General features: G+C 64.4%; 45 protein-coding genes (2 of these 45 cut by a window edge). 14 read left to right on the top strand and 31 right to left on the bottom strand.

The genetic code is table 11. The annotated features are described in order from the left end of the window. The 8 genes from AC1DB0_RS27235 to kdgD (AC1DB0_RS27270) form a co-directional block, all read right to left on the bottom strand. Positions 1-97, bottom strand: the start of a protein-coding gene (locus AC1DB0_RS27235; protein WP_476758340.1) for a VOC family protein. It extends 773 nt beyond the left edge of the window; only the first 97 of its 870 coding nucleotides appear in the window; it begins with the start codon at positions 95-97; the stop codon falls past the left edge of the window. Between the two features lie 285 nt (positions 98-382). Next, positions 383-1,123, bottom strand: a complete 741-nt coding sequence (locus AC1DB0_RS27240) for an amino acid ABC transporter ATP-binding protein (protein ID WP_054426858.1) — start codon at positions 1,121-1,123, stop codon at positions 383-385. Positions 1,124-1,165: 42 nt separating this feature from the next. Continuing rightward, positions 1,166-2,269, bottom strand: coding sequence for an amino acid ABC transporter permease (locus AC1DB0_RS27245; RefSeq protein WP_054426857.1), 1,104 nt, complete (start codon positions 2,267-2,269; stop codon positions 1,166-1,168). 1 nt (position 2,270) lies between these two features. Next, positions 2,271-3,434, bottom strand: a complete 1,164-nt coding sequence (locus AC1DB0_RS27250) for an amino acid ABC transporter permease (protein WP_476758369.1) — start codon at positions 3,432-3,434, stop codon at positions 2,271-2,273. 30 nt (positions 3,435-3,464) lie between these two features. Next, positions 3,465-4,673 carry an aminotransferase class I/II-fold pyridoxal phosphate-dependent enzyme gene (locus AC1DB0_RS27255; protein WP_476758339.1) on the bottom strand — a complete coding sequence of 403 codons (1,209 nt, stop codon included), beginning with the start codon at positions 4,671-4,673 and terminating at the stop codon, positions 3,465-3,467. A 102-nt stretch (positions 4,674-4,775) separates the two neighbouring features. Next, the gene (locus AC1DB0_RS27260) at positions 4,776-5,792 is read right to left on the bottom strand and encodes an amino acid ABC transporter substrate-binding protein (protein ID WP_054426855.1); all 1,017 of its coding nucleotides are present in this window, start codon (positions 5,790-5,792) and stop codon (positions 4,776-4,778) included. A gap of 471 nt (positions 5,793-6,263) precedes the next feature. Then, complete coding sequence (locus AC1DB0_RS27265; RefSeq protein ID WP_054426854.1) at positions 6,264-6,992, bottom strand: FadR/GntR family transcriptional regulator; 729 nt, start codon at positions 6,990-6,992, stop codon at positions 6,264-6,266. A gap of 354 nt (positions 6,993-7,346) precedes the next feature. Continuing rightward, positions 7,347-8,261, bottom strand: a complete 915-nt coding sequence (gene kdgD, locus AC1DB0_RS27270; RefSeq protein ID WP_175168677.1) for a 5-dehydro-4-deoxyglucarate dehydratase — start codon at positions 8,259-8,261, stop codon at positions 7,347-7,349. A 310-nt stretch (positions 8,262-8,571) separates the two neighbouring features. Here kdgD (AC1DB0_RS27270) and AC1DB0_RS27275 point away from each other — a divergent pair, with 310 nt between their 5' ends. Then, a complete protein-coding gene (locus AC1DB0_RS27275; protein ID WP_476758338.1) occupies positions 8,572-9,570 on the top strand; it encodes a Bug family tripartite tricarboxylate transporter substrate binding protein in 999 nt (332 codons plus the stop codon). 742 nt (positions 9,571-10,312) lie between these two features. On the opposite strand, the gene AC1DB0_RS27280 is transcribed toward AC1DB0_RS27275, so the two are convergent. Both AC1DB0_RS27280 and kdgD (AC1DB0_RS27285) read right to left on the bottom strand, forming a co-directional pair. Continuing rightward, positions 10,313-11,896: an aldehyde dehydrogenase (NADP(+)) gene (locus tag AC1DB0_RS27280; protein WP_476758337.1), complete on the bottom strand. Its 1,584-nt coding sequence runs from the start codon at positions 11,894-11,896 to the stop codon at positions 10,313-10,315. 62 nt (positions 11,897-11,958) lie between these two features. Continuing rightward, positions 11,959-12,873: a 5-dehydro-4-deoxyglucarate dehydratase gene (gene kdgD, locus AC1DB0_RS27285; protein WP_175168680.1), complete on the bottom strand. Its 915-nt coding sequence runs from the start codon at positions 12,871-12,873 to the stop codon at positions 11,959-11,961. Positions 12,874-13,121: 248 nt separating this feature from the next. Here kdgD (AC1DB0_RS27285) and garD point away from each other — a divergent pair, with 248 nt between their 5' ends. The 3 genes from garD to AC1DB0_RS27300 all read left to right on the top strand — a co-directional run bounded on the left by garD (position 13,122) and on the right by AC1DB0_RS27300 (position 16,904). Further along, on the top strand, positions 13,122-14,696 hold the full coding sequence (gene garD, locus AC1DB0_RS27290; protein ID WP_476758336.1) for a galactarate dehydratase: 1,575 nt from the start codon (positions 13,122-13,124) through the stop codon (positions 14,694-14,696). Between the two features lie 101 nt (positions 14,697-14,797). Next, positions 14,798-15,865 carry an SMP-30/gluconolactonase/LRE family protein gene (locus AC1DB0_RS27295; RefSeq protein ID WP_054426849.1) on the top strand — a complete coding sequence of 356 codons (1,068 nt, stop codon included), beginning with the start codon at positions 14,798-14,800 and terminating at the stop codon, positions 15,863-15,865. 34 nt (positions 15,866-15,899) lie between these two features. Next, on the top strand, positions 15,900-16,904 hold the full coding sequence (locus AC1DB0_RS27300; RefSeq protein WP_054426848.1) for a Bug family tripartite tricarboxylate transporter substrate binding protein: 1,005 nt from the start codon (positions 15,900-15,902) through the stop codon (positions 16,902-16,904). A gap of 82 nt (positions 16,905-16,986) precedes the next feature. Here the strand turns inward: AC1DB0_RS27300 and AC1DB0_RS27305 are convergent, their stop codons facing one another. Then, the gene (locus tag AC1DB0_RS27305; protein WP_346551827.1) at positions 16,987-17,439 is read right to left on the bottom strand and encodes a hypothetical protein; all 453 of its coding nucleotides are present in this window, start codon (positions 17,437-17,439) and stop codon (positions 16,987-16,989) included. A gap of 80 nt (positions 17,440-17,519) precedes the next feature. Between AC1DB0_RS27305 and AC1DB0_RS27310 the strand changes: the two genes are divergently transcribed. Both AC1DB0_RS27310 and AC1DB0_RS27315 read left to right on the top strand, forming a co-directional pair. Beyond that, on the top strand, positions 17,520-18,449 hold the full coding sequence (locus AC1DB0_RS27310; RefSeq protein WP_476758335.1) for a helix-turn-helix domain-containing protein: 930 nt from the start codon (positions 17,520-17,522) through the stop codon (positions 18,447-18,449). A gap of 225 nt (positions 18,450-18,674) precedes the next feature. After that, positions 18,675-19,781, top strand: a complete 1,107-nt coding sequence (locus AC1DB0_RS27315; protein ID WP_342065564.1) for a cyclic nucleotide-binding domain-containing protein — start codon at positions 18,675-18,677, stop codon at positions 19,779-19,781. 25 nt (positions 19,782-19,806) lie between these two features. On the opposite strand, the gene AC1DB0_RS27320 is transcribed toward AC1DB0_RS27315, so the two are convergent. The 5 genes from AC1DB0_RS27320 to AC1DB0_RS27340 are packed head-to-tail and all read right to left on the bottom strand — an operon-like array spanning position 19,807 to position 24,689. Then, entirely contained in the window at positions 19,807-21,438 is a 1,632-nt protein-coding gene (locus tag AC1DB0_RS27320) for an MFS transporter (protein ID WP_476758334.1), read from the bottom strand. Beyond that, entirely contained in the window at positions 21,416-21,817 is a 402-nt protein-coding gene (locus AC1DB0_RS27325; RefSeq protein ID WP_476758333.1) for a DoxX family protein, read from the bottom strand. The genes AC1DB0_RS27320 and AC1DB0_RS27325 overlap by 23 nt, the downstream gene beginning before the upstream one ends. A gap of 14 nt (positions 21,818-21,831) precedes the next feature. Next, entirely contained in the window at positions 21,832-23,739 is a 1,908-nt protein-coding gene (locus AC1DB0_RS27330; RefSeq protein WP_476758332.1) for an amidohydrolase, read from the bottom strand. Further along, complete coding sequence (locus AC1DB0_RS27335) at positions 23,732-24,022, bottom strand: XapX domain-containing protein (RefSeq protein WP_054426842.1); 291 nt, start codon at positions 24,020-24,022, stop codon at positions 23,732-23,734. The genes AC1DB0_RS27330 and AC1DB0_RS27335 overlap by 8 nt, the downstream gene beginning before the upstream one ends. Positions 24,023-24,035: 13 nt before the next feature. Further along, positions 24,036-24,689: an isochorismatase family protein gene (locus tag AC1DB0_RS27340; RefSeq protein ID WP_054426841.1), complete on the bottom strand. Its 654-nt coding sequence runs from the start codon at positions 24,687-24,689 to the stop codon at positions 24,036-24,038. A 321-nt stretch (positions 24,690-25,010) separates the two neighbouring features. Between AC1DB0_RS27340 and AC1DB0_RS27345 the strand changes: the two genes are divergently transcribed. The 7 genes from AC1DB0_RS27345 (at position 25,011) to AC1DB0_RS27375 (ending at position 38,011) form a co-directional block, all read left to right on the top strand. Continuing rightward, positions 25,011-26,636 carry a methyl-accepting chemotaxis protein gene (locus AC1DB0_RS27345; RefSeq protein ID WP_342065563.1) on the top strand — a complete coding sequence of 542 codons (1,626 nt, stop codon included), beginning with the start codon at positions 25,011-25,013 and terminating at the stop codon, positions 26,634-26,636. Positions 26,637-26,669: 33 nt separating this feature from the next. Continuing rightward, positions 26,670-28,637 carry an alpha/beta hydrolase domain-containing protein gene (locus tag AC1DB0_RS27350; RefSeq protein ID WP_476758331.1) on the top strand — a complete coding sequence of 656 codons (1,968 nt, stop codon included), beginning with the start codon at positions 26,670-26,672 and terminating at the stop codon, positions 28,635-28,637. A 410-nt stretch (positions 28,638-29,047) separates the two neighbouring features. After that, the gene (locus AC1DB0_RS27355; RefSeq protein WP_054426839.1) at positions 29,048-29,845 is read left to right on the top strand and encodes a transglutaminase family protein; all 798 of its coding nucleotides are present in this window, start codon (positions 29,048-29,050) and stop codon (positions 29,843-29,845) included. A 26-nt stretch (positions 29,846-29,871) separates the two neighbouring features. Continuing rightward, on the top strand, positions 29,872-33,243 hold the full coding sequence (locus tag AC1DB0_RS27360; RefSeq protein ID WP_476758330.1) for a transglutaminase family protein: 3,372 nt from the start codon (positions 29,872-29,874) through the stop codon (positions 33,241-33,243). Positions 33,244-33,292: 49 nt separating this feature from the next. Next, positions 33,293-35,887 (top strand): circularly permuted type 2 ATP-grasp protein, encoded by a 2,595-nt coding sequence (locus tag AC1DB0_RS27365; RefSeq protein ID WP_476758329.1) that lies wholly within the window; start codon positions 33,293-33,295, stop codon positions 35,885-35,887. A 19-nt stretch (positions 35,888-35,906) separates the two neighbouring features. After that, entirely contained in the window at positions 35,907-36,866 is a 960-nt protein-coding gene (locus AC1DB0_RS27370) for a transglutaminase family protein (RefSeq protein ID WP_346551817.1), read from the top strand. Further along, the gene (locus AC1DB0_RS27375) at positions 36,863-38,011 is read left to right on the top strand and encodes a zinc-binding metallopeptidase family protein (protein WP_476758328.1); all 1,149 of its coding nucleotides are present in this window, start codon (positions 36,863-36,865) and stop codon (positions 38,009-38,011) included. Before AC1DB0_RS27370 ends, AC1DB0_RS27375 begins: the two co-directional genes overlap by 4 nt. A 228-nt stretch (positions 38,012-38,239) precedes the next feature. Here AC1DB0_RS27375 and AC1DB0_RS27380 read toward each other — a convergent pair whose 3' ends face one another. The 4 genes from AC1DB0_RS27380 to AC1DB0_RS27395 all read right to left on the bottom strand — a co-directional run bounded on the left by AC1DB0_RS27380 (position 38,240) and on the right by AC1DB0_RS27395 (position 44,161). Then, positions 38,240-38,944, bottom strand: coding sequence for a DUF6708 domain-containing protein (locus AC1DB0_RS27380; protein ID WP_476758327.1), 705 nt, complete (start codon positions 38,942-38,944; stop codon positions 38,240-38,242). A gap of 239 nt (positions 38,945-39,183) precedes the next feature. Continuing rightward, a complete protein-coding gene (locus tag AC1DB0_RS27385) occupies positions 39,184-42,021 on the bottom strand; it encodes a toxin VasX (RefSeq protein ID WP_476758326.1) in 2,838 nt (945 codons plus the stop codon). Between the two features lie 10 nt (positions 42,022-42,031). Beyond that, on the bottom strand, positions 42,032-42,964 hold the full coding sequence (locus tag AC1DB0_RS27390) for a hypothetical protein (RefSeq protein WP_476758325.1): 933 nt from the start codon (positions 42,962-42,964) through the stop codon (positions 42,032-42,034). A 252-nt stretch (positions 42,965-43,216) separates the two neighbouring features. Continuing rightward, a complete protein-coding gene (locus tag AC1DB0_RS27395) occupies positions 43,217-44,161 on the bottom strand; it encodes a LysR family transcriptional regulator (RefSeq protein ID WP_054426833.1) in 945 nt (314 codons plus the stop codon). A gap of 138 nt (positions 44,162-44,299) precedes the next feature. Between AC1DB0_RS27395 and AC1DB0_RS27400 the strand changes: the two genes are divergently transcribed. Then, the gene (locus AC1DB0_RS27400) at positions 44,300-46,003 is read left to right on the top strand and encodes a thiamine pyrophosphate-dependent enzyme (protein ID WP_476758324.1); all 1,704 of its coding nucleotides are present in this window, start codon (positions 44,300-44,302) and stop codon (positions 46,001-46,003) included. 90 nt (positions 46,004-46,093) lie between these two features. Here the strand turns inward: AC1DB0_RS27400 and AC1DB0_RS27405 are convergent, their stop codons facing one another. From AC1DB0_RS27405 to AC1DB0_RS27455, 11 genes are all read right to left on the bottom strand, one after another. Then, entirely contained in the window at positions 46,094-46,846 is a 753-nt protein-coding gene (locus AC1DB0_RS27405; protein WP_054426831.1) for a class II aldolase/adducin family protein, read from the bottom strand. 16 nt (positions 46,847-46,862) lie between these two features. Beyond that, positions 46,863-47,879 carry a Bug family tripartite tricarboxylate transporter substrate binding protein gene (locus AC1DB0_RS27410; RefSeq protein ID WP_476758323.1) on the bottom strand — a complete coding sequence of 339 codons (1,017 nt, stop codon included), beginning with the start codon at positions 47,877-47,879 and terminating at the stop codon, positions 46,863-46,865. Between the two features lie 242 nt (positions 47,880-48,121). Continuing rightward, on the bottom strand, positions 48,122-49,621 hold the full coding sequence (locus AC1DB0_RS27415; RefSeq protein ID WP_476758322.1) for an aldehyde dehydrogenase: 1,500 nt from the start codon (positions 49,619-49,621) through the stop codon (positions 48,122-48,124). After that, complete coding sequence (locus AC1DB0_RS27420; RefSeq protein WP_476758321.1) at positions 49,618-50,868, bottom strand: Zn-dependent hydrolase; 1,251 nt, start codon at positions 50,866-50,868, stop codon at positions 49,618-49,620. Before AC1DB0_RS27420 ends, AC1DB0_RS27415 begins: the two co-directional genes overlap by 4 nt. 14 nt (positions 50,869-50,882) lie before the next feature. Beyond that, a complete protein-coding gene (locus AC1DB0_RS27425) occupies positions 50,883-52,604 on the bottom strand; it encodes a thiamine pyrophosphate-binding protein (protein ID WP_342065549.1) in 1,722 nt (573 codons plus the stop codon). Continuing rightward, the gene (locus AC1DB0_RS27430) at positions 52,601-53,530 is read right to left on the bottom strand and encodes an HpcH/HpaI aldolase/citrate lyase family protein (RefSeq protein ID WP_175168700.1); all 930 of its coding nucleotides are present in this window, start codon (positions 53,528-53,530) and stop codon (positions 52,601-52,603) included. The genes AC1DB0_RS27425 and AC1DB0_RS27430 overlap by 4 nt, the downstream gene beginning before the upstream one ends. Next, positions 53,527-54,810 carry a TRAP transporter large permease gene (locus tag AC1DB0_RS27435; RefSeq protein ID WP_054426825.1) on the bottom strand — a complete coding sequence of 428 codons (1,284 nt, stop codon included), beginning with the start codon at positions 54,808-54,810 and terminating at the stop codon, positions 53,527-53,529. The genes AC1DB0_RS27430 and AC1DB0_RS27435 overlap by 4 nt, the downstream gene beginning before the upstream one ends. 4 nt (positions 54,811-54,814) lie before the next feature. Further along, positions 54,815-55,294: a TRAP transporter small permease gene (locus AC1DB0_RS27440; protein WP_427216593.1), complete on the bottom strand. Its 480-nt coding sequence runs from the start codon at positions 55,292-55,294 to the stop codon at positions 54,815-54,817. After that, complete coding sequence (locus tag AC1DB0_RS27445) at positions 55,294-56,235, bottom strand: TRAP transporter substrate-binding protein (protein WP_425286119.1); 942 nt, start codon at positions 56,233-56,235, stop codon at positions 55,294-55,296. Before AC1DB0_RS27445 ends, AC1DB0_RS27440 begins: the two co-directional genes overlap by 1 nt. Before the next feature lie 118 nt (positions 56,236-56,353). After that, entirely contained in the window at positions 56,354-57,502 is a 1,149-nt protein-coding gene (locus tag AC1DB0_RS27450) for a lactonase family protein (protein WP_476758320.1), read from the bottom strand. Next, positions 57,499-57,671, bottom strand: the 3' portion of a protein-coding gene (locus tag AC1DB0_RS27455) for an ATP-binding cassette domain-containing protein (protein ID WP_476758319.1). 637 nt of this gene lie beyond the right edge of the window; the window shows 173 of its 810 coding nt (coding positions 638-810); its start codon lies off the right edge, out of view — the gene reads right to left on this strand; it ends in the stop codon at positions 57,499-57,501. The genes AC1DB0_RS27450 and AC1DB0_RS27455 overlap by 4 nt, the downstream gene beginning before the upstream one ends.

Here is a 57,671-nt window from a genome sequence, read left to right on the forward strand (position 1 = left end):
GACTGAAGCCCAGCTTCACATAGCGGTCGGTCGCGGCCTGCAGGTCGTTGACCCGGATGATGTAGTGGTCAAGGCCGGTGACTGAGGGTAGGGACATCGGAACTCCAGATTGCGCTTAGTGAAAGGTGCAGTCTGGAGGAAGCGGCGGCGCGCTTGAACGATTGAATCCGCATGTCGATATCTGTTTTGTGATGGCGGATCACGGCGGCGCTGGCGGAATAACGTAATGACTCATGCCGGTTTAAGGGGGATGCCAGGTGCCGTTCATGGTTTGGGTTCTATTGCGTGCGCCCATAAAAAATGCCGCCCAACGCGGGCGGCATGAAGGGGGCGACATGATGGGGGCGGCATGGATAGCCGTTTATGGTTTACGCCATCAACATCAATGCAGGATCTGGCTCAGGAACAGCTTCGTCCGTTCGTTCTGCGGGTTATCAAAGAACGCGTCCGGGTTGTTCTGTTCGATGATCTCGCCGCGGTCCATGAAGATCACACGGTTGGCGACCTTGCGCGCAAAGCCCATTTCGTGGGTCACGCAGATCATCGTCATGCCGCTTTCCTGAGCCAGCGTCACCATCACGTCCAGCACTTCCTTGACCATTTCCGGGTCTAGCGCAGATGTGGGTTCATCAAACAACATGACCTTCGGGTTCATGCACAACGACCGCGCAATGGCCACGCGCTGTTGCTGGCCGCCCGACAACTGGCCGGGGAATTTCTTGGCCTGATCGGGAATGCGCACGCGTTCCAGGTACTTCATTGCCGTGGCTTCGGCCTGGGCGCGCGGCTGCTTCAGCACCCACATGGGGCCCAGCGTCAGGTTTTCCAGCACGGTCAGGTGCGGGAACAGGTTGAAGTGCTGGAACACCATGCCCACTTCGCGGCGGATGGTCTCAATGTGTTTGAGATCGTTCGTCAGCTCGGTGCCGTCAACGATGATCTGGCCTTGCTGGTGCTCTTCAAGACGGTTGATGCAGCGAATCATCGTGGACTTGCCCGAGCCCGATGGGCCGCACACCACGATGCGCTCGCCGGGCGCCACGTCCAGGTTGATGTTGCGCAACACGTGGAACTGGCCGTACCACTTGTTCACGCCCTGCAATCGAATAATGGAATCCGACATGCTTGGTCTCCGTAAGGTTTACCGGGGGGGATCGCCGCGCAATCAGCGCGCGTGCCCGGTGGCCAGACGCTTTTCAAGCGCTTGGCTGTATTTGGACATGGAATAGCAAAAGACGAAGTAGATCAGCGAGATGAAGAGATAGGCCTCCACCCCGAAACCCCGCCATGCCGCGTCGGACAAGGCCGCCTTGGCTGCCAGCGTCAGGTCGAAAATACCGATGATCACCACCAGCGACGTGTCCTTGAACAGGCTGATGAAAATACCCACCAGCGGCGGAATCACGATCTTCAGCGCTTGCGGCAGGATGATCTTGCGCATTTGCTGCCAGTAGTTCAGCCCGAGCGAATCGGCGCCTTCGTACTGGCCTTTCGGAATGGCCTGCAAGCCGCCGCGCACCGTTTCCGCGATATAGGCCGCGGCGAACAGGATGATGGCGATCTGCGCGCGCAGCAGCTTGTCGATGGTGAAACCTTCGGGCAAGAACAGCGGCAGCATCACCGACGACATGAACAGCAGGCTGATCAGCGGCACGCCACGAATCAGCTCGATGTACACGACGCACAGCGCTTTGATGGCCGGCATCTTCGAACGCCGGCCCAGCGCCAGCATCACGCCGATCGGGAACGCAAAGGCGATGCCGAACGTGGCCAGAATCAGCGTCAACGGCAGGCCGCCCCAGCGCGAGTTCTCGACATACGTCAGGCCGAACACGCCGCCCCACATCAAGAGCGCAACAGCCGTCAGGCCGCCCGTCCAGATGAGCGCCAGCTTGCCATTCCAGAAGCGCCGCATGCCGCTGCATGCGATGACGGCGACGAGGATCAGCGTGGCGATCAGCGGACGCCACTGTTCATCAAACGGATAAGTGCCGAACAGAATCAGCCGATGCTTTTCAACGATGAACGCCCAGCAGGCGCCGCCAACGGAGGCCCGGCATTCCATGGCGTTGGTGGCGGTGAAGTTGGCCTTCAGGAAGGCCCATTCCACCAGCGCCGGCAACGACATCAGCAGGAACCACGCCAGCAGCACCGTGATCAGGATGTTCAGCGGGGATGAAAACAGACGGGACCGTATCCAGGCCCAGGCGCCGACCTGGGTGCTGGGCGGGGGCAGGGGGTCGGCGAAGGAGTGCGTAGTGCTGCTCATATCAACGCTCCACCAGCGCGATGCGCTTGTTGTACCAATTCATGAAGATCGAGATCGACAGGCTGACCGTCAGGTACGCGCCCATGATGATGAGGATGCCCTCGATGGCCTGGCCGGTCTGGTTCAGCGTGGTGTTCACCACCGAGACGATGTCCGGATAGCCAATGGCGACGGCCAGCGAACTGTTCTTCAACAGGTTCAGGTATTGGCTGGTCATCGGCGGGATGATCACGCGCAAGGCTTGCGGCAGCACGACCAGACGCAACACCTTGGCGCGCGGCAGGCCCAGCGAGCCGGCGGCTTCCCATTGGCCGTTGTTCACCGCCTGGATGCCGGATCGCACCACTTCGGCGATGAACGCCGAGGTGTAGACGGTCAAGCCCAGGAACAGGGCGACGAACTCTGGCGTCAGCGTCAGGCCGCCAACGAAGTTGAAGCCCTTGAGCGCCGGCATGTCCAGCGTCAGCGATGCGCCGCTGGCCAGCCAGCCCAGCACGGGCAACGCCAGCAGCAAGCCAATGGCTGCGCGGCCCAGCGGGAACACACGGCCCGTGGCTTCCTGGCGCTTCGCACCCCAATGGCCCAGGATCAGGATGGCGACAATGGCCAGCGCCAGTCCGCCCAGCACCCAGTCCAGCGATGCGCCTTCCAGCCCAGGCACTTTCAGGCCCCGGTTGGAAATGAACACGCCCGGCAGCGGGTTGTGCGCCTGGCGCGGCCCCGGCATGTTTTCGGTGATCAGCGCATACCAGAAGAACAGTTGCAGCAAGAGCGGCACGTTGCGCATCACTTCGACATACACCGAGGTGATCTTCTTCACGAGCCAATTCTTCGACAGCCGTCCGACGCCAATGAAGACGCCCAGAATGGTGGCGGCGACCAGCGCAAGCAGGCCCACGCGCAACGTGTTCAGCACGCCCACGAAGATGGCGCGGCCATAGGTGTCGGCCGGGCCATAGGCGATGACGGACTCACCAATGGCGAAGCCCGCTTCGCGGTTCAGAAAGCCGAAGCCCGTGGCGATGTTGCGCATCGACAGGTTGTGCAGCGTGTTGTGCACCAGGAACCAGACGCCCGCCCCGACGAGGGTCAGGGCCAGCACCTGGTAGACCAGCGCACGCGTGGCCGGGTCATTCCAGGACACCCGGTGCGGCAGCCTTGCCACCGGGGATTGCGCGGTGTGCTTGGCCACGGCTTAGTCCGCCATCAAGACTTTGACGGCCGCTTCCAGGCGGTCCATGCCTTGTTCGATGACTTCGGTGGACGTCGCGAACGAAAAGCGCAAATAGGGCGACAAGCCATAAGAACCGCCGTCGATCACCGCCACGCCGGCTTCACGCAGGAAGAACAGGCTGACGTCCAGGTCGGTCTTCAGCTCGCCTGCCGGGCCGGTGCGTCCGATCAGGCCTTGCACGTTGGCGTACACGTAGAACGCGCCGTCGGGCATCGCGCACGAGATACCGGGAATGGCGTTCAAGCGGCGCACGATCAGGTCGCGGCGCGCCTTGAAGATGTCGACCATCTTCGTCACGCTGGACTGGTCGCCTTCCAGGGCGGCCTGCGCGGCCACTTGCGAAATCGCGCTGGGGCAAGACGTGCTTTGCGACATGACCGTGCTCATCGCCTTGATCAAGTCCGCCGGACCCGCGCCGTAGCCCACGCGCCAGCCGGTCATGGCGTACGACTTCGACATGCCATTGACGATCAGCGTGCGCGGAATCAACTGCGGTTCCACTTGCACGGGCGAGGCATGCGCCTGTCCGCTGTAGCAGAAGGGCGCGTAGATTTCGTCGCTAAGAATCCAGACTTGCGGATGGCGCAGCAGCACATCGGTCAGCGCGCGCAGCTCGGCGGCGCTGTAGACGGCGCCGCTGGGGTTGCTGGGGGAATTCAGAATCAGCCAGCGAGTGCGCGGCGTGATCGCGGCTTCCAGCGTGGCGGCGTTCAGCTTGAAGCCTTGCGACTCGGGGCCGGTCACCACAACAGGCTTGGCGTCGTTCAACAGCACCATGTCGGGGTAAGACACCCAGTACGGCGCGCAGACGATGACTTCGTCGCCCGGTTCCAGGCTGGCGGTCAGCGCCGCGCCGATGATCTGCTTGGCGCCCGCGCCCACGGTGATCTGGTCCATGCCGTAAGACACGCCCAGGCCCAGCTCCAGGCTGTTGGCGATGGCGCGGCGCAAGCCCACCGTGCCGTTCGGGCTGGTGTAGCGGATGTCGCCGCTGGCGATGGCTTCCTGGCCGGCGCGCGCAATGTGGGCGGGCGTGGCCATGTCTGGTTCACCAAGCGTGAAGTCGGCGATTTCGCGGCCCTGGCGGCGCAGTTCGTCGACGACGATCTTGGCGGCCATGCTGGGCGAAGGTTTGATCTGTTTCAGGCGGGCGTTGACGATGCTGTTCATGGTTACAACGTAAAGAGGCAAAGACAGGCCGCGCGTTGCGGCCGGAAATGCGGGTAAAGAGAAAAGCGGCTTCGCCTGAAAGACGAAGCCGCGCATTAACACTTAGCGGACAGGCCAGCCGTACATCAGGCCGCCTTGGGTCCATTGCTTGTTCAGGCCGCGTTCCAGCTTCAGCGGGCTGTCCTTGCCCATGGCGCGGTCATAGCTTTCGCCGTAGTTACCAACCTGCTTGATGATGTTGTAGGCCCACTTGTCGTCCAGACCCAGGTTCTTGCCCATGCCCGGCGTCACGCCCAGAATGCGCTGCACGTTGGGGTTGGTGCTCTTCAGCATTTCATCCACGTTCTTCGACGTGATGCCGTATTCCTCGGCTTCCAGCATGGCGTTCAGCGACCAGCGCACCACGTTGAACCACTGCTCGTCGCCTTGGCGGACCATCGGGCCCAAGGGTTCCTTGGACAGGTTTTCTGTCAGGATTTCCCAGTCTTCCGGCTTGGCCAGGCGCGTGCGCATGTTGGCGGCGGTGTTGGACTTGTCGTTGGTGTAGGCGTCGCAACGGCCCGATTCCAGCAGGCGGAAGTTCTCGTCGTAGTTTTCAACCAGCACCGGCTTGAACGTCAGGCCGCGGCTGCGGAAGTAGTCGGCCAGGTTCAGTTCGGTGGTGGTGCCCGGCTGCACGCAGATGGTGGCGCCGTCCAGTTCCTTCACGCTCTTCACGTTCATCGACTTCTTGACGATCAGGCCTTGCGCGTCATAGAAGTTCACGCCCACGCCGATCAAGCCCAGCGTGGTGTCGCGGGTCAGCGTCTGCGTGGTGTTGCGCGACAGCATGTCGATTTCACCCGATTGCAGCGCGGTGAACTTGGCTTGCGCGGTCAGCACGTTGCCCTTGACCTTGGACGCGTCGCCAAACATGGCGGCTGCGACGGCGCGGCACATGTCCACGTCCAGCCCGGTCCATTCGCCCTTGCTGTCCAACACCGAGAAGCCGGGAATGCCGGCAAAGCCGCACTGCAAGAAGCCTTTTTTCTTGACGGCGTCGAACGTCACGCCGGCTTGCGCGCCAGAGGCGACGCACAGCAAAGTCGCCGCAACGGCGGTGGTCAAAAACTTACGCATGGAGAATGCTCCTGGGGAGGTCGGAAAGCGCTTGGATAAGCGGGAAAGGAACGAAGGGGAAAGCGGAACCCGGCGCGCACGCGCCGTCGCGGCTCGGGCGTTGGCCTGAGCGGGCGGTGACACGGGAATGCAGGGGTAGGGAAGGGGGCGCGGAGAGCGCCGCGGATGACCGGGAACCCGGTCAGGTGATGTGCCGATGAATACGCGTGGCGTAGCGGTGGAACGTCGTGCGGAGGGAAAGAATCGGGCTCATCAGCGGCACTTGTACAACGTGGGTCATACGGATAGCGGGGCGCGGCTGCCAGAATCTGGCATCACATCGCACCGCTAAGTCATGAGACGTATGATGGCAGCTGTCATACAAGCTAGCAAGTAAGGGGAATCCCGTAATTTGCTTTGCCGGCAGGGGGTTGGACCTGCCGGCTGGCCGTGGCGAATGCCTGTTCGCGCTGGGGTCTTTCCAGCGCGGTCTTATTGCGCCGGCGCTTGCGACAACAGCTTGCGATACCGCGCGATGCTGTCACCCAGGTGACGCGCCATGGCGGCGCGTGCGGCGCCGGGGTCGCGTCGCATGATGGCGGTCAGGATGGCTTCGTGCTCGCGCACGTTGCGCGTTTCGTAGGTTTCCAGTTCTTCAGGCGTCTTGCCGCCGTGCTTGATGTTCAGGTCCAGCATCACGTCGCGCACCGCGGCCTTCAGCAGCGCGGGAAAGTGCGGGTTGTTCGACGCCTTGGCGATCGACAGGTGGAATTCGTAGTCGGCCTTGACGGCGGCTTCCATGTCGCGGGTTGCGCGGTTGAAGGCGTCAAAGGCTTCGACGATCTCGCTCAGGTCGGTGGCGGTGCGGCGCTCTGCCGCCAGCCCACAGGCTTCCACTTCAAGGCCTGCGCGCAACTCCATGATGTGCAAGGCCCAGCGCGGGTCGGCGGCGGGTTCGATGACAAAGTCGATGGGCTTTTCGCGGTCTTCCGTGACGAATACGCCGATGCCGGGCTTGCTGACCAGGCGGCCGCTCAGGCGCATCGATGCGACAGCTTCGCGAATAACGGTGCGGCTGACGTCGAACTCATCGCAGAGTGCGTGTTCGGAAGGCAGCTTGTCGCCGGCGCGGTACAGGCGCGCGTCCAGCCGCTTGTTCAGTTCCTCGATCACCACGTCGGTCAGGCGCGAACGCGGGCGGGGCCGGGCGGGAGTTTGCATCGTCTCTCTTATAGGTGGGTATGGCGGGGGGTGCAGGCCCGTAGCCCGCAGCCGAGCAAGTGTACGCTTTTCGCGTGCCGTGTCCGGGTGTCCGGCCCGTTGACGGCGGCTAGTCTGGCAGGGAATCAGGCAGAAATTTTGATACCCGTATGACAACATACAGCGGCCTGTTCGCCAACTATTGTTTGATTTTGTGATGGGTTGGGGCGCGCATATGAAAAAGCCCTCCCGATGAGGGGAGGGCTTGCTTCATTGCGGGGCGAGGCGTATTGGTGCGGCTACTCTCGCCGCTTCTGGCACCGCTTCTCGCGCCGCTTTTCAGCGCCGCTTTTCAGCGCCGCTGGTCGATGCTGCTTATTGCGCGCCGAGCTTCTTGATCAGCGCGTTCAGCATTTCCATCTCTTCGCCAGTCAGGTCCGTCAGCGGGGCGCGGACGGGGCCGGCGTCATGGCCGACGAGCTTGGCGCCCGCCTTCACGATGCTGACGGCGTAGCCGGCTTTGCGGTTGCGGATTTCCAGATACGGCAGGAAGAAATCGTCCAGCAAACGGTTGGTGGTGTCGGAATCGCCCGCGGCAATGGCGCGGTAGAAGTCCATGGCGGTCTTGGGCACGAAGTTGAAGACGGCCGACGAATACACCGGCACGCCGAGCGCGCGGTACGCGGCTGCGTAGACTTCAGCAGTGGGCAGGCCGCCCAGGTACGAGAAACGGTCGCCCATCTTGCGGCGGATACTGACCATGGATTCGATATCGCCAATGCCGTCCTTGAAACCGACCAGGTTCGGGCAACGCTCGGCCAGGCGGGCCAGGCTGTCAGCCGACAGGCGCGACTGCGCACGGTTGTAGACGATGACGCCGATCTTGACCGACTTGCAGACCTGTTCCACGTGCGCGGCGATGCCGTCTTGCGAGGCTTCGGTCAGGTAATGCGGCAGCAGCAGAATGCCCTTGGCGCCTTGGCGCTCGGCTTCTTGCGCATAGGCAATGGCGGTGCGGGTGGGGCCACCGGCGCCAGCCAGGATCGGCACCTTGCCTGCGCAGGTTTGCACGGCGGTGCGGATGACATCCGAATATTCCTGCGGGGCCAAGGAGAAGAACTCACCCGTGCCGCCAGCGGCGAACAGCGCGGTGGCGCCGTAGGGAGCCAGCCATTCCAGGCGGGCCGCATAGGTCTTGGCGTTGAAGTCGCCATTCTGGTCGAAGTCCGTCACGGGGAAGGAGAGCAAACCTTCCGAGACAATTTCCTTGAGTTCCTGAGGAGTCGTCATGCCTGTCATCCAAAAAAAGGGGAAAAAGAAGGGAAAAAAAGCAGAAAAAGAAGGCCGGTAAGGTGTCGGCCCTGTCGTTGATCAGTAGATGTATGTCATCGTACAACATACAAGTTGGTGCAGCAATGGGGTCGATGCGATCCGCATGGTTGTCATACAACAATAGCGGGTAAATCCTTAGAAATTCGGAATTACCCTAGATTGAAAGACGATGCCCGGAGACGTATTCTCTTTCCCTGAAAAGTCGTACGACAACGTACAAGATAAGACGACAACGTAAGAATCACTCTTACTCATTCAGGAGACAAGCTTGAAGCAGGCATTCCCCGTATCCCGCCGCACCTTCACCGTTCTGGCGCTGACCGCCTTGGCGACCCTGGGCGCCACCGCCGCCCACGCCGCCGACGACTGGCCCAAAGCCAAACCGATCACGCTGGTGGTGCCGTTCGCGGCAGGTGGCACGTCTGATGTGCTGGGCCGCATGATTGCGCAGGAATTGGGCGCCAGCCTGAGCCAGACCGTGCTGGTGGAAAACAAGGGCGGGGCGGGCGGCGTGCTGGGTGCGGATGCGGTCGCGCGCGCCAAGCCCGACGGCTACACGCTGCTGCTGGGCACGATCGCCACCCATGCGATCAACCCGTCGCTGTTGCCAGGCATCAACTACAACGCCGCAAAGGACTTTGCGCCGGTCATTCTGTTGGGCAGCATTTCCAATGTGCTGCTGGTGGGCGCCAACCAGCCGTTCAAGTCGGTGCAGGACGTGGTGGCGGCGGCCAAGGCGAATCCCGATACGGTCGCCTTTGGTTCGGCCGGGCAGGGCACGTCGCAACATCTGTCGGGTGAAGTGTTCAAGCAATTGACGGGCGCGCATCTGACCCATGTGCCGTACCGGGGTAGCGCGCCTGCCATCCAGGATTTGATCGGCGGGCAGATTCCCAGCTCGTTTGAAACCGCCTTGGTCGCATTGCCCCATGTGCAAAGCGGCAAGGTGCGCGCGCTGGCGGTCACGTCGGCCAAGCGCACGGACGTCATGCCCGATGTGCCGACCATGCAGGAAGCGGGCATTGCCGGGTTCGACGTCAGCAGCTGGCAAGCCATCTATGCGCCGGCCAACACGCCGCCCGCCGTGGTCGACCGCTTGAGCCAGGCCATTGCCGCCATCATCGCCAAGCCGGACGTCAACGCGAAGATGAAGGGCCTGGGCCTGGCTTACACGCCGAATACGCCGGCGGAGTTCACTGCGTTCCAGACGGGTGAGCAAGCCAAGTGGGCAAAGATTATTGCGGATGGGAATTTGCGGGCGCAGTAAACGGCATTGCCGGTTTGCAGGGTTCAGGGCGGCGGCATGCCGCCCTTATTTATCATCAACATTCAGTGCATATTGGAATTGAGTTTTGTACCGCACCGGCGCTGAAAATAATTGGGTCGGCTGCGGATGAAAATAGTTCGCGTCCGTATTTCGATATTTTCCAGCGGCGTCAAATAACTTGCGCCGAGCGTGGCGGAAAAATTATTCCCCATACAAATATGGATGGTGTGCATTTTCCCGATGTGGCTTTTCCCAGTATGTATCCAACGCTTCGGTCAGCACTAGCGCTTACATACTAGAGCGCCCAGCAAAAGCATCCCGATCAGCGTTCCCCCAATGGCAAGCGCGGCTCTTTCGGCMCGTTCGGAACCATGCAGATATAGCCACGCCGCAATCGTCGCCGTCAAAATAATGGCAATCCCTAATAACAACGGGCGCCAACAGGCGCGCATGCGGCGAAAAACGCTAGGATTTTCGGTATTCACGTGCCTCGGGCCTTTTGAAAAACTGAAATCCGTGGGTCATTCTGCCAAGAAAATAGAAACCGGAAAATAGTTTTACAAATTAGACGCGAATTAATCCAGGAGTGGAAGCCCGTAGTTGCGATAGAAAATAGAAAAAAGCAAAACGCCGCGCAGTGAGCCTTAAATTAAATAAAGGCACGACCACGCGGCGTTTTTAACGTGAGTTGTCGCAGGTTTTACATCGCCGGCATCACGTTGGCAGCATCACATCGACGGCCTTAGGCCTTCGTCATGACTCCATCCACCATGCGCATCAGCGACAGCGGATTGGCGCGCTTGACGCCTTCCGGCAGCAGCGCATCGGGCAGATCCTGGTAGCAGACCGGGCGCAGGAAACGGCGGATGGCCGTGGCGCCGACCGAGGTCGACGCCGCGTTCGACGTCGCCGGGAAGGGGCCGCCGTGCACCATGGCGTGGCTGACTTCCACGCCCGTCGGGTAGCCGTTGGCCAGGATGCGGCCGGCCTTGCGTTCCAGCACGGGCAGCAGCGCTTGCGCGTCCGCCACATCCGCGTCGTCGACGAACAGCGTCGCCGTGAGCTGGCCTTCCAGGTGCTCGGCCACGGCCGTCATCTGAGCGACGTCCTGGCATGCCACCACCAGCGAGGCCGGGCCGAATACTTCGGCTTCCAGTTCATGGGAAGCCAGGAAGCGGTCGGCTTGCGTGCCGAAGACAACGGCGCCTGCGGCGTTGGCTGCGGGCTTGGACGCTTCGCCACGGCCCAGCGTGGCCACGCTGGCGTGCTTGGCCAAGGCGTCTGCGCCTTCTTGGTAGGCCGAGAAGATGCCCGGGGTCAGCATGGTGGCGGCGCCCTTGGCTTCGACGGCTTGGGCAGCGGCTTGGCGGAAGCGTTCCAGCGCGGGGCCTTCCACGCCAATGACCAGACCGGGGTTGGTGCAGAACTGGCCCACGCCCATGGCCAGCGAATCCACGAAACCGCGGGCGATGGCCTCGGCGCGGGCTTCCAGCGCGGCCGGCATCAGGAACACCGGGTTGATGCTGGACATTTCGGCATAGACGGGAATCGGCACCGGGCGGGCGTTGGCGGCCGCAACCAGCGCCAACCCGCCACGGCGCGAACCCGTGAAGCCGACGGCCGTGATGGCCGGGTGCGTGACCAGCGCCGTGCCGATATCGCTGCCCGCGCCGAACAGCAGCGAGAACGTGCCTTCGGGCAGGCCGTGTTTGGCGACGGCGGCCTGAATGACGCGGCCGACCATTTCAGAGGCGCCGGGGTGCGCGTTATGCGCTTTGACGATGACGGGGCAGCCCGAGGCCAGCGCCGAGGCGGTGTCACCGCCGGCCACCGAGAAGGCCAGCGGGAAGTTGCTGGCGCCGAACACGGCAACCGGACCCAGCGGCACATTGGCCAGGCGCAGATCGGCGCGCGGCAGCGGCGTGCGCTCGGGTTGGGCCGGGTCGATGGTGGCGTCCAGGAAGTAGCCATCGCGCACCACGCGGGCGAACAGACGCAGCTGGCCAACGGTGCGGCCGCGTTCGCCTTGCAGGCGCGCCACCGGCAGACCGGTTTCCAGGTGAGTGCGTTCGATCAGGGCATCGCCCAGCGCCAGGATGCCTTCAGCGATGCTCTCCAGGAACTGCGCGCGGGTTTCCAGCGGGGCGGCGCGATAAGGGTCGAAGGCGGCGCGTGCCAGTTCGGCGGCGCGTGCAACGTCGTCGGCCGAACCGGCGGGAAAGCCCGGCTCCAGGCATTCGCCGGTGGCGGGGTTGATGGCGTGCTGGGCAGCGCCGGCGCCCAGAACGGCGGTCGAGCCGATCAGCATTTGGCCGGTCAAAGTCATGATGAATTCTCCGAAAAAAACGCCCCCGAATCGGGGGCTGGCTTGCAGTTCAGTCGCGCGGCTTATTGGGGGCCGAGCTTCTTGATCAGGGCGTTAAGCATTTCCATTTCTTCGCCGGTCAGGTCCGTCAGCGGGGCGCGGACGGGGCCGGCGTCATGGCCGACGAGCTTGGCGCCCGCCTTCACGATGCTGACGGCGTATCCGGCCTTGCGATTGCGGATCTCCAGGTACGGCAGGAAGAAATCGTCCAGCAAACGGTTGGTGGTGTCGGAGTCGCCCGCGGCAATGGCGCGGTAGAAGTCCATGGCGGTTTTGGGCACGAAGTTGAAGACGGCCGACGAATAGACCGGCACGCCCAGCGCGCGGTAAGCGGCGGCATAGACTTCAGCGGTGGGCAGGCCACCCAGGTAAGAAAAGCGATCGCCCATCTTGCGGCGAATGCGGACCATGGCTTCGATGTCGCCAACGCCGTCCTTGAAGCCGACCAGGTTGGGGCAGCGTTCGGCCAGGCGAGCCAGGCTGTCAGCCGACAAGCGCGACTGCGCACGGTTGTAGACGATGACGCCGATCTTGACCGATTTGCAGACCTGTTCCACGTGCGCGGCGATGCCGTCTTGCGACGCTTCGGTCAGGTAGTGCGGCAGCAGCAGAATGCCCTTGGCGCCTTGGCGCTCGGCTTCTTGTGCGTAGGCGATAGCGGTGCGGGTGGGGCCACCGGCGCCCGCCAGGATTGGCACCTTGCCCGCGCAGGTTTGCACGGCGGTGCGGATGACATCTGAATATTCCTGCGGGGCCAAGGAGAAGAACTCACCCGTGCCGCCAGCGGCGAACAGCGCGGTGGCGCCGTAGGGGGCCAGCCATTCCAGGCGGGCCGCATAGGTCTTGGCGTTGAAGTCGCCGTTCTGGTCGAAGTCCGTCACGGGGAAGGAGAGCAAACCTTCCGAGACAATTTCCTTGAGTTCCTGCGGGGTAGTCATAGTGCGTTCATCCGAAGTAGCCGTCGCGGGCCACTTACCTGGGCCGTGAACGGGATGCGGTGTTGAAAAGGTAAGTCATCGTACAACATGATTTTGGCGGTTTCAAGGGCTGCTTCCCTATGACGGCACTTGTTTACAAGGGGAAACCCGAAATTTATTTTTGGACTGGTTCAAGGATATTCTTCTGGTTGTACGATAACGTATCGGATGCCGGACCTTCGCGCATCCTTCAGGCAAAAGGACTTTTCATGCAGGTTGCGGCAGACCAAGCGCCCGTGCTTATCAAGATTCATCCGCAGGACAACGTGGCAATCGTGGCCAACGAAGGGGGGCTGCCTGCCGGCACCGTGCTGCCCGATGGCTTGCAACTGGTAGACACCGTGCCGCAAGGGCACAAGGTGGCGCTGGCCGATCTGGCCGAGGGCGACGCCGTTGTCCGCTACAACGTGGTGGTCGGGTTCGCGGCGAAGGCGCTGCCGCGCGGCAGCTGGATCAACGAACGCGTCACCACCATGCCCGCCGCACGCACGTTGGAAGACTTGCCGGTGGGCACGCGCATCACGCCGCTGCCGCCGCTGGAAGGCTACACGTTCGAGGGGTACCGCAATGCCGACGGCACCGTCGGCACGCGCAACATTCTGGCCATCAGCACCACCGTGCAATGCGTGCAAGGCGTGGTCGAACACGCGGTGGCGCGCATCCGCCAGGAAATGCTGCCGCGCTATCCGAACGTGGATGACGTGGTGGGCATCGAACACACCTATGGCTGTGGTGTCGCTATTGACGCGCCGGGCGCGGCGATTCCGATTCGTACCCTGCACAACATCGCGCTCAATCCCAACTTTGGCGGCACGTCGATGGTGGTGAGCCTGGGCTGCGAAAAGCTGCAACCCGAACGCCTGTTGGCGCCGGGCGCCATCCCGATCCGTGCGGGCGAGGGCATGGGCGCCGAGGGCAACGGCGTGGACACCATCGTCCTGCAAGACGAAGAGAACGTCGGCTTCCAATCCATGATTGACCTGATCATGCGCACGGCTGAACGCCATCTTGAAAAACTGAATGCGCGCCGCCGCGAAACCTGCCCCGTGTCGGACCTGACCGTGGGCGTGCAGTGCGGCGGCAGCGACGCGTTCTCAGGCGTGACCGCCAACCCCGCGGTGGGCTTTGCGACCGACCTGCTGGTGCGCGCGGGCGGCACCGTGATGTTCTCCGAGAACACCGAAGTGCGTGACGGCATCGACCAACTGACCGCGCGCGCGGCCACGCCGGAAGTGGCGGCCGCGCTGGTGTGCGAGATGGCCTGGTATGACGAATACCTGCAACGCGGCATGGCCGACCGCAGCGCCAACACCAGCCCGGGCAACAAGAAGGGCGGGCTGTCGAACATTGTTGAAAAGGCGATGGGGTCCATCGTGAAGTCGGGCTCGTCGCCCATTCACGGCGTGCTGTCGCCCGGCAACCGCCTGACGCAAAAGGGCCTGATCTTCGCGGCGACGCCCGCCAGCGATTTCATCTGCGGCACCTTGCAGCTGGCCGCGGGCATGAACCTGCACATCTTCACCACGGGACGCGGCACGCCGTATGGCCTGGCGCAAGTGCCGGTGATCAAGGTGGCCACCCGCGACAGCCTGGCGCGCCGCTGGCATGACCTGATGGACGTGAACGCTGGGCGCATCGCGACCGGGCAGGCGTCGATTGAAGACGTGGGTTGGGAGCTGTTCCGCCTGATGCTGGATGTGGCCAGCGGCCGCCAGCAGACCTGTGCGGAAAAACTCAAGCTGCATAACGCGCTGGCGCTGTTCAACCCGGGGCCGGTGACCTGACGCCGGGGGCCTGCGCCCCATCCCCTAGCAAGACCGCAGTGCCATCGCCGCATTGCCATCGCCGCATTGCCATCGCATTACACCGATAAGAGGAGACACCGATGGAGCATGCCCCCTTGGCCCAACCCGGCCGCCGCCGGCTGCTGGGCGCAGCACTGGCGCTTGGGCCCGTTGCCCTGGCGCAAGCGCAACCCGCTGGCCCCGGCCCATCATTCAATTTCACGCCGCAACAGCGCTACCCGGACCCGTCCATCCGCATCCTGGACCCGGAGTTTTCCAAATACCGCATCTACAGCAGCAGCGTCGAGCAACTGGCAAGCGGCTTTCGCTGGCTGGAAGGCCCGGTCTGGGTGGGCGACGGGCGCTATCTGCTGGTGTCAGACATTCCCAATGACCGCATCCTGCGCTGGGACGAAACCACGGGCGCGGTCAGCGTCTTCCGCCATCCCGCCAACTTCAGCAACGGCTTGGCGCGCGACCGCCAGGGCCGCCTGCTGGCCTGCGAACACCTGACGCGGCGCGTCACGCGCACCGAGTACGACGGCTCCATCACCGTGCTGGCCGACCGCTACGACGGCAAGCGCTTCAATTCGCCGAACGACATCATCTGCCAACGCAACGGCGCCATCTGGTTCACCGACCCGCCGTTTGGCATCGGCGGCCATTGGGAAGGCGACAAGGCAACGCCCGAACTGCCGCATGGCGTGTACCGCATCGCGCCGTCGGACGGCCGCGTGACGCGCGTGCTGGAAGACCTGGCTGGCCCCAACGGGCTGTGCTTTTCGCCTGACGAAAAAATCTTGTATGTCGTGGAATCACGCCATCAGCCGAACCGCGTGATCTGGGCCTATGACGTGGGCGCTGACGGCGCGCTGTCCGGCAAGCGCGTGCATGTGGACGCGCAAGGCCCCGGCGCCATCGACGGCATCAAATGCGATGAAGACGGCAACCTGTGGTGCGGCTGGGGCAGCAACGGCGCCCCGAACGCCCGGCCCGATGAACTGGACGGCGTGATGGTGTTCAACCCCGCCGGCAAGCCCATTGGGCACATCCGGCTGCCGGAACGCTGCGCCAACCTGTGCTTTGGCGGCGCCAAACGCAACCGGCTTTTCATGGCCAGCAGCCATTCGCTATACGCCCTGTACGTGGAGACGCGCGGGGCGGCTTGATTGATCACAAAACACATCAGACGGAGTGGAGACAATGAACGTAAGCAAGAGGCAGTTCCTGGGCGGCGCCGCGGCGCTATGCCTGTCGCCGTTGGTACCGGCATGGGCGCAGCAGGCCGCGTCGTCCGCCGGCGGCAACGCCGCCAATTGGCCGACGCGCCCCGTGCGCATCATCGTGCCGTACCCGCCCGGCGGATCGTCGGACATCATCGCGCGCATTCTGGCGCCGCGTTTGTCTGATGCGCTGAAGCAGACCGTTGTCGTCGAGAACAAGCCCGGCGCCAATGGCAACCTGGGTGCGGGCATCGTGGTGCAGTCGGCAGCGGAAGGCCATACCGTGCTGTTGTGCGATGTGGGCGCGCTGGCGATCAGCCCATCGGTGTATACCAAGCTGTCGTTCGATCCCTCCAAGGATTTGCGCGCCGTCAGCATGCTGGCCTATTCGCCGCACGTGTTGGCCGTGCACCCCGATGTGCCGGCCAAGACGGTTGAGGAATTGGTGGCGCTGTCGAAAAAGCAGCGGCTGAATTTTGCGGTTACGGCAATTGGCAGCGCACCGCACCTGGCGGCGGTGGCCGTGCAGCAGGCAACCGGCGCGCAGTGGGAATACGTGCCGTACAAGGGCGGTTCGCAGGCGGTTACCGACACCATCGGCGGGCAAACGCAGATCATCATGAATGGCTTGCTGGCGACCTTGCCGCACATCAAGGCCGGCAAGCTGCGTCCGATTGCGATTTCGAAGGGCGAGCGCATGCAGCTTGTGCCCGACATCCCGACCATTTCCGAGCAAGGCGTGAAGGGCTTTGAGTCTGGCACGTGGCAAGGCGTGATGGCGCCGGTGACCACGACGGACCCGGTCGCCGAACGACTGGCGATGCTGATGGCGGAAATCGTGAATCAGCCGGATGTGAAAGCGCAACTGAACGAGCAGGGCGCGGAAATCGTCACGCGGAATCCGGCCGAGCTGACGAAATTCTTCAACAGTGAACGCGCGCGCTGGGCCAAGGTGGTGCAAAGCGCGGACATCCGTCTGGATTGATCGGGGGCAGGGCGCGCGCCTTGCAGCACGATGGCGATGGGCGCAAACTCGCAAGACGCAGGCGTGAAACCCTGCCGTCTTGTCACGGAGCTGCCATGAAAGCCCTGATTCTTGCCGCATGGATGGCGCTGGCCGCCGCGCCCGCTTTTGCGCGGGACGGCGTGCCTGGCGTGCCGCAAGCGCCGCCATCGGCGCGCACCTTGCCTGATGCATGTTTGGGAACGTCGTGCCCAAAGACCGTGGACCCGAAAAGAAATACGCCGTGCTTGGGCATGTCGTGTCCGGAGTCGGGGTATTCCGCTCCCGGTACCGCACCCGGCGCGAAGCCCGGCACCAGCACCACGCCTGCGCCGTGGAGCGGCGGCCCGGCCCAGCCGAAGCTGCCGCCAATGCCGTCGCGTTCGGGGCAACCTGTGGGGCCGTTGACGCCAGGGCCGGCAATTCCGCGGTAGCCATTGCGCGCTGACACGCTTGCTGCCTGACGCGGATGCGCCATGTTTTTGCACACCGTTGGTGCATCGTTGAAAAACTTCATGACCGCGCTTGTTGTCTGACAACGTAGCCTGCTATCTTCTGCCCCGTAGCGCGTTCGTCGCACTCTGAAACCCCCAATTCATGCCTGCCCGTCAACGCCTTTCCCTCGACCCCACGCCTGCGCCGCCGCTGTCTACCGACGGGCTGGGCTGCGCGGCCAGCAAGCTGCTTTTGAACCAGCACTTCGAGGGCGGCGGCCTGACCTTCTATCGCAAGAGCACCGACAACGCGCAATTCGGCAACGTTGAAACGCCGGCATCGGACCGTGGCTTTCTGGTGGGTGTGGCGATGCAAGGCGGGCACCGCCGCCGCATCCTGCAAGGCAACCACGCATCGACGCACGACTTCGATACCGGTTCGATCTACATCCGCGATTTCCACGACGACTACCGCGCCGACCTGCAAGGCGGGTTTGATTTTGTGCTGATCGAACTATCGCGCGCGTTCATCGAACGCGTGAACGACGAAAAGGGCGGCCCGCGCATCAGCAGCCTGGTGCCGCGCGCGGGCACGGGCGATCCGGTGCTGGCGCATCTGTCGCAGGTGCTGGGTGGCGTGCTGGAGCAACCCGCGCAAAGCAGCCCCTTGTTTGTCGAGCATCTGGGCCTGGCCATCGGCACGCATTTGCTTGAGCACTACGGGGCCGGCGCCACCACCGGCTGGTCGGACTCGGGCAGCCGAGTGTTGTCGCGCAAGCTGGAGGCGCGCGCGAAAGACATGCTGCTGGCAACGTTGCGCGACGACAGCTCCATCGCCGACATCGCCGAAGCCTGCGGCTTGTCGCGCAGTTACTTCATCAAGGCGTTCCGGCAAACGGTAGGCACCACGCCGCATCGCTGGCTGCTGGAGCAACGCGTGCAAAAGGCCAAGGAGCTGTTGCTCTTGCCCGGCCGCTCAATTACCGACACCGCGCTGCTGTGCGGTTTTGCTGACCAGGCGCACATGACGCGCGTGTTCACCAGCCTGGTCGGCGTGTCGCCGGGGGCGTGGCGCCGGGCCAACGTGACCTAGGCGTGATGAAGCGGCCGTAGCGTCGGCCGTCGCGTTGGCCGTCGCGTTGGCCATCGCGTCGGCCATCGAGGCAGCCATCGCGGCGCCCTTATCCAGTAGCGGCCCTATCCGCGGCAATAGCGCTTTCATACAAACCAGGACCCAACTGCGCAAGACGCAGCCGGCAGCAGCAAGCTACCGTTTGGGGTATCTTGCCGCTTTCCCCGGCTGTTTCGGATTGAATCCATGAACCGTCTTGCCACTGATTCGGCCTGCCAACCGGCCGATCTGCCGGCCTTGCACGCCCAGGCGTTCCCGATGCTGACGCCCGCCCTGATTGATCGGGCGGCGTCCCATGGCGAGATTATCTCGGTGCCAGCCGGCACCGTGCTGCTGAAAAGCGGCGAATGCGAAGCCGCGTTCTATATCGTGCTGGACGGCTACGCCGAAGTCCTGGAATGCGAACCCGGCGGCGTCATGCACAGCCTGCTGATGCATCGCGACGGCGAGTTCACGGGCAGCCTGGATTTGTTCACTGACCGCCCCAATGCGGTGACCGTACGCGCTGATTCCCCCAGCCGTTTGTTGCGCATCAGCCGGGCGGCGTTGGCCCAACTGTTGCTGACCGAACGCGAGTTGGCCGACGTTGTGCTGCGCGCATTCATGCTGCGGCGCATCGGGTATCTGCGCCAACGGCCGTATGGCGGCGCGATCCTGCGGTCAGCCATGCCGCCCGGTGAAGAAGATTCCGTGTTGGACCTGACGGTGATTGGTGGCGGCCCCGCCGGCCTGGCCGCAGCAAGCTATGCCGCGTCCGAAGGCTTGCAGACCTTGCTGGTGGGCGGTTCGCTATGCGGGCCGGACGCGTTGCGCGAAGACGTGCTGCGCGGGTTTCCCGGCACGATCACGGGTTTGTGCGGGGGCGGGCTGCTGCGCCGCGCGGAAGTGCAAAGCCGGCGTTTCGGTTCGCACGTGCTGCCCGGGCGCACCGCCACCGCGTTCGACGATGCCTGTTATCCGTACCGCGTGTGGCTGGACGACGGCCAGATGATTGAAACCCGCAGCCTCATCGTGGCGACAGGCATGCAGAAAGGGGAAACGCCCCAGACGGCCGGGGACGCCAACACGGCGTGGCTGGATGGCTGCCTGGACACCGACGAACGCGGCTACATTCACACTGGCCGCGCGGCGGCGGGCTCCATGCAGGCGCGCGCCTATGAAAGCTCGCAGCCTGGTGTGTTTGCGGTAGGGGCAGTGCGGGCGGGGTCGGACAAGCACGTGTTGGCCAGCATCGCCGAGGGCGCGGCCGCGGTGCGTGTCGTGCACCGCTTCCTGGACGCCTCGGCTCACTGAACGCGCCGGGCCGGGCAGGGCGCCGTCAGGCGGACGGCCCCGGCTTGGCCTGACGCGTGTCCAGCGCCAGGAAATGGTGCACCACGGGTTTCTCTGGCCCGATGTGAAAGCGCTGCGCTTCGCCTTGCAGGTCGGCATCGGCTTGCGACACGCGCTGGTGCTGCCGCATATGCTCCGCCCATGACTCCACCAGGAACCATTCCTGCACGCGTTCGGGGTCGCTGGTGTGTTCGGCAATGCCCCAGGCGTAAGCGCCGTCGCGCCGGCGTTCTTCCGCCACCGCTTTCAGCGCTTGCAGAAACGCCGGACGATCTTGCACGCGGATGCGGTATTCGATCTGCACCATCACCGGGCCACGATCATGCTCAACCGGCGCATCCAGCAAGGGTTCCGGCCAATGGTTGGACGGGTCCAGATTGGCTTCGCCCTGCGGCAGACGCAAGCGGTGCAGCAGCACCCCGGCCACCAGCAGCCCGGCCGCGCCTGCCAGCAAGGTGGCGGGCACGCCGATTTCCTGCGCCAACAAGCCCCAGCCCAGGCTGCCTGCGGCCATCGCGCCGTTGAACACCATCAGGTAGATCGCCAGGCCGCGGCCGCGCACCCAGTTTGGCAAGATGGCTTGCGCGACGCCGTTGAAGGTGGTCAGCGCAACGATCCAGCCCAAGCCCAACAGCAGCAACAGCAACACCGCCGCCCATTGCGGCGGGGCAAAGGACAGCGCCGCCATGACCACGGCCGTAATGGCGGCCGCCGCCAGCACCAGGCCATCCGTGTTCAAGCGTCGGCGCAGCCTGGGCAGCACCACCGCGCCCAGAATCGCGCCCACGCCCACGGCGCCCAGCAGGATGCCGTAGAACCCGGCGGTGCCGCCCAGCATCTTGCGCGCCACCAGCGGCAGCAACGCCCAGACTGAGCTGGCGAAGATGAAGAACACCGCCGCGCGCAGCAGCACGATGTGCAGTTCGCGGCTGGCGCGGGCATAGCGCACGCCGGCGCGGAAGGCGCCAAAGAACTGTTCGGACAGGCCGTCGTCCACCTTCTTGGGGCGTTTCCACCAGAGCAGCGCGCCAATCACGAACACATAGCTCATCACGTCGGCGCCATACGCAGCTGCCGCGCCAAAGGCGGCCAGCAACAGGCCGCCCACGGCCGGGCCCAATGCGCGGGCGATGTTGATGCCCAACGAGTTCAAGCCCACCGCGGTCTTGAGTTCGGCCTTGGGCACAAGCTCGGGCACGATGGCCTGCCACGTCGGCCCCATCAACGCCGTGCCCACGCCGCCCAGGAAGGTCAGCGCGATCAAATATTCCACGGTCAGCGTATTGGTCTTGGCCATCATCAGCAGCGTGAAGCTGACGCAGGCCAACAGCACCTGGATGATGATCAGGAAGCGGCGGCGGTCCAGGATGTCGGACAAGACGCCCGCGGGAATGGCCAGCAGGAAGACGGGCAGCGTGGCCGCCGTCTGCATCATGGCCACCGCCGCGGGGTTGTTGGACAGGTCGGTGACGAGCCAGGCGCTGGCCACGTCGCGCATGAAACTGCCGATGTTGCCCAGGATGGTGGCGCCCCACAGCACGGCGAATAGCGTGTGCTTGAGCGGGGCCATGCCGCCTACGGCGGCGGGCGGGGGGTTACTTGGGTTGGCTCCGGCCATGCGGACGCTCCGTAAAATCATGCCAGGCGACCAGGACCCACGCCCCAGCCAGCCCGATGTGCTCGTAAAAGGCGTTCATATTCATGAATCGCGTGTCGGCGGGAGATTCCCAGTAGCGGTTCGCCATCAGGGCGGCCGCGGCGGTGAACACCGCCAGCGCCAGCGCGCCCAGCCAGCGCAGCCGGCCAGACAACACCAGAACGCTTGCACCGAGTTCCAGCAGAATAACGGCGGCGGCCGCCAGATGGGCAGGGTGCAAACCGAAATGCGCCATCTCGGCTTGCGCGCCGTCGAAATCCATCAGCTTGACGAGCCCGCCCTGCAAGTACGCGCCGCAAAGCGCCAGCAGGGCCAGCCAGCGCACGGCGGGCGATGTCATCACTGCGCGCATCGTCATACCGCCCAGCAGGCGCAGCCCAGCGCGCCCCAGAACCCTTTCAGGTCAGAGACGGGCAGCTTGCTGGCCCAGGCGCCCGCGTGCTGGTGGCCGTGGACGTTGCAGTCGTTGGCGCAGGCGCAAGCGGCGGCCGCTTCGCGCAAGGTGGCTTGCAGCGGCTTGCCTTCGCTGTCGCCCCAGGCGCCGTAGCCGCCGAACAGACGCGTCGGCGACCAGTCCGGCATGGCGGGCGGCGGCGCGGCTTCGTCATGCCCGGCGAATTCGCCAGCGCCCCACACCACCTTGCCGCCCACCATCGTCAACAGGCAGGAGGTATCGGCGATGTCGGATTCCGGGCAGGCGAAGAAGTCGCGGTCGGGCACCACCAGGTCCGCCAATTGGCCTTCGGCGATGCGGCCCTTCTTGCCTTGCTCGTTTGAGAACCAGGTAACGTTTTCGGTCCACATGCGCAGCGCCGCGTCGCGGTCCAGGCAGTTGCGTTGCGGCGTCAGGCGCAGGCCGCCCACCGTCTTGCCGGTGATCAGCCACGACAAGGACACCCACGGGTTGTACGACGCCACGCGCGTGGCATCGGTGCCGGCGGATACGTTCACGCCTTTTTCCAGCATGCGTTTGACAGGCGGCGTGGCTTCGGCCGCGCCCGCGCCATAGCGTTCAACGAAGTACTCGCCTTGATACGCCATGCGATGCTGCACGGCCACGCCGCCGCCCAACGCGGCGATGCGGTCAATCGAGCGTTCGGAAATCGTTTCGGCGTGGTCGAAGAACCAGTTCAACCCTTCCAGCGGCACGTCTTTATTGACGCGTTCGAAGACGTCGAGCGCGCGCGAGATGGTCTCGTCATAGGTGGCGTGCAGGCGCCAGGGCCAGCGGTTTTGCGCCAGGATGCGCACGACTTCTTCCAGCTCGCCTTCCATTTCGGGGCCCATTTCGGGGCGCGGCTGGCGGAAGTCTTCGAAGTCGGCCGCCGAGAACACCAGCATTTCTCCCGCGCCGTTGTGGCGGAAGTAGTCGGTGCCTTGCTTGTACTGTGACGTGGCCGTCCAGTTCAGGAAGTCTTCCTTTTCCTGCTTGGGCTTTTGCGTGAACAGGTTGTAGGCCAGGCGGATCGTCAACTGGCCGGCGTCGGCCAGCTGCTGGATCACCTGATAGTCCTCGGGGTAATTCTGAAAACCGCCGCCCGCGTCGATGGCGCCGGTGACGCCCAGACGGTTCAGGTCGCGCATGAAATGGCGCGTGGAATTCACCTGGTAGTCAAACGGCAGCTTGGGGCCTTTGGCCAGCGTGGCGTACAGAATGGACGCGTTGGGTTTGGCCAGCAGCAGCCCGGTGGGGTTGCCGGCGTTGTCGCGCACGATTTCGCCACCCGGCGGGGCGGGCGTGGTCTTGTCGTAGCCCACGGCGCGCAGCGCGGCGGCGTTCAGCAGTGCGCGGTCATACAGGTGCAGGATGAACACGGGCGTATCCGGCGCCACGGCGTTCAGCTCTTCGATGGTGGGCAGGCGCTTTTCAGCGAACTGGTGTTCGGTGAAGCCGCCCACCACGCGCACCCACTGCGGGGCGGGGGTAATGGCGACCTGGCGGCGCAGCATGGCCATGGCGTCGGCCAGGCTCGTCACGCCGTCCCAGCGCAGTTCCATGTTGTAGTTCAAGCCGCCGCGAATGATGTGCAGGTGGTTGTCGATCAGGCCCGGCAGCACGCCGCGCCCGTTCAGGCTGATCACCTTCGTGGCGGGGCCGGCCAGCGGCAGCACGTCGGCGGAGGCGCCTACGCGTGTGAAGCGGCCATCTTTGATGGCGACGGCGTCCGCGGTGGGGCGGGCGGGGTCCAGGGTCGTGAAGCGGCCTTGATGCAGGATCAGGTCGGGGGCGCCGTGGCGCGCGGGGTCCAGAGTGTCAGCCATTGCGCTTGTCTTCACAGATGTTGGAGGGGGGCGGGGCGGGTGTTTTGGGGCAGCTGGGCAGTTCGCCGAACATGTGCGGCTTGACCTGCTGGTGTATCCACGACGTGCGCGTGGGCTCGTCGGACAGCAGGCGTTTGACCAGCGGGGGAATCTGTTCCCCCGCCAGGATGCCAAGCAGGCCTACCAAGGCAATCACCGGAGGCGCGGGTGAGCGCACGTTGAACAGCGCGTAAATGACCCCGACCAGCAGGCCGAGCCCCAGTGAAACCAGGTAGACCTTCATCAGCGTGCTCCGATCAGCCTTCGTGGGCGTTGAACATGGACTTGGCGTAGAGGATGCCCAGGCCATAAGCGCCGCCGAACTTCTTGGCGATGCCGGTCGTCATGTCATAAGTATCGGTACGCGCCCAGTCACGCTGCATTTCCAGCAGGTATTGCAATGCCGTGATCGGCTGGCCGCCTGCTTGCACGATACGCTCGATGGCGCGGTTGTGCGCTTCGGCCGACACGTCGCCGCAGGCGTCGGTAATGACATAGACCTCGAAACCCTGGTCCAGCGCCGACAAGGCCGGGCCCACGATGCAGACGCTGGTCCACAGGCCGGCAAGCACAATGCGCTTCTTGCCGATTTCATTGACCTGCTTGATGACGGCGGCGTCTTCCCAGGTGTTCATGGACGTGCGGTCCAGCAGCGCCTGGCCGGGGAAGGGCGCGACGACTTCGTCGAACATCGGGCCCGAGAAGCTCTTTTCAGCAACGGTCGTCAGGATGGTGGACGCGCCAAAACCGGCAGCGGCCGAGGCGACCAGCGCGGCGTTGTTGCGCAGCGTGACGGCGTCGATGGAGTGGGTGGCGAACGCCATCTGCGACTGGAAGTCGATCATGATGAGCGTGTGGTCTTTGGGCGAAAGCAGCTTGGCGCCGGGCGTGGCGGTGGCGGTGATGGGCATCAGTAACTCCTGTGGTGCCGGGGTGAGGAAACACCGGCAATGTGCCCGCGCGGCCCGGCGGCGTATTGAACATTTGTCCGCCTCTTTGAAGATTGTGATTGCGCACGCCTGCGAAACATTTATTTCGCGTCTTTCATTTTTCTTTCACGCTTCGCGCGCCCGCGCTACGGCAGCGTTCGTCCATTCTGAAGTGCGAATTACTTGTAATTACACGTGAACATGGCCCCGTTTCCGGGCAATAGGAAAGGGCGTGAGCGAACCATACTTGTCCGCTGGCGGGCCTGTGTCGGGAACGGGCCTGCATTCTTGCAAGGGTGCACCATGAATGCGTTGAGTTTGAAGGCCAAGCTGCGGTTGGCCATGTTGTTGATGTGGATCGGTTTGTTGGCGCTGGGCGGGTGGTCGGCCTTGAATGCGCGGGACATCATGATGAAAGAGCGCCGCGACGGGCTCGAGCGCATTGTCGAAGTGGCGCAGAGCGTGGTGGCGTCTTATGCCAAGACGGTGTCCGAAGGCAAGCTGAGCGCGGCAGACGGCAAGCGCCAGGCGCTGGACCAATTGCGGCAACTGCGCTTTGACAACAACAACTTCGTGTTCGTGGTGGACACGCAGCCGGTGCTGCTGATGCATCCGTTTGGCGCATCGATCGTCGGCCAGAACGTGGGCGACCGCAAGGACACCCAAGGCCATGCGTATTACAAGACGATGGCGGACCTGGCGCGCGCCAAGGGCAAGGGCTTCGTGGAATATGAGGCCTCCAAGGCGGGCAACGCCGATGACCGCGCGCCCAAAATCAGCTTCATTTCGTACTACCAGCCGTGGGATTGGGTCGTGGTGTCCGGCGTGCTGGTGGACGATATCCAGACCGCGTTCTACAACAACCTGCTCAAGGCGCTGGCCATTTTGGGCCTGATCGGCGCGGTGGTGACGGGCGTGATGTTCATGATCACGCGCAGCGTATCGCGCAGCCTGGGCGGTGACCCGACCTACGCGGCGGGCATCGCCGGCCGTATCGCGTCGGGCGACTTGAGCCACGCGGTGGACGTGGACCACAACGATACGCGCAGCATGATCAGCGCCATGGCCAAGATGCAGGAGAACCTGGCGCAAGTCATCGGCGGCATCCGTGCGGGCGCGGAAAGCCTGAACGGCGCGGCACGCGAAATGTCTGCGGGCAATCTGGATTTGTCTTCGCGCACTGAAGAGCAGGCGGCGTCACTGGAAGAAACCGCAGCCAGCATGGAAGAGCTGACCGCCACCGTGCGCCAGAACGCCGGCAGCGCCGAGCAGGCCGTGCAATTGGCGCAGGCGGCGTCTGGCATCGCCGCGCGCGGCGGCGAAGTGGTGGGCAAGGTCGTGACCACGATGGACGGCATTACCGATAGCTCGCGCCGCATCGCAGAAATCATCGGGCTGATCGACAGCATTGCGTTCCAGACCAACATCCTGGCGCTGAACGCGGCCGTGGAAGCGGCGCGTGCCGGCGAGCACGGCAAGGGCTTTGCCGTGGTGGCGACCGAAGTGCGCAACCTGGCGCAGCGCAGCGCGCAGGCCGCCAAAGAGATCAAGGACCTGATCGACGATTCCGTCGACAAGGTCAGCACGGGCGCCAACCTGGTGAACCAGGCCGGCCAGACCATGGCCGAAATCGTGCAGGCGGTGCAGCGCGTGACGCACATCGTGGGCGAGATTACCGTGGCCTCGCGCGAGCAGACCTCGGGCATCGAACAGGTCAGCGTGGCGGTGGCGCAGATGGACCAGATGACGCAACAGAACGCGGCGCTGGTCGAGCAGGTGGCGGCGGTGGCCGCGTCCATGGAAAGCCAGGTGGGCGGCTTGTATGCATCGGTCTCGGCGTTCAAATTGGGCGGTGATTCCGCTGGGCACGCCGACCGCGAGCCGTCGTTCGCGCAACCGGCCGCGCGCCGTCTCGCGCTGAGCGCCTAAGTGTTTGTCTTTGAATTGAAAACAGGAAGTTGCATGGCAAATCGTCAAAGCCGTCGCGTGTCGCGTCAAACCCTAGCCCTTGCTCGTGTGTTGAGCCCGGTCTTGTTGCTGGGCGCCACGTGCGCCCAGGCCGAAGTCACCGCGTTTGACGTGCAGGCGCGCCAAGCCCCCGCACTGGAAGGCCGCGTGTTCGGTGAGCGCGGTGTGGCTGAAAAGCTGACGGGCGTGGCCACCATCAGCCTGGACCCGGCCGACCCGCGCAACGCGGGCATCACCGACCTGGCGCTGGCGCCGCGCGATGCGCAAGGCCGCGTCACGGCGCGCGCCGATGTCGTGATCTTGCGCCCCGCCAAACCGAACGGCACGCTGATTGTCGAAGCGCCCAATCGTGGCCGCAAGCTGATCGGCACCGTCGTTGATGGCGGCGGCATTCCCAACAGCAGCCGCCTGGAAAAGGCGGAAGACGCGGGTAACGGCTTCCTGCTGTCGCAAGGCTACACGCTGGCGTGGGTGGGCTGGCAGGGCGACGTGCCGGTGGGCGAGGGCATGCGCCTGGACGTGCCGGTGGTGCCGAACGTGACCGGGCCGGTGCGCGACGAATGGATTTTCAAAAAGGCGGGCGCGGCCGAACGCGTCACGCTGAGCTACCCTGCGGCCAAGCAAACGGGCGCGCGCCTGTCAGTGCGTGCGCAGCGTTTGGATGCGCGCCAGTATCCGGCGGGCTTGTCGTATCGCTTCATTGACGACAACAGCATCGAGATCTCGCGTCCGGCCGACATGCCGGTCGACGCCATCTACGAATTCACCTACACCGCGCGCGACCCCGGCGTGATGGGCATGGGCTTTGCCGCCATGCGCGACGTGACCGCCTTCCTGGCGCGCGCCGACGTGGCCAGCAACCCGCTGGCCGCGCAGCATGGCGGCCAGGTCAAGCAGGTGCTGGGCATGGGCATTTCGCAGTCGGGCCGTTTCCTGCGCGATTATCTGTACCAGGGCTTCAACCAGGATCTGCAAGGCAAGCGCGTGTTTGACGGCATGCTGGCGCAGATTCCCGGCGCGCGGCGCACGTTCGCCAATACGCGCTTCGCGCAGCTGTCACGCAACCCCGGCCCGCATGCGGATGATCTGTACCCCGTGGACCAATTCCCGTTTGCGTACGCCACCAGCACCGACCCGCTGACGGGCAAGCGCGACGGCCTCTTGCAGCAATGCCGCGCCACGAACACGTGCCCGCGCATCATGCAGCTGGATTCCGAGTACGAATTCTGGGCCTCGCACGCGAGCCAGCTGGTGACGGACGCGCGGGGTCGCGATCTGCCCTTGCCGCCTGAAGTGCGGGCGTACATGGTGGTGGGCTCGCAGCATTTTCCCAGCCCCGTGTCCAAAGCCATGGCCACGTGCGCGCTGCCCACCAGCCCGATTGACCCGCAGCCCGTCACGCGCGCGTTGCTCAATGCGCTGGACGCGTGGGTGGGCCAAGGCACGCCGCCGCCCGCCAGCCGTTACCCGACGCGCGCCCGCCACACGCTGGTGGACGCCAAGGGCCTGTACCCGGCCATTCCGGGCCTGCCGTACCACGCGGCCTATGTGGAATCCCGCCTGATCGTGGACGGCTCGCGCCTGCCGCTGGTGGAAGGCGAATACCCGCTGTACCTGCCGAAGGTGGACGCCGACGGCAATGCCGTGGACGGCGTGCGCCTGCCGCAGATTGCCGCCCCGCGTGGCACGTACGTGGGCTGGAACCCCAAGAGCAACAACGCCGAGGGCCTGTGCACGCAGATGGGCAGCGCCGTGCCGTTCGCGCTGACCCGTGCCGATCGCGTGGCCCGCAACGACCCGCGCCTGTCCATCGAGGAACGCTATCCCACGGATGCGGCCTATGTGGACGCCGTGCGCCGGGCCAGCGATGACCTGGTGCAAGCTCGCTTGTTGTTGCCGCAGGATGCGGCCGCCGCGGTCGAGGAAGCCCGCGCCGGCAAGCTGGCCAAGCTGGCTCCGTGATGGGAAACGGCCAGTCGCGTGCGGAACAATTTTGCAATCGGCTGTAAAAACTCCACTTGGGGCTGACGGCCCCGGACTTCCAAAGCGCCCGCAAGGGCGCTTTTTCTTTGTGCGGGCGGCGCGCGTCCCGATTCACGCCGGGGTTGCGTACGGGTTGCGTCCGAAAGCGGGCAACCCCCGCACCGCCTTGGTGCGCAGCGCGCCGCAGCAGGGTGCGCCGAGGGGCGGGAAGGGGTTGGCGCCCCTCGGGTTTCCCCTTGAATTGTCGACAACGCGGGGGCCGGAAAACTTGGCATGCAAGTTGCTTATTTTTTTAACGAGCTATTGCTACTATCGATCGTCGTGCCTGCCGGGTCAGGGGGCGGACGGGCCCGACGTTGTCAGCGTGACCTTGCAGTGTGGAGACTTTCATGAAGCATCTCATCAAGCACGTGACTCGCTACCGCTATGCCGCCCCGGTGAACTACAGCATCCAGACGCTGCGCCTGACGCCGCGCCGCGACGACCATCAACACGCGCTGCGCTGGCAGATCCAGACGCCGGGCGAAATCCAGGCGCAGGTCGACGCCTATGGCAACGTGACGCACACGCTGACGTTGCACCGCACCCATAGCGAAATTGAAATCCATGCCGTTGGGCAAGTCGACATCCACCCGCTGGCCCAAGGCCATGTGGGCGACGAAGACGAACGCCTGCCGGTCTACATCTATGGCGTGCCCACCGGGCTGACCCAATGTGACGACAGCATCCGCGAATTTTGCCGCCACGTGGTGCCGCGCGGGGTGCATACGCCCGAAGACGTGCTGCGCTTGAGCGCCGCCATCCGCGAACGCGTGGCCTACACGCCGGGCGTGAACGATGTGCCGCTGTCGGCGGCGCAGGTGCTGGCGGCGGGCCGCGGCGGCAGCCAGGACCATGCCCATCTTTTACTGGCCTGCGTGCGCGCCTTCGGCACACCGGCCCGTTTTGTCAGCGGCTATTGGCACATGGCGGGCGATGACGCCGCCAGCCATGGCTGGGCCGACGTCTGGCTGGCCCGTCACGGCTGGGTCAGCGTGGATGTCAGCCATTCCTGCTTCGCGTCGGACGGCCATTGCCGCCTGGCCGTGGCGCGCGACTATGAATCGGCTTCGCCCGTGCGCTGGTTGCATGGGGCGGCGGCCGCGCTGTCCATGAATGTGTCGGTGCAGGTACAAACCAGCCACTGACTCGCCCAGTTGACCCGGAGAAGGCAGTGACCATCCACGTAGCACTCAAGCACGTCACGCAATACAAATACGACCGTTTGGTCAGCCTGTCGGCGCAGGTGCTTCGGCTGAGACCCGCCCCACATAGCCGTACTCCGATCCTGTCGTACTCGCTGACGGTGGAGCCGGCCGACCATTTCATCAACTGGCAGCAGGACCCGTTCGCCAACTATCTGGCACGGCTGAATTTCCCGACCAAGACACGTGAATTCAAGATAACGGTAGACCTCGTCGCCGAAATGGCCGTGTACAACCCGTTCGACTTCTTCCTGGAGCCGGACGCCGAGGAATTTCCGTTTACCTACGATGAAGGCCTGGCGCGCGAGCTGGCGCCGTATCGCGTGTGCGACAAGGCCACGCCGCGCTTTACGGAATTCCTGTCGCGCGTGGATGTGCGTCCGCAGCGCACGGTGGATTTTCTGGTGGGCTTGAACCAGCAGATCCATAAAGAAATCAATTACTTGATTCGTATGGAGCCGGGCGTGCAGACGCCCGAGGAAACGCTCACGCGCAACGCCGGATCGTGCCGGGATTCGGGATGGTTGCTGGTGCAGGCGTTGCGGCATCTGGGCTTGGCGGCGCGCTTTGTGTCCGGCTACCTGATTCAGTTGAAGCCGGATGTGCGGGCGCTGGACGGCCCCAGCGGCGCGCAGACTGACTTCACCGACCTGCATGCGTGGTGCGAGGTCTATCTGCCGGGCGCTGGATGGATCGGGCTGGACCCGACGTCCGGCCTCTTGGCGGGCGAAGGCCACATTCCGCTGGCGGCCACCCCCGAACCGGGCAGCGCCGCACCCGTGACGGGCGCGGTGGACGAAGCCGAGGTCGAATTCACGCACACCATGTCAGTCACGCGCGTGTTCGAATCGCCGCGCGTCACCAAGCCCTACACCGACGAGCAATGGCACGCCATCCGCGACCTGGGCGACAAGATCGACGACCATCTGGACCACATGGATGTGCGCCTGACGATGGGCGGTGAACCGACCTTCGTGTCGGTGTCCGACCGCGAAGGCGCCGAGTGGAACACCGCGGCGCTGGGGCCCACCAAGCGCGGCTATGCGGTGGAACTCTTGAACCGGCTGCGCACGCGCTACGGCGGCAACGGCTTCCTGCATTTCGGGCAGGGCAAGTGGTATCCGGGCGAACAATTGCCGCGCTGGGCGCTGTCGATCTACTGGCGGGCAGACGGCCAGGCTTGCTGGGCTGACCCGGCGCTGTTCGCCGACGAGCGCCAACGCAGCGCCTATACCGTCGCCGATGCGCGGCGTTTCATGACGAAGCTGTGCGAGCGGCTGGGCTTGGAAGATCGCTACGTTGTGCCGGGCTATGAAGACGTCTTCTACTACTTGTGGCGCGAGCGCCGGCTGCCCGTCAATGTGGACCCCTTCGACGCGCGTCTGGACGACGAGATGGAACGCGCCCGGCTGCGCCGCGTGTTCGAGCAGAAGCTGGACAGCGTGGTGGGCTACGCCTTGCCGATCCAGGCGGGCGAGGGCGGGCCTTGGGTGTCCGGCCCCTGGTTCCTGCGCGACGAACGCATGTATCTGTTCCCCGGCGATTCGCCCATGGGATACCGGCTGCCGCTGGATTCGTTGCCTTGGGTGGCTGAGGCCGATGCCCCCGTGGCCGTGGACCGCGACCCCTATGATGCGCGCCGATCCTTGCCGGGGCCGGCGCAGCTGCTGACGCAGCATGCGCGGGCGTCGGGGCGTCGGGAGGTGAATGGCAAGGGGGCGGGGGGAGTGGGGGCCGGGGGAATACCTGGGGCCGCTGGCGCAACGGCGGCAGCAGGCTCGTCAGACGCTGCCGCACCCGCGCGATTCGAATCCGCCGCCGGCCTGACGCGCACGGCCATGTGCGTGGAAGCGCGCAAGGGCGTGCTGTACGTCTTCATGCCGCCGCTGCCGCGCCTGGAGGATTATCTGGCGCTGGTGGCGCAGGTTGAGGCCACGGCGCGCGACTTGAACACCCGCATCGTCATGGAAGGCTATCCGCCGCCGCGCGACCCGCGCCTGAAGGTGTTGCAGGTGACGCCCGACCCGGGCGTCATCGAGGTCAACATCCACCCGGCCAGCAACTGGGCCGAACTCGTCGACCATACCGAATTCCTTTACGAAGCCGCTTTTGAAACCCGGCTGTCCACCGAGAAATTCATGGCCGATGGCCGCCACACCGGCACGGGCGGCGGCAACCACTTTGTGCTGGGCGGGGCCACAACGGCCGACAGCCCGTTCCTGCGCCGCCCCGACGTGCTGGCGAGCCTGCTGGCGTACTGGGTCAACCATCCGTCTTTGTCGTATCTGTTCTCGGGGCTGTTCATCGGGCCGACCAGCCAGGCGCCGCGTATCGACGAAGCCCGCAACGATCAGGTGTACGAGCTGGAGCTGGCGTTTCAGGAAATACACCGCCGTTGCGCCGAACAAGGCGCTGACGTGCCGCCCTGGATGATCGACCGGGCGCTGCGCAATATTCTGGTCGACGTTACCGGCAACACGCATCGTTCGGAATTCTGCATCGACAAACTCTATTCGCCCGACAGCGCCACGGGGCGGCTAGGCCTCTTGGAACTGCGCGCCTTTGAAATGCCGCCGCATGCGCGCATGAGTCTGGCGCAGCAGCTGCTGCTGCGCGGCCTGATTGCGCATTTCTGGAAGACGCCTTACACCGCAAGGCTGACGCGCTGGGGGACGGAACTGCACGACCGCTTCCTCTTGCCGACCTTTGTGAAGATGGATTTCGAGGACGTGCTGGCGGACTTGAACGAGGCGGGGTACGGGTTTGACGCCGCCTGGTTCGCGCCGCATTTCGAGTTCCGCTTCCCCTTGTTTGGCGATGTGGCCGCGCGCGGCATTCATCTGGAACTGCGCGGCGCGCTGGAGCCGTGGCACGTGATGGGCGAAGAGGGCTCGTCCGCGGGTACGGTGCGGTATGTGGATTCGTCGCTTGAGCGGGTGGAAATCCGGGTATCCGGTTTGAACGACAACCGCTATGTTGTGACGGTCAACGGCCGGGCGCTGCCTTTGCAGCCCACCGGACGCGTCGGTGAGTACGTGGCGGGCGTGCGTTACAAGGCTTGGTCGCCGCCGTCGGCGCTGCATCCCACCATCGGCGTGCATGTGCCGCTGACGGTAGACATTGTGGATACCTGGAACCGCCGTTCTTTAGGAGGCTGCAAATATCACGTCGCGCACCCGGGCGGGCTGAACCCGGAGTCGTTCCCGGTCAATTCCTACGAGGCCGAGAGCCGTCGCCTGGCCCGCTTTGAAAAGATCGGGCATACGCCGGGGCGCATGGATGTCGCGCCCGCCGAGGTCAGCCGGGAATTTCCGTTCTCGCTGGATTTAAGGCACGATTGAGCCCTACCAGATGTTGAACCCCGGCGGTCCCGCCGCCGATAAAGCTGCTATGCCGCAATTTCTTTTTCAGACGGACCCGTCGCAGGATGTCGCATCCCTGGCGGTTCATGCGGCGTTGCCCGCACGCGCCGGGCACTATGACGAGCTGCGCGACACGGCCGACGCGTCCGGGGCCACGCGACTGCGCGAACCCTGGCCCCGTTTTTTTGAATTGCTGGGCACCAGCGGCTTCGCCGACCTGGACCGGCGCGTCGATGTCGTGGCGCGGCAGATCCGCGAAAACGGCATCACCTACAACATCTACGCCGACGCCAGTGGCTCGGCGCGGCCCTGGTCGCTGGACCTGCTGCCGTTTGTCATCAACGACACGGACTGGGCCGCCATCGAAGCGGGGCTGTGCCAGCGCGCCAGCCTTTTGAATCGCCTGCTGGGCGACGTCTACGGCCCGCAAACGCTGCTGGCCGACAAGCTGATTCCGCCCGCGCTGGTGCTGGGCCACCCTGGCTACCTGCGGCCGCTGCGCGGTTACGCGCCACCGGGCGACACCTTTCTGCACATTGCGGCCTTTGATCTGGCGCGCGCCAGCGATGGCGGCTGGTGGGTGGTGTCGCAGCGCACGCAAGCGCCGTCCGGCCTGGGCTATCTGCTGGAAAACCGGCTGACGATTTCGGGCATGTTCCCCGAGGCGTTCAAGGAATTGCGGGTGCAGCATCTGGCCACCAGCTATCGCCGGCTGATGGACATGCTGTACAAGCTCAGCCCGGGCGGACGCTCGGCGCAGACGCCGCCGCGCATCGTGCTGCTGACGCCCGGCCCCTACAACGAAACCTATTTCGAACAGACCTATCTGGCGCGCTATCTGGGCGTGACGCTGGTTGAAGGCGGCGACCTGGTCGTGCGCGACAAGGTGCTTTACCTGAAAACGCTGCACGGGCTGGAGCGCGTGCATGCGGTGCTGCGCCGGCTGGACGACGATTTCTGTGATCCGCTGGAACTGCGCTCGGACTCCACGCTGGGCGTGCCGGGCTTGCTGCAAGTGATGCGGGCGGGCAACGTGCTGGTGGCGAATTCGCTGGGCACGAGCTTTCTGGAGTCGCCCGCCATCAACGGTTTCCTGCCCGCTATCAGCCGCCGCTTGCTGGATGAAGACCTGCTGCTGCCGTCGCTGCCATCGTGGTGGTGCGGCGAGGCCGCGGCGCGCGATCAGGCGCTGGCGAATCTGGCGGGCGCGGTGGTCAAGTCCACGTACCCCAGCAATACGCGTGGCGGATTCGAGCCGGTGATCGGGGGGGCGGTGCCGCCGTCCGAGCGCGACGCGCTGCTGGCGCGCATTGCCGACAACCCCGACGCCTACACCATCCAGGAATACCTGCCGCTGTCGCAGGCGCCCAGTTGGGCGGCCGGCCACATCGTGCCGCGCGCCGCCATGCTGCGCGTATTCGTCATCGCAGACGGCGAGGGCGGGTGGACCGTCTTGCCCGGCGGGCTGACCCGCATCGCCAGCCGTGAACAGCAGATTGTGTCCATGCAGCGCGGCGGCAGCAGCATGGATACCTGGGTCACCACGCGCGGGGCAGTCGATACGTTTTCGATGCTGCCCGCGCAGTTGCGCCCGGAAGACATCGTGCCGGCCCACCGCCCGGTGTCCAGCCGCGCCGCTGAAAATCTGTTCTGGATGGGACGCTACACCGAACGCGCCGAGAACGATGTGCGCCTGGCGACGGTGGCGTTGACGTGGTTGAACAGCGACGAAGACAACGCGGGAGAACTCTTCGCTGCGGTTGCCGCGCTGTGCCAGCGCAGCGGCCTCGTGCCGCCCGCGCAGACCTTGTCGGTGCGCATGTTCGAATCGACGCTGGTCGCCGAGCTGGCGGGCGCCGAAGCGCAGGGCGGGGTCGCCCGCAACCTGGGCGCGCTGGCGTTTGCCGCCGGCCAGATTCGTGACCGCTTGTCGCCCGACCACTGGCGGCTGGTGGTAACCGCCCATGAATGGTTTTTGCGCATGGCCACCAACCAGGCCAAGGGCCGCGACGACGATACGGTGTCAGACGCGCCGGCGTCCGCACCGGACGTGCTGCGCGCCCTGAAGAACCTGGGCATGCAGTTGTCGGCCATCACCGGTTCGCAAACCGACCGCATGACGCGCGACGACGGCTGGCGGCTGTTGACCATCGGCCGCCAGATTGAACGCCTGTCCGCCATGGCCAGCCTCTTGGGCGAACTGTTTCGCCGTAACGCGGTGCTGGGCGACAGCGGTTTCAACATTCTGCTGGATCTGTTCGACAGCAAGATCACCTATCGCGCCTACTATCCCGGCCGCCAGGAAGTGCCGGCACTGCTGAACCTGCTGGTGCAGGAGCCCGCCAACCCGCGCTCGCTGGCGTGTGTGTTGAACGTGTTGAAGAAGGAAGTGGCGCGCTTGCCCGACACGGTGGCGGGGCCTGCGTCCGACTTGTTGGCCTTGTTGCCGGCGCACGGCGCTGGCGTGACGCTGGCCACGCTGTGCGAGCAGACGCAGGGCTTGTACGCGGGCGTGCTGGCGCTGTCGGAACAACTGGATGGCGCGGCCAGCAATCTGTCCAATGAAATCAGCCGGCGCTATTTCAGCCACGCGGCGGGTTACGACCAGACGCTGTCGGCCTAGGCGGGGGGCCATCATCGTCATGAACTTGAGCTCTGTTTCCGCTGCCCCCCTGGAACCCGCATCCGGGCTGACGCTGGGCGTGGACCACGTCACCGCCTACCGTTACGACGCGCCCGTGGAGCTGGCGCACCATCTGGGCTATCTGCGCCCGTTGAACGACGCCTGCCAGCGGGTGGAGGCCTACGCGCTGACCGTCACGCCCGCGCCCGCAGACATCGCTGAATCCATCGACGGCTTCGGCAACACGCGCTGCACCTTCGCCCTCTATGCCCCGCACGAGGCCTTGACCGTGCGCGCCACCAGCCGCGTCACCGTCCACCCGCGCTTTATCGCCTTGGACCCGGCAACCGGCCTGACGTGGGAAGCGGCAGTGCAACGTTTGCGTTACGACCCGGCCCTGCCATTCGCACCGGAAGTGGAGTTCACGTTCCCGTCGACCTATGTGCCGCTGCACGCCGAGCTTCGGGCATACGCCTTGCTGTCATTCACACCGGGGCGGCCGGTGGCGGCGGCCGCGATCGACCTGATGCACCGCATTCACACCGACTTCACCTATCAGCCCGCGCACACGCAAGTGTCCACGCCCATCCTGCAAGCCTTCCAGGAAAAGGTCGGCGTGTGCCAGGATTTCGCGCATGTGATGATCGGCTGCCTGCGCGCCATTGGCTTGCCGGCGCGCTACGTCAGCGGGTATCTGATGTCGCAGCCGCCGCCCGGCAAGCCGCGCTTGATTGGGGCGGACGCGTCGCACGCGTGGGTGTCGGTGCACTGCGCAGGCGTCGAGGTCAATGGCGGCTGGGTCGATCTGGACCCCACCAACAACGTGGTGCCAGGCACGGCGCATGTCATCCTGGCCTATGGCCGCGACTACGGCGACGTCACCCCCTTGCGCGGCGTGATCCGCGGCGGCGGCCATGAACTGGATGTGCGCGTGACCGTCGCGCCCATCGACGAATTTCCGACAGGGAACGATGCATGAGCTATTTCTTCGACGCGATCAACCGCCAACTGCGCGCCCCGAAACGCCAGCGCGTGCGGCATGCGCGCGCGAAGGCCTTTCAATGCGTCTGCGGGCAACCTATTTTTTTCAGCAATACCGAATGCCTGAATTGCCATCGGCAACTGGGTTTTGACCCCAAGCGCGGCCACGTGCTGGCGCTGGACGAAGGCACCACGGCGGGCACCTGGCGCGAATCGGGCAGGGCGCGCGGCAAAACTTACAAACGCTGCGACAACTTCAGCTCACCCGCCTTGTGCAACTGGCTGCTGCCCGCAAACTCGCCCGATGCGCTATGCATGGCGTGCAACCTGAACCGCACCATCCCAGACCTGTCCGTGCCAGAGAATGGCCCGCTGTGGTTCAAAGTGGAAGTGGCCAAGCGCCAGATGGTTGCGCAGCTGATGACGCTGGGCCTGCCGATCCGGCGTTCCGTCGAACCGGACGACGGCGGCCTGGCCTTCGACCTGCTGGCGCCCACCGCCGACGGCGCGCCGCTGTTGACCGGCCACGCGCAGGGTCTCATCACCATCAACATTCTTGAAGCCGACGACGCCTACCGGGTCAAAGTGCGCGAAGACATGCGCGAACCCTACCGCACGCTGGTCGGCCATTTCCGCCACGAGATCGGCCACTACTACTGGGACCAGCTCATCGCGGGCGGCCCCTGGCTGGAACCCTTCCGCCAGGTCTTCGGCGACGAACAAGCCGACTACGCCCAAGCCCTGCAACGCAACTACGAACAAGGCCCGCCCGCCGACTGGGCGCTGCACTTCATCAGCACCTACGCGTCGTGCCACCCCTGGGAAGACTGGGCCGAAACCTGGGCGCACTACCTGCACATGATGGACACCCTGGACACCGCCATCAGCTTCGGCGTCACCCGCACAGCAGTAGAACAAGCGTATGAACCGTTCACCACCGCCGCGCTCTACGACCCGCAAGACCCGGAAGGGCAGGACTTCCTGGATCTGGTCAACGCATGGGTGGCGCTGACGGGGGTGTTGAACGAGCTGTCACGCAGCATGGGTCAGCGGGACTTTTACCCGTTTGTGCTGCCGGCGGAAGTGGTGGGGAAATTGCAGTTCGTGCATCGCGTGGTGAAGGGGGCGTCGGTGGGCGTCTGAGGCTGGATTAAACCGGCAAACGAACCGGCAAACGAACCGGCAAGTAAATCGGAAAGACGTGTACGACTCGCCCCATCAATTTCTTCCCTTCAGCGTTCCGCTATCAACTTACCGAGGGCGCCCCGTTAGGCAAAGACCTATTGAACGAGCGGCGGAACGAGCTGACCGCCATGCGTCGTCCACGCTGCGGCGGAGTTCGCAGTCGTTCATCGAACAGTGACCCTGTGCTTACGAATCAATGCGCTCCCCGTTCACGCGGATCACCGGTCTGCGCTTCTCGTCAAAGCCGCACAACTTGTCGATTTCCTTTGGGAACTGTGCGTACGGCACGTTGTACTGGATGAAGGCCTCGACGCTATCGGGGAATGCGTTTATCAACAACCAGCCCAACCAGAGCGGAATGGTGAGGGGTGCCTTGAGCAAGCCGTAGGGCTTCGCCAGCGTACGGCGCAGGCCTGCATACCAGTCCCGGTAGGGTTGTTGGGTCTCTTGCCAGCGGCTTTGTCGTGGTGGCAGCGGCGCGGGCTTGGGCAGGCCGTCTGGGCCTCGTTCCATGAAGACTTGCAAATAGGACCAGAGGGACTTGGCCGAACGGTCGCCGTCAAACAAGCCGAGATTGCCGCATGCCGCACAGATTTCTGTCGGCGGGTCCATGCTGTAGTCCACCCCGATGAGATACAGCGGATGCCGGCTCGCATAGCCGCTTGCAGAGACTATGGGCACATAGCCAGCCAAGACTTCGAGTCGGTCCCAGTCAAGCACATGCAGGCGCGTCTGTCGCGGGTAAATGAAGTAGAGCTGACGGGTGCTTCGGTGGACCCGAATAAAAGTTCCCCGATTTCGATGGGCACCGCTACCGTAGTAGAAAAGTAGCGCTATTGTTAACGTGAGTAGCACCCCGAGAAACATGTTGCCGGCGATGCGGTAGGTCATATTCTCGACGCCAATTAGCACAAGAAGCAGCAGCATAGTGGCAACAGCCACAACGAACGATGCGCCTATGTAACCAGCCACTCCACGCTGAGTGAAATTAGCGAAAGTGTCGAGTTCTACACACTGTTCGCTCACCCGTCTTACGCCATCGGGTTGAGGCGATTCCCCGGTCGGCTGATCTCTGTAGAGTCGCGTTCCACCAAAGCGCAGGCTGCTAGGTAGATGTTTGATCTCCGACATTATTCTGGTCCCCCGACAGGTTCAAGTTTGGCTGAATCAATCGGATCCGTGAACCATCCACTTGATGTGAACACCAACGGCGTCGGCGCGTCGGGTTGAAGCAATGCCAATCCAGGTTGTTGGTCCGGATCTGGAAAATACAGATACTCCAATGCGACTTCCGTATCCTCATGCATTTGAATCACCCAGCCACATTCTCTGCCGGTGCCGCCTAACGGAGTGACCAAGCATTCACGGTGATAGTCTATGGGGTTGGTGCCTGGGGCATACGCAATAGGCCCATTCACCTGCGCAAGTCTGTTACCACGAAGAGTAAAGGCCAGCTTGGTTTGAAATCTCTCTCCAGGTATGTCGGTGGTGCCGGGCAACTGACAGCTGATGCGCAGGGCGCCCACCGGATATCCAAAAGACTTTTCCCATTCAGGCGTCAGTCGTGGGCGATAGTACAAACTATGGACGGCATCCAATTCCTCGCGATTGGTGTAATGACGACTGTCCACTCCCCAAGCACTGTGTTTGAGCCATGTTTCGACTGGGCCGTGTTTGGCCATATCAGCGCCGAACGCGAATCCAATGACAAGTACGACGGCGACACCTGCAACAACTGCCCAGCCAAACGGAGTGAGCCCAAGCACCGCAACGGCTGCCCCTCCCCCAGAAATGGTTGCGGCGGTAGCCGTTCCTCCTGCCCATGCTGCCAATGCCAGAACGCCACCAGCGATGGCGGAGCCTATCAACATTCCACCTTGTTCCGGATTACTTTCGCCGAAAGCGTTTGCGGCTCTGATAGCGTCTGCAGCGGCAGCGATACCAGCCCCCCCGGCACCGAAGAATGCTACGCCTCGTTTAGCTGCAAGGACCTTTGCATTATTCGCTATGGCGGTGCTACCGCGTGATTCAGCTTTGATAACTGTGGCCATCGCATTCAATTCGATAGCAGCACCAACAAGCGCACTACTGGCACCCAACAAGCTGAAAATGTTTTCAGCTTTGGATGGATGCAAGCGCGCCTGCTTCGTTGCTGCGGCCATTCCTTTCAACGCCAGAAAGCCCCCCAGCCCAGTAAAAAAATGCCCGCCAGGCCCTCGCAGCCGGTTCAGCATATTGATAAAAAGATTACCTTCCATGTGTATAGCCCGAGGCGCAGGTAACGCAGCCCGATCAGCCGCTGCCCCATCAAGCTCGCGATAAGATGTCTCACCAACCTTGACCCAGTCGTACACCAAAACACGAGTAAGCACGTCAGTCTGATTGACTTTCGGAGACGGAATTTTCCAGCCCTGCGAGCGCTCGGAACCTAGCGTTTGATAGCCTTGGAATTCATAGGCGGCGCGCTGCAAATCCACCAAACTTATGTCGTATACAACGATGGTTGCGTTGGCTCGGATCTCCATCACGTGTCGCAGACGCCGTACCAGTACGTCCGCTTGCTTTGCCTGCGGTAACACCTGCAGCAATCCAATCAGCGCATTGGTGGCGGGAGTGATGACATGCTCTTCCAAAAACTTGTCCATGACGTCGAACAGGTTCTTGGCGATATAACCGGCACTGGACTTCAACCGGGCCAGCAGGATTTCGCTGCCATTGGCAAGTGCGAGCCAATAGGGGCTCTTGTCTGCGGGCTTGGCGATCAAGTCGCCTAGGACTTGCGCTCCGTCCTTCGTATGAACCAAGCCGCCCACGCACTGGAAGACGGCATTCTCATAGTCGCGTGCGTTGTGGATCACGCCAAGATCAAAGCAACTCAGTGCTTTGCCCAACAGCTTCTCTGGGCCGATGAGCTGCACCCAGGCGATGGAATCGTTCACCGCCGTGGCGATGGTTTTCTCAAACTCCTTGATCTTCTTGGAGTAGGTATCGGGAAACAACGTCGCGCCGGCATAGTTAACAAGATTTCTTTGCTTGGCCAGGGCCTTGGCCAAATCGGGGGAGCTGGCAGCCTGCTTCTTCATGGCCTCAAAATAGTTGGCAATGAGCATCCCGCTCTGCAACTTGTGCGCATTTTGCCCGGCATACTTGGTCTTCCTCGCTACCGCCTCTGTGACGAGATAGTGCAGCTCACTTGCCATTCCGATGGGATCTTGCAGCGCAACCGCCAAAGGCGTGATATCCAAACGTGGGCGTAGTTCGATGTACATATTGCCCAAGATGTTGTTGTGGTTTGGAATTACCGCTGAGAACCGAATCTCGCTCCAGCCATAGTGCATGGGAGTGCCGTGCACCGCGGGTGGAACCAGCTCAGGGGTGGCATTGCCAAGCAACGCGGCATTGAAGGCGTGCTTCTGCTCAGCACCCCCCGCAGGCTTGATCTTGACGGCCAGCGTATCCCGCAGCCCGTCCTTGTTTGTTTCGATATCCCAAAGCGTGCGATGCGTGAGCAACGTATCACTTACCATCAGGTAGATGCTCTCTGCGGTCTTGCTGTCTGGGGCTAGCAGGAAGGACTGGGCGCCCACGGTGTCGGGGCGAGCCTGCCGACCCGGGGTCGCGTCGGTTTCATCGGGACGGCTCCACCAGATACGAGCAAATCGTACGTCCTCGGTCACTTGATAGTGCTGCGTCCACATGCGGTCGTTTTCGAAATAGCAGAGGTAGACGTAGGTGCCTGGACGCAGCACACGCAGGCCGTAGGCCTTGCCTGAGGCCGAGGTAAGCGCGGGGTAGCCCTCAGTACCCAGTGTGGGGAATACGCCTTTATCCAGGGCCTTATCCGCGACGCCGTAGCGCAATGGGTAGACAGGAATGCACGTCTGACACGGTGGTGGCGAGATAGCGTTACCCAGTTGTTTCTCATTGGGACGATCCGGGCCTAGTGCGATTTTGTAAGTCGTGGTCATGCATCTTCCCTCAAGGCATGTTGGGGGCTAGAGCCGCCAGCCGCGCTTCGGCCTCAGTCAACCGCTGTTTCCCCTTTACCTGTCGGTTGACCAAGATGTCGCGCAACGCCCCATCCTTGGTAAAGCTCTCCTGTGAATATCGAAAGCGCAGTTCCATGTAGTGGCGAACGTCGCGTTCTGTGGCTAGCCCCAGTTGATCGGTAGCCTCACGGGCGAACAGGTGTAGATGCCGCCAGAGCACGGATTCATTTTCCGGACGGCCGTACGCCGGGAAGCGTTGACGAAAGTCGCGTGCACAGTCGCGCATGAACCACGCGAGGCTGGCTTGGCCAAGCGCAGCCTCATCGTTCGCGGTCAAAGCGATGGGGCCTTCCGTTATCCACGAAGTCAGAGCGGATACCGGGGCATCGGCAAACAGCCACTCGCCCGACGGCGTCTCACCTGCGTACCAGATAAAGCGCTGAATGGGGCCGAACAGCTTTGATAGTTGCTCCGCTGGCAACCCTTCACAGAGTTCTTCGAGGGGGCGCGCGGCACTGAGGCTGAAACCGACCGGAAAACCATCAGCTCCCGTCAGCTGGTGCAAGTGCTGAAGATGAGCGATGAGGCTGGCTTCATGATCGGGGCCTAGCAGGATTAATCCCGCGTGCTGGTGAAGCCAGTGATCGAGCGCGAAGGTGAAGAGCGGTTCGTCAAGGGGCACCAACAACGGTCCCTCACGATAGTCTGGAGAACCGTATTCCCAGGGGGTGTCGCGCCACACCCAACGATAGTCAAAACGCTTGGTTATCTTCAGCAGGTCTTGTTCAAGCGTTTCGCTGTGTGCTCCGCTTAGCCAAAGCCAAGGGCGTGCACCTTGTGGCAGCGCGGCCCAGTACATGTCGGGCAGTGCATTCACCACTTGACGCGACCAACTGGGGTGATCGGACGCGGTGTCCATCATGCCGCTGTCGAATGGCTTGGAGCGTTGAACGTAGCGTCGAGTATCCGCTGGATGGTGAGGGACAGGACGTCAGATAGTGAAGACATGGCGTGCTTCTGGGGAGGACGGACCTTGGCGGTCGTCCCTGGCGGAAAGTGGCGATGACCACTTTTAGAAGCAACTGCCAGAGCTGGTAAATGAGAACAGTCTGATAAGTGTGTGAGATAGATATCAAACGTCCGATTCTTACCGTGCGGAGCGCGGTTGGTGGACTTACTTGCCCACCATCCGCATCCCCCCGCAATACGGCTCCGCCGCTGTCATTTCCCCCAGCACGTCCCGCAACATACCCTGCACGATCTTCACCGCCTGCGTCGTCGGCCGGCTGGCCGCCGTGGCGAGCATCAGGCGGGTGGACAGGCCAGGGTGGGTGATGCGGCGGATGACGAGCGTGCCGGCTGCGACTTCGCGGGCGACGGCGGGCAGGCCCAGCACGGTGTGGGCCATGCCGGTTGCGACGAGGTCTTTCATCAGCTCTAGCGCGTCCATTTCAAATGCGATGTTCAGCGGCATGTCTGCTTGCGTGGCCGCGTGTTCCAGAGTGCGGCGCAGGCCGTGGTTGCGGGTGGGCAGCACCAGCGGCAGGTCACGCAGTTGATCGAAACGGATGGAGCGCATCGCGCGCGCGGCGGGCGACAGGTTTTGCGGGGGTGACACCAGCGCCAGGTCCAGCTCGGCCAGCGGGTCGACCGCGATGTGTTGCGAGCGCCGCGCGTCGTGCAGCACGGCGATGTCGACACGGGCATTGGTCAGCCATTCAAGCACGTAGCCGCTGTAGCCCGTGATGATGTTGAGCTGGATACGGGGGTGCTGCTTCCACACTTCCGCCACCAGCCGCGCGCCGACCATGTGCGACAACGTGGGCGTGAGGCCCAGCGTGACCTGGCCTGATGGCGACTTCTGGTCGTTGTGGAATTCGGTGACAACGTGGTCCATCTGCCGCAGCAGGGGGCGCAAACGCTCAAGCAGTTTTTCGCCATCGGGCGTGAGCGACACGCCGCGCCCATTGCGGTAGAGCAGCGCGCAGCCGCATTCGTCTTCGAGCTTTCTGACCTGCCGGCCCAGCGCCGATTGGGCAATGCCCAGCACCGAGGCCGCCTTGGAAAAGCTGCCCTGATCGGCAACGTGGATCAGGTTTTCGATCTTGCGTAAGTCCATCCCGGGTCCGTGGCGGGCGAGGGCGCCGCTGTCTCTCGTGTGCGTTTCTTGTATATCTGATTGCCAGAGTATGCCTAGTTGGCCCCGGGTTGCCAATCTAGAATTTCCGGGAGCCAACCCTTATTTTCTGATCCCTCCATGACTGTTTCCGCCGAATCGAACACGTCCGCCCACGCCTTGCTGAAGGTGTTTTCCGCCAACGGCGTCGACCGCGTTTTCCTGGTGCCAGGTGAAAGCTATCTGGGCGTGCTGGATGCGTTGTACGACTTTCCGCAGATGGATGTGGTGACGTGCCGCCATGAAAGTGGCGCCGCGTTCATGGCGGGCGCCGATGCGCGGCTGACGGGGCGGCCCGGCGTGGTCATGGTGTCGCGCGGGCCGGGGGCAACGAACGCATCCATTGGCGTGCATGCCGCGCAGCAGGACGCGGTGCCGATGATTCTGTTGATCGGCCAGGTGCCAAAGAAGGACGTGCGCAAAGAGGCCTTCCAGGAGATCGACTACCAGAAGATGTTTGGGTCGATGGCCAAGTGGGTGGTGGAGGTTTCCACGCCAGAGGAACTGGCGGCGGCGGCGTTCAAGGCGATACGCGTGGCCACGTCTGGCACGCCGGGGCCGGTGGTGATGGTGGTGCCGGAAGACGTGCAGCAGGCGGCGGTGCCGCAGCCGGGCTGGGTGGCCGCGCCTGACAGCCCCGCCCAACCGGCGCCCGTGACCTTGGCGCGCGTGCAGGCGCTGCTGGCGCAAGCGCGACGGCCGCTGATCATTGCGGGCGGCGCGTTCAATCGCCCGGACGGGCGCGATGCGCTGCGCCGGCTGGCCGAACGGCACACGATTCCGGTGGTGGTGTCGTTTCGCCAGCATGACGTCTTTCCGAATACGCACGCCTTGTACGCGGGGGATCTGGACTTGGCTACGTCCACCGCGCAAATCGATGCCTTCAATTCCAGCGACCTGATTCTGGCGTTGGGCACGCGGCTGGGCGACATCACAACGCAGGGATATGCGTTTCCCGGCTATCCGAAACCGTCGCAGGCGTTGGTGCATTGTTACGACGATCCGCACATCGTGAACCAGCACTTTGCCGCCGATGTCGGGCTGGTGGCGGACCCGGTGGCCACGGCGCACGCGCTGGCGCAGTTGCCCGCGACGGCGCGCGAACACGGCCACGCCCGTGACGATTGGGCGGCATCGTTGCGCAGCATTCAGCAGCGCACGGCCGCCTGGCCGAATCCGCAGGTGGAAGACGGCGTGCCGTTTGTGCAGGTGGTGCGCGCGTTGACGGAGCAGGCGCCCAATGACGTGGCGATCTGCCTGGATGCCGGCACCTTTGCCGCGCCGGTGTACCGCCATTTTCCGTTCGTGTATCCGCAACGGCTCATGGCGTCGCAGTCGGGGGCGATGGGCTACGGCACGCCCGCCGCTATCGCCACGCAGCTGCGGCACCCCGACCGCAAGGTGGTGTGCCTGGTGGGCGATGGCGGCTTCATGATGACCGGTAACGAGATGGCGGCCGCCGCCGAGCGTGGGCTGCCCATTTTGTTCATCGTGTCGAACAACAATTGCTATGGGTCGATCCGGCTGCATCAGGCGCGCACGTACCCGGGCCGCTATGTGGGCACGAACCTGTCCAGCCCGGACTTCGCAATGATGGCGCGCGCGTTTGGCATGGCAAGCGAAACCGTGACGCAGAGCGATCAAGTCAGCGCGGCCATCGCGCGCGGGTTGGCGGCTGCCGGCCCGTACTTTGTGGAAGTGCGGACCAGCTTGGCGGCGATTCTGCCCAAGGGCGTGAGCCATGACGCGGGCGTGGACTTGGCGCCGCGCACGGACCCGGCGTAAGTCCGCGGCATTGCAGGCTTTTATCGAAACACCGCCACCACGTTGCGGCCTTGGTGCAGCACCGCTCAACCGCAGCACCGCCTCACCGCATTACAGCTTGTACCCCGGGTCCTTGCGATCCATCAGCCGCAGCATCGCCGGCCATTCCAGTTCACCGAAGGGACGGCGTGTGGTGGGCTGGTATAGATGCCACGTCTTTTCAATCACTTCCGGCGGCGGCAGGCACAGTTCGCGGTTGGCGCTTAGTGCATCGACTTGCGCCTTGCACGCCATCTCCAGCCAGTACAGCGTGTTGAACGCCTGTGCAATGGTCGGCCCCACGGCCAGCAGGCCGTGGTTGCGCAGGATCATCGCTTCGGACGCGCCCAGGTCCGCCACCAGGCGGCTGCGTTCGTCCAGGTCGATAGCCACACTTTCGTAGTCGTGATACGGAATCTTGGCGAAGCGCATGGCGGTTTGCGTCAGCGGCAGCAGGCCGCACTTAAGCGCCGACACGGCCATGCCCGCGCGCGTATGCGTGTGGATGACGCAGCCCACGTCGTGGCGCGCACCGTGCACCGCGCTATGAATCACATAGCCCGCCGCGTTAATGCCGTAGCCGGTGGGCGACTCACCCAATAGGTTTCCCGCAAGGTCGATCTTGACCAGATTGGAGGCCGTGATTTCGTCGTACATCATGCCGTAGGGATTGATCAGCAGGTGATCATCCGTATCGGGGATGCGCGCGGTGATGTGGTTGTAGATCAGGTCGCTCATGCCAAAGTGCGACACCAATCGGTAGCAGGCGGCCAATTGGACGCGGGTGTCCCATTCTTGCGGGCTCATGTCGGAGGATGCATGCATCGTTGCCGTTTCCTGTTCAGTCGGTGGCTTTGACATTGAATTCGCGGACCACATTGCCCCACGATTCATATTCGTTTTTCATCATGACGCCGAAGTCGGCGGGCGTGGCCGTGGTGCGCACTTGCGCACCCAGGTCGGCAAGCTTGTCGCGGACCGCGGCGTCGGCCAGCACGGTATTCATCTCGCGCGACAGCCGGGTCTGGATGGCGGGCGGGATGCCGGCCGGGGCAATCAAGCCCAGCCAGGCGCCCATATCAAAGCCTGGGTAGCCCTGTTCGGCCACGGTCGGCACGTCGGGCAGCATGGCGACGCGCTCCGGCGTGCTAACGGCCAGCGCCTTCAGGCGCCCCGACTTCACCATCGCCAGCGACGACACCATCGTATCGAAGGTGGCGGTGGTGCGGCCGCCCACAATGTCAGTCTGCGCCTGGCTGCTGCCCTTGTACGGCACGTGCACCATCGTGGCGCCCGCCTTGGACAGCAACACCGACGTCACCAGATGGCTGGTGGTGCCGATGCCCGTGGTGGCGTAGGTCAGCTGATCGGGCTTGGCCTTGGCGGCGGCCAGGAATTGCTTCAGGTTGTGGGCGGGGTTGTCGGGGTTGACGACAAACAGGTACGGCAGCCACGTGATCAGCCCGATGGGCGCAAAGTCCGTGCGCGCGTCGTAGTTCAAGTTGCGGTAGACGTGGGGGTTGATGGCTTGCGGGGCGGACGCGCCGATCATCAGCGTGTAGCCGTCGGGCTTGGCGCGCGCGCCCAGGCCCGCCGCGATGGACCCGCCTGCGCCCGGCTTGTTTTCAACGATGAACTGTTGGCCCATGCGTTGGGCCAAGCGTTCGGCCAGCATGCGGGCGACGGTGTCGGTTGCGGTGCCGGGCGGAAAGCCCACCAGGATGGTGACGGGCTTGGTGGGGTAGGCCGAGTCCTGGGCCTGCGGTTGCGCTGGGGCTGCGGTTTGCGCTTGCACAGCGCTCGCCAAGGCCACCGCAAGCGGCGCGGCCAGCAGCAGCGCCAGTAAGGGATTGCGCATCGTGTTGTCTCCGATCATTGTTCTGATGGCGGGACAGCGCTGGCGCCGGCCCGCATCGGGGCGGGCTCCTTTTAGTGGTTCTCTCTTGGTGGTGCTCGTAGTGCTGCTAACCGCCCCGATGCCGCTTACGGTGGCACATGGGCGGGCGGGCTTCAATGGCCTGAACGGCCAAGCAGATCACGCGAAATGGCAAGGCGGACCTTGAACGTTCAAGGTCCGCCTTGTGGCGTCGCATCACACCGTCAGACTGTCAGACTGATCCAGGTCGTCTTCAAGTCCGAGTACTTGTCCAGCGCATGCAGCGACTTGTCGCGGCCGGAGCCCGACTGCTTCACGCCGCCAAACGGCACGGTGATGTCGCCATCGGCATAGCAGTTGACCCAGACCAGCCCCGCGCGCAGCCGGCGCGACAAGCGATGCGCGCGCGACAGGTTGGCCGTCCATAGCCCTGCGCCCAGGCCGTAGACCGAATCATTGGCCAGTTCGATGGCTTCGTCTTCGGTGGTGAAGCGTTGCGCCGCCAGGACCGGGCCGAAGATTTCTTCGCGCACCAGCGCGGAGTCTTGGCTGGCGCAGTCGAAGATGGTGGGCTCGATGTAATAGCCGCCCGTGGCGCTGCGGGCCTGCTTGCCGCCCAGGCGCAATGTGGCGCCGTCGGCCTGGCCCGCCGCGATGCGAGCCAGCACGCCTTGCATCTGGCGTTCGTCAACCATCGCGCCCATGGCGGTGGCCGGGTCCAGCGGGTCGCCGGGTTGCAGCGTGGCGGCAAAGGTCGCGACCTTGTCCATGAACGCGTCGTAGATGCCGTCCTGCACGTACAGGCGCGAGCCGGCGATGCAGACTTCGCCCTGGTTCGAGAAGATGGCAAGCGCTGCGGCTTGGGCGGCGCGGTCCAGGTCGGGGCAATCGTCGAACACGATGTGGGGCGACTTGCCGCCGCATTCCAGCCAGACGCGCTTCAGATTCGATTCGCCGGAATACGTCATGAAGCGCTTGCCCGTGGCGGTGGACCCGGTGAAGGCCACGCAGTCCACGTCCGGATGCAGGCCCAGCGCTTGCCCGGCCACCGCGCCCAAGCCCGGCACCACGTTGAAGACACCGGCGGGAATGCCCGCTTCGGTGGCCAGCGCGGCCAGACGGATGGCGGACAGCGACGCTTGTTCGGCGGGCTTCAAGATGACGCTGTTGCCCGCGGCCAGCGCAGGCGCCACTTTCCAGGCCGCCATCATCAGCGGGTAGTTCCACGGCACCACGGCGGCCACCACGCCCAACGGTTCGCGGGTGATCGTGGCCAGCGCGTCGGGGCCGGTCGGCGCGATCTCGTCGTAGATCTTGTCGATGGCTTCGGCGTACCAGGCGTAGCAGCGGGCGGTTTCTGGCACGTCAAAGGCCAGCGCGTCGCGGATGGGCTTGCCCATGTCCAGCGTTTCCAGCAGCGCCAATTCCTCGGTGTGCTGGTCGATCAGGGCGGCCAGACGCAGCAGCCGCACCTTGCGTTCGCGCGGGGCCAGCTGGCTCCAGACGCCGGCTTCAAACGCGCGGCGGGCGGCGGCCACGGCGCGGTTCACATCGGCCTGCCCGCACGCCGCCACGTCGGCGAGCTTGCGGCCGTCGATGGGGCTGGACGCCGGGAAGGTTGCGCCATCGGCCGCGTGGCAATAAGCGCCGTCGATATAGGCCTGGCCGTTGAAGGCCAGGGCGGCGGCACGGGCGTGCCAATAGGCGGAATCGTGTTGGCTCATGCGGGGGCTCCCAAGTGGTTGGCGCGCGCGACCATGGCGTCCAGCAGCACGTTGCAGCCAGCTTCCAGGTCCGCCGGTTTGGCGTCTTCGATTTCGTTGTGGCTCACGCCGTCTTTGCACGGCACGAAGATCATGGCGGTGGGCGTGACGCTGGCCATGTAGACGGCATCGTGGCCGGCGCCCGTCACGATGTCCATTGCGGCCAGACCCCGGCGGGTGGCGCCGTCGCGCACCTTGCCGACCAGGTCCGTGTCAAACGGCGTGGGCGGGAAGTACTGCACTTGCTTTACGTCCACGGTGACGCCGTGACGTTCGGCCACATCGGTGCAGGCCGCCAGCCAGCGCGCGTCCATCTGCGTCAGCGTGGCTTCGTCTTCGTGGCGCAGGTCCACGGTAAAACGCACTTGGCCCGGGATGACGTTGCGTGAGCCGGGGTGGGCGTGGATTTCGCCCACCGTGCCGCGGCCGTGCGGCTGGTTGTCGTTGGCGATGCCAATCACCGATTGCAGCAGGAAGGTGGTGGCGTACAGCGCGTCGCGGCGGATGGGCATCGGCGTGGGGCCGGCATGCATTTCCATGCCGGTGACCACCACGTCGTACCAGCGCACCCCCAAGGAACCCGTCACCACGCCGACCACTTTTTCTTCGTGCTCCAGAATGGGGCCTTGCTCGATGTGGGCTTCGAAGTACGCGCCTACCGGGCGGCCGCCGACCGGATCCGCGCCGGCATAGCCGATGGCGGCCAGCTCGTCGGCCACCGATTTGCCGTCGTGGTCGCGCGCGTTCAGCGCCACTTCCAGCGGGAATTTGCCGGCGAACACGCCGGAGCCCATCATCACGGGCAGAAAGCGCGAGCCTTCCTCGTTCGTCCAGATGGCCACTTCCAGCGGCGCCTCGGTGACGACGCCGTGGTCGTTCAGGCTGCGCATGACTTCCAGGCCCGCCAGCACGCCGTAGCAGCCGTCGAACTTTCCGCCGGTGGGCTGGGTGTCGATATGGCTGCCGGTCATGATGGGCGGCAGGTCATTGTTGCGGCCGGCGCGGCGGGCGAAGATGTTGCCCACCTGATCCACCCGCAGCGTCATGCCGGCATCGCGCATCCAGCCGGTGACCAGATCGCGGCCCTGGCCGTCCAGCGCGGTCAGCGCCAACCGGCAGTTGCCGCCCTTGGGGGTGGCGCCGATTTGCGCCAGATCCATCAGCGACTGCCACAGCCGCTGTCCGTTGATTGAAATCGTCGTTGTCATGGCGTGGGGTCCTGTCAGTGGCCGGGTTTGTCATTGCGGGCGATGCGCGCCTGCGCGGCTTCGCGAATGCCCATCAGGGTTTCGCCCGGCGCGATGCCGTTGGCGTCGTAGCGGATTTCCAGCAGCGCGGGCAGGCTGTTTTCATTGGCATACGCCAGCGCGCGTTCAAAGGCGGGGCCGAACGCGTCGGTGCTTTCCACGGCTTCGCCATAGCCGCCGTAGCCGCGAATGATCTGCGTGAAGTCGGGGTTCTCAAAACCCAGCGCGATGGTGCGTGCGGGGAATTCGCGTTCCTGGTGCGCGCGGATCGTGCCCCAGATGCCGTTGTTGAACACCAGCACCACGACACCCAGCTTGTACTGCAACGCCACGCCGAGCTCCTGCATGTTCATCTGGAAGCAGCCGTCGCCCGCGTAGCAGACCACCGTGCGCGCGCGGTCTTCCAGCTTGGCGGAAATGGCGGCGGGCAGGCCGTAGCCCATCGAACCCACCGTGGGCGTCAGGCTCGTGCCGGGGCCGGTGTAGCGGCGGTAGCGGTGCGGGTACAGCGCGTAGTTGCCCGCACCCACGGTGATGCAGGCGTCCGCAGGCACGTGCGCGTCGACATAGGCGGCGGCTGCGTCCAGGCTCATGGGGCCGGGCGAGGGCAGCGGCGTCAAGCTGTCGGCCAGTTCCTGATGGGCGGCGCGTACGGCCTCGGCACGGGGCGTGGCGTGGCCGGGCGCCAGGTCAGCCACGCTGGCGGCGAAGCTGGCCACGTCGGCCACGATGGCCTGCGTGGGCGAGAACACGCGGCCCAGTTCGGCGGCGTCCGGGTAGACGTGAATCAGCTTTTGGCGCGGCAGCGGGCTTTCAATGACGGTATAGCCTTCGGTCGTGGCTTCGCCCAGGCGCGTGCCCACGGCCAGGACGAGGTCGGCGTCACGCAGGCGCTGGCGCAAGGCGGGCGTCATGGCCCAGCCGACGTGGCCCGCGGCGTTGGGATGGCGCTGGTCGAAACATTCCAGCCGGCGCCAGGCGGTGCCAACCGGCAGCTCGAAGCGTTCGGCGAAGCCGGCGATCTGGTCGATGGCGGTTTGATGCCAGCCATTGCCGCCCAGCAGCAGGAAGGGGCGTTCGGCGGCGTTCAGCAACTGCGTCATGCGCGCAAGGTCGGCCGCGCCGGGGTGGCTGTGCACGCGCGGGTAACGCGGCAGGTCCGCCACGCGGGCGGTGCCCCACAGCGTGTCTTCCGGCAGCGCCAGCACCACCGGGCCGGGCCGGCCGCTGGTGGCGACAGCAAAGGCGCGCGAAATGAATTCGGGGATGCGGTCGGTGCGGTCGATCTGCGCCACCCACTTGGCCATCTGGCCGAACATGCGGCGGTAATCGATTTCCTGGAAGGCTTCGCGCTCCATGAAGTCGTTGCCGACCTGGCCCACGAACAGGATCATCGGCGTGGAATCCTGGTACGCGGTGTGCACGCCGATGCTGGCGTTGGTGGCGCCGGGGCCACGCGTGACGAAGCAGATGCCGGGCTCGCCCGTCAGCTTGCCATAGGCCTCGGCCATATAGGCCGCGCCGCTTTCCTGACGGCAAACGATGGGCTCGATGGCGTCGGTGTGCTCGTTTAACGCATCGATGCAGGGCAGATAGCTTTCACCGGGAATCATGAACACGCGGCGCGCGCCATGGATGCGCAATTGCTGCATCAGGATCTGACCGCCATTGCGTTCGGGAATTGCGGCTGACGTCATGCGGAGTCTCCTTGTTGCGGGACGGCCTGCGCGCGGCGCTCGGCGGCCCATCGTTCGAATTGGTCGTGGCGCGCCAGCAAGCGGCGCGCGGTGTTGTAAGTGGGGGGATCGATGCGTTCGGCGTCGTGGCGGCCGGCGCGCTGGGCCTCGAAGCGGGCCACGCGGTCGCGTGCCGCGTCCACGTCGTCGGCGGACGGCGTGAATACCGCGTGAATCAGCGGCACCTGCTCGGCCACCGTGGCGCATTTGGACTTCAGGCCCAGGCGGCGCGCCCAGCGCAGGTCGGTTTCCAGCGCGGGCAGGTCGCGGTAGTTGAACGGGCAGTCGATGGGCACGCAGCCGGCGGCGGTGCAGTCCACCAGGAAGCGGGCGCGCACGGCGTGCAGTTCAATGCCGTCCTTGCCGCGCTCGGCACCCAGGCTGGCCGTCAGGTCTTCGGCGGCCAGCAGGCAGGCGGACACGCGCGGGCTGGCGGTCAGGATGTCATAGGCGCGCACCAGCCCCAGCGCCGATTCCAGCGTGGGCACGATTTCGGTGCTGCCGGCGGGCAACCCGAGTTCGGATTCGAGCGCGCTGATGGCCGCGTCCAGCGCCACGATCTGCGCGGCGCTTTCGGCGTGCGGCAGAAATACCGCATCCGGCGCGCCGGGCATCACGCCGCGCAGGTCAGCCAGGCCATCGTCTTCCAGCTTGTTGATGCGCACAGCCGCCACCACGCCCTGCGCACGGCAGGTGGCGAACAGCGCGGCGATGCGCGGGCGGGCGGCCGGCCGTTCGACGGGCGCGGTGAACTCTTCCAGGTCGGCCACCAGCGCGTCCGTGCCGCTGGCCAGGCCCGCGGCCTGCGCAGCCGCGTCCATGCCCGGCACGAACATCCAGCTGCGCCGCAGCGCGGGGGGACGGCGAAACGTTGAAGTGTGGGTCATTGCACATGCCTCGGCAGGAACAGCACCAGTTCAGGAACAAAGGTCAGCAGCAACATCACGGCGGTCATGGCCAGCATCATCCACGACAGCGGGCGCAGCGTCTGCATCATGTTGATGCCGCCAATCTTGCAAGCGGCCATCAAGTCCACCCCGACCGGCGGCGTGTTGGCGCCAATGGCCATGTTGATGGACAGCAGAATGCCGAAATGCACCGGGTCGATGTTGTAGTGTGCCAGCACCGGCATCACGACGGGCGCCACGATGATGATGACGGGAATGGCTTCCATGAACGTGCCCAGCAGCAGCAACACCACCGTCAGCACCAGCAGCACGGCCGTTTTGCTGTCGGTCCACTCGACGAGCAAGGTGGACAGCGCCTGCGGCACCTGTTCGGCCACCAGCACCCAGGCGAACAGGCCCGATGCGCCGATGATCAGCAGGATGGACGCGCTGCTTTCGCCGGTGGACTTCAGGTTGTCCCACAGCGATTTCAGGCTTAGCGTGCGATACCAGAAGAAGCCGATCAGCAAGGCGTAGACGATGGCGCTGGAGGCCGCTTCGGTGGCGGTGAAGATGCCAAAGCGGATGCCGCCGATGATCAGCACGGGCACCATCAGCGCGGGCAGCGCGTCGATGGCGGCGGCGCGCAGTTCGCCCCACGAGAACGGCTGGCCGCCTGCCCAGTTGTGCTTGCGCGACTGCCAGATGGCCACGCCAATCAGCGACAGGCCCAGCAAAATGCCGGGAATGATGCCGGCCACGAACAGCTTGCCAACCGACGTGTCGGTGATGGTGCCGTACACGATCAGCACGATGCTGGGCGGAATGATGGTGGACGTGGCGCCCGCGCTGCCCACCAGCGCGCACGAAAAGCCCTTGTCGTAACCGCTGCGGGCCATGGCGGGCAGCAGCAGGCTGCCGATGGCGACCACATCCGCCACGCCCGAGCCCGACAACGCGCCGAACATCAGGCAGGCCAGCACGGCCACCACGGCCAGGCCGCCCTTGATGTCGCCCACAATGGCGGCGCACAGGCGCACGATGCGCTGGGTCAGGCCCGCGCCGTTCATCAATTGCGCGGCCAGGATGAACAGCGGAATCGCCAGCAGCGTGAAGCTGTCCAGCCCCACCACGTACTGCTGCGCCGCCACCATCATTGGCGCGGAGTCATAGACCGCCAGATACGCCAGGCACGACAGCACCAGGCCAAAGGCGATAGGCATGTCGATCAGCACCGTGATCGTGAACACGCCCATCAGAAAGAGAGCACCCGAAGACATCTTGTTAATCCTTTGCCACGGCGGGGGCGGGTGAGAACAGCTGCGCCACATGCACGACGATGGTGATCGCGCACGCAAACGGCAGCGCCAGATAGACCGTGCCGGCAGACACGTCCAGCGCGGGCAGCGTCTGGTCCATGGTCAGGTCGGCCAGTTGCCAGCCGGCATAACCCAAGGCCGCAAGACCGACGATGATCAACGCCTGGTTCACGCGTTCCACCGCGTTCAGCACGCGCGGGCTGCGCACGAAGAAGGGCAAGAGGCCGGCCATGAGGTGAGAGCGGTCATGGCTGCACGCCACGCCGCCGATGAAGGCCGACCACACCAGCACCAGCCGCGGCAATTCCTCGGCCCAATGCGGCGTGGTGTGCGTGACGAAGCGGGCGAACACCACGTAAGAAATCAGGATCGCCAGCAAGGCCACCGCCACGGCGGCGAAGGCCTTGCTGATGCCCGACAGAATGGCGGACAGTCGGTTGAGCATTACTGGGCCTCGCGGTACTTCTGCACAATCGCCATCAGCTCGGGGCCGTAGGTGACCGAATAGGTCTTCCACACCGGCTGCACGGCGGCGGCGAAGGCGGTCTTGTCGACCTCGTTGACCTGCATGCCTTTCTCTTTCAGCTGCGCCACGAATTGCTGGTCGCCATCGGTGATCATCTTGCGCTGGGCGTCGCGCCACTTGTCGGCGGCGGCTTGCACCACCTTCTTGTCATCGGCCGAAATGCGGTTCCAGACCGGCTTGGAGATGATCAGGTTGGCCGGGCCCCAGACGTGGCCGGTAAGCGACAGATACTTCTGCACTTCAAAGAACGACGACGTGTAGATGATGGACAGCGGGTTCTCTTGCGCGTCGAACACCTTCTGTTGCAGCGCGGAGTACAGCTCGCCAAAGGCCAGCGGTGCCGGGTTGGCGCCCAGCGCGGTGAAGGTGTCCAGACGCATCTTGTCCGGCGTGACGCGGGTCTTCAGTCCGGTCAGGTCGGCGGGCTTGGCAACCGCGCCGCGGTTGTTGGTCACGTGGCGGAAACCGTTTTCCCACCACGAAATGATGGTCAGGTTTTTTTTGTCGGCCAGTTTGGCCAGCGCCTCGCCCAGCTCGCCGTCATAGGCCTTGTAGGCCTGTGCGGACGACGACCACGTGTACGGCAGTTCCACCACGCCGAACTTGGGTTCGATGGGCTGCAACGAGCCCGAGCCGATGATGGCCGCGCCCTGGCTGCCAATCTGCAAGCCTTCCAGCATGGTTTTTTCATTGCCCAGCTGGCCGCTGGGGAACAGCACGAAGTTGACGCGGCCAGCGGTTTTTTCTTTGACTTCGGCGGCGAAGCCTTCGGCGGCCTTGTTCCAGCTATGGCTGGGCGCCAGCACGTGGCCCAGCTTGATGTCCAGGGCATGGGCCGACAGCGGTGCAAGGCCGGCCATGGCAACAAACGCGCCGCCGATCAGGGCGCGGAAGGTTTTGGGGGCTTGGATCATGAGGTAACTCCAGATGCAAAAAGGGGAAGGTGGAATAGCGGTCATTGGCGGGGTGCGGCCCCGCTCAGTAGGATTGCGCCCGCATGGATGCGGGGTGGCCGGGTAGCGGGATGCGCGTGCCGGTATCGGTCAGGCCGTTGTCTCCCACGGCCAGCACCTGCAGGGTGGCGTCCAGGAAATTGCCCACGTACAGATAGCGGCTGTCGGGGCTGAACGCGATGCCTTCGGGCAAGGCGCCAACGCCGATGGCGCCCGCGCGCGTGACGCGCTTGCCGTCGATGCGCAGCAGCACGATCTGGCCATGGGGGTGATGGAACCATTCGGAGGACGGGTTGTTCGAGCCCTGCACGATGGCGACCGCGGCGTGGCGGCCGTCGGGGCTGATGGCGATGCCCTCGGGGCCGTCTTCCACCATCACGCGGTCGATCACGCGCGGCGGCGTCGCCAGAAGATCCACCACGCTGATCGAATCCGCGTGGCCGTCGGACGCCGTCGGGCTGCCCATGTCCACCACCAGCGCCAGTGCGCCGTCGGGCGACACCACCAGGTTGAAGGGCACCAGGCCGGTCGTCAGGTCTTCGGCGGGGTCGTGCGTGACGCGCGGCGTGGGGCCGCTTTCATCGATGTGCAGCACGGCGAGCCGATGCGTATCCGTCTTGACGGCAAAGGCGCGGCGGCCATCCGCCGCGAACGACACGGCGACCACCGCCGTGCCCAGGTCAACGTCACCGCAGACCTCAACGCGGCCATGGTGGATCGTCAACACCGACACCGACTTGCCCGCCTTGTTCGCCACCAGCGCCAGCGTGCCTGCGCGGTTGATCGACAGGCCCGACGGCTGCAAGCCCACTTGCAGCGTCTGCACAATGGCGGGCGGCGTCGCGGTCAGGTCCACCACGTACAGGTCACGGCCGGGCGTGGGCTGCCAGCCTGTGCCGTCAGCGCGCGCGGGCCACGCCATGGAATCGGCGACGAGCGCCAGACGCTGGTCCGGCGTCACCGCCAGATTCACGGGCGGGCCGAACAGCGAGTTGGGCAGGGGGATCGTCGCGACCAAGTCGGGTGCGGCCGGGTTGGCGGCGGCGTCGAACAGGCTGAGCGTGTCGTGGCCGGGCGGCAGAAAGTGGATGTGGCCGTCGTCCCAGGTGACTTTTTCGTCGTTGCCAACCAGCAGGAAGTGCGGCGCGGCTGTCTTTGTCGTGACGGTCGTCATGCAGCCAGCTCCTGCGCTTGCGGCACGGCCAGCGTGGCGCCGATCAGTTGCCGCGTATACGGATGGACAGGCGAAAAATAGACCTGATTCGCCGTGCCGCGCTCGACGATGCGGCCTCCTTGCAGCACCACGATGTCATCGGCAATGTGCTGCACCACCGCCAGGTTGT

This window comes from Achromobacter sp. 10T422 (assembly GCF_056394065.1).

Excerpts from the sequence above, each read along its gene's own strand:
- AC1DB0_RS27450 (WP_476758320.1), bottom strand. The coding sequence starts at position 57,502 with ATGACGACCGTCACGACAAAGACAGCCGCGCCGCACTTCCTGCTGGTT.
- AC1DB0_RS27340 (WP_054426841.1), bottom strand. The coding sequence starts at position 24,689 with ATGCCCATCACCGCCACCGCCACGCCCGGCGCCAAGCTGCTTTCGCCC.
- AC1DB0_RS27380 (WP_476758327.1), bottom strand. The coding sequence starts at position 38,944 with ATGACCTACCGCATCGCCGGCAACATGTTTCTCGGGGTGCTACTCACG.
- AC1DB0_RS27350 (WP_476758331.1), top strand. The coding sequence starts at position 26,670 with ATGGCAAATCGTCAAAGCCGTCGCGTGTCGCGTCAAACCCTAGCCCTT.
- garD (WP_476758336.1), top strand. The coding sequence starts at position 13,122 with ATGCAGGTTGCGGCAGACCAAGCGCCCGTGCTTATCAAGATTCATCCG.
- kdgD (WP_175168677.1), bottom strand. The coding sequence starts at position 8,261 with ATGACGACTCCTCAGGAACTCAAGGAAATTGTCTCGGAAGGTTTGCTC.
- AC1DB0_RS27405 (WP_054426831.1), bottom strand. The coding sequence starts at position 46,846 with ATGCATGCATCCTCCGACATGAGCCCGCAAGAATGGGACACCCGCGTC.
- AC1DB0_RS27320 (WP_476758334.1), bottom strand. The coding sequence starts at position 21,438 with ATGGCCGGAGCCAACCCAAGTAACCCCCCGCCCGCCGCCGTAGGCGGC.
- AC1DB0_RS27420 (WP_476758321.1), bottom strand. The coding sequence starts at position 50,868 with ATGACAACGACGATTTCAATCAACGGACAGCGGCTGTGGCAGTCGCTG.
- AC1DB0_RS27440 (WP_427216593.1), bottom strand. The coding sequence starts at position 55,294 with ATGCTCAACCGACTGTCCGCCATTCTGTCGGGCATCAGCAAGGCCTTC.
- kdgD (WP_175168680.1), bottom strand. The coding sequence starts at position 12,873 with ATGACTACCCCGCAGGAACTCAAGGAAATTGTCTCGGAAGGTTTGCTC.
- AC1DB0_RS27240 (WP_054426858.1), bottom strand. The coding sequence starts at position 1,123 with ATGTCGGATTCCATTATTCGATTGCAGGGCGTGAACAAGTGGTACGGC.
- AC1DB0_RS27330 (WP_476758332.1), bottom strand. The coding sequence starts at position 23,739 with ATGGCTGACACTCTGGACCCCGCGCGCCACGGCGCCCCCGACCTGATC.
- AC1DB0_RS27310 (WP_476758335.1), top strand. The coding sequence starts at position 17,520 with ATGCCTGCCCGTCAACGCCTTTCCCTCGACCCCACGCCTGCGCCGCCG.
- AC1DB0_RS27255 (WP_476758339.1), bottom strand. The coding sequence starts at position 4,673 with ATGAACAGCATCGTCAACGCCCGCCTGAAACAGATCAAACCTTCGCCC.
- AC1DB0_RS27395 (WP_054426833.1), bottom strand. The coding sequence starts at position 44,161 with ATGGACTTACGCAAGATCGAAAACCTGATCCACGTTGCCGATCAGGGC.
- AC1DB0_RS27355 (WP_054426839.1), top strand. The coding sequence starts at position 29,048 with ATGAAGCATCTCATCAAGCACGTGACTCGCTACCGCTATGCCGCCCCG.
- AC1DB0_RS27390 (WP_476758325.1), bottom strand. The coding sequence starts at position 42,964 with ATGATGGACACCGCGTCCGATCACCCCAGTTGGTCGCGTCAAGTGGTG.
- AC1DB0_RS27345 (WP_342065563.1), top strand. The coding sequence starts at position 25,011 with ATGAATGCGTTGAGTTTGAAGGCCAAGCTGCGGTTGGCCATGTTGTTG.
- AC1DB0_RS27365 (WP_476758329.1), top strand. The coding sequence starts at position 33,293 with ATGCCGCAATTTCTTTTTCAGACGGACCCGTCGCAGGATGTCGCATCC.
- AC1DB0_RS27445 (WP_425286119.1), bottom strand. The coding sequence starts at position 56,235 with ATGGCCGGCCTTGCACCGCTGTCGGCCCATGCCCTGGACATCAAGCTG.
- AC1DB0_RS27385 (WP_476758326.1), bottom strand. The coding sequence starts at position 42,021 with ATGACCACGACTTACAAAATCGCACTAGGCCCGGATCGTCCCAATGAG.
- AC1DB0_RS27370 (WP_346551817.1), top strand. The coding sequence starts at position 35,907 with ATGAACTTGAGCTCTGTTTCCGCTGCCCCCCTGGAACCCGCATCCGGG.
- AC1DB0_RS27245 (WP_054426857.1), bottom strand. The coding sequence starts at position 2,269 with ATGAGCAGCACTACGCACTCCTTCGCCGACCCCCTGCCCCCGCCCAGC.
- AC1DB0_RS27410 (WP_476758323.1), bottom strand. The coding sequence starts at position 47,879 with ATGCGCAATCCCTTACTGGCGCTGCTGCTGGCCGCGCCGCTTGCGGTG.
- AC1DB0_RS27335 (WP_054426842.1), bottom strand. The coding sequence starts at position 24,022 with ATGAAGGTCTACCTGGTTTCACTGGGGCTCGGCCTGCTGGTCGGGGTC.
- AC1DB0_RS27265 (WP_054426854.1), bottom strand. The coding sequence starts at position 6,992 with ATGCAAACTCCCGCCCGGCCCCGCCCGCGTTCGCGCCTGACCGACGTG.
- AC1DB0_RS27325 (WP_476758333.1), bottom strand. The coding sequence starts at position 21,817 with ATGACATCGCCCGCCGTGCGCTGGCTGGCCCTGCTGGCGCTTTGCGGC.
- AC1DB0_RS27435 (WP_054426825.1), bottom strand. The coding sequence starts at position 54,810 with ATGTCTTCGGGTGCTCTCTTTCTGATGGGCGTGTTCACGATCACGGTG.
- AC1DB0_RS27430 (WP_175168700.1), bottom strand. The coding sequence starts at position 53,530 with ATGACCCACACTTCAACGTTTCGCCGTCCCCCCGCGCTGCGGCGCAGC.
- AC1DB0_RS27295 (WP_054426849.1), top strand. The coding sequence starts at position 14,798 with ATGGAGCATGCCCCCTTGGCCCAACCCGGCCGCCGCCGGCTGCTGGGC.
- AC1DB0_RS27315 (WP_342065564.1), top strand. The coding sequence starts at position 18,675 with ATGAACCGTCTTGCCACTGATTCGGCCTGCCAACCGGCCGATCTGCCG.
- AC1DB0_RS27425 (WP_342065549.1), bottom strand. The coding sequence starts at position 52,604 with ATGACGTCAGCCGCAATTCCCGAACGCAATGGCGGTCAGATCCTGATG.
- AC1DB0_RS27305 (WP_346551827.1), bottom strand. The coding sequence starts at position 17,439 with ATGAAGTTTTTCAACGATGCACCAACGGTGTGCAAAAACATGGCGCAT.
- AC1DB0_RS27415 (WP_476758322.1), bottom strand. The coding sequence starts at position 49,621 with ATGAGCCAACACGATTCCGCCTATTGGCACGCCCGTGCCGCCGCCCTG.
- AC1DB0_RS27375 (WP_476758328.1), top strand. The coding sequence starts at position 36,863 with ATGAGCTATTTCTTCGACGCGATCAACCGCCAACTGCGCGCCCCGAAA.
- AC1DB0_RS27260 (WP_054426855.1), bottom strand. The coding sequence starts at position 5,792 with ATGCGTAAGTTTTTGACCACCGCCGTTGCGGCGACTTTGCTGTGCGTC.
- AC1DB0_RS27280 (WP_476758337.1), bottom strand. The coding sequence starts at position 11,896 with ATGACTTTGACCGGCCAAATGCTGATCGGCTCGACCGCCGTTCTGGGC.
- AC1DB0_RS27300 (WP_054426848.1), top strand. The coding sequence starts at position 15,900 with ATGAACGTAAGCAAGAGGCAGTTCCTGGGCGGCGCCGCGGCGCTATGC.
- AC1DB0_RS27400 (WP_476758324.1), top strand. The coding sequence starts at position 44,300 with ATGACTGTTTCCGCCGAATCGAACACGTCCGCCCACGCCTTGCTGAAG.